The organism is Parasulfuritortus cantonensis (assembly GCF_004337445.1).
Lineage (GTDB): Bacteria > Pseudomonadota > Gammaproteobacteria > Burkholderiales > Thiobacillaceae > Parasulfuritortus > Parasulfuritortus cantonensis.
In genome coordinates this window covers 1-57,188 of the sequence record NZ_SJZB01000033.1, presented here as the reverse complement: position 1 = coordinate 57,188, position 57,188 = coordinate 1, and the positions used below count along the sequence as shown (strand labels likewise).

The window sequence follows — 57,188 nt, the reverse complement described above, 5'->3', positions numbered from 1 at the left end:
GGGCAGGCCACGTGTTCAGGCGGTGCTCTATGAGATAGCAGAGTATTACGACGAACCTTTCGATCCGAATGGCCCCATGCCGTTCATGGAGGTGGCGCGCCTGGCGCGCCGACATGAGACGGTCGTTGCCCTTGGTGGCGACGGTGCAGACGAATTGTTTCTGGGTTACCTACGCTATGACGATTTCGACCGGCCGCTGCGATGGTCGGGGCGATTTGGCCGACGGCTCTGGTACTGGGCGCGGGGGAACGGTCTGCTCGGAGCTCGAGCACTTTCTGACGGAGACATGGAGCGCTATTTTCGCTATGAAGGCGCATGTACGGATCAGGAACAGGCCGGCCTCCTTACCGCCGAGTTCAGGAAGCAGGTCGAGGGGAATGCATTGGATACGCTTCGGCCCTATTTCCAGTCCGGTCAGCCGGCATTGCTGACGGCTCAACTGGCCGACATAAGCCACTACTTGGTTGATCACATCCTGTGCAAGGTGGACCGGGCGGCTATGGCGCATGGGGTAGAGGCCAGGGTGCCATTCCTGGATATCGACTTGATTCAGACTGCTCTTTCGTTGCCTATTGAACTCAACTACGCGCGTGGCGAGCGGAAGTCTTTGCTCAAGCGCGCCGCACGGGCGTTTCTTGGGCCAGAAATCCTCACCCCGCGAAAGAAAGGGTTCAGTAGTCCCTTGGCATCTTGGTTGGACGCGGACCTGCGTGCCTGGGGCAATCGCCTGATCAACGATGGGGTGCTGGTCGGTCGCGGTGTGGTCCGGCCCGATTGGGAGAATGGCTTGTTGGTGCGTGCACGCGCGAATGCCTGGGCCAGCATCCGTACTTGGTGGTTGTTGGTGGAAGCCGAGTTATGGGGCCGACGTTGGATCGAGGGCGGACAAGCTTGGGGCGGGCATGATGTTTGACGATCTGGTCCAAAGCGTGGCCCGTCGACTCGTGCGTTTTTCCAAGCGGCGATCACGCAGGAATCTGCATGCCTGGCTAGAAGAATCAATTCGCGAGTTTTCGGCAAACGGACAAGGTCTGGTCATTAACATCGGAGCGGGCGGGGAGGTGGCTGGTTGGCTCGATGACTTGGGGGTGAGGGCGACATCCATCGATATCGACCCGAACCGGCATCCTGATCTGGTCGCTGACATGGAGGATTTGTCGGCCCTCGCCGATGCTTCAGTAAGCATGGCAATTTGCATTGAAGTACTTGAACACGTGCGGCACCCCCATCTCGCTGTACGGGAACTGAACCGTGTCCTACAGCCCGGTGGCGTGCTTGTCGGTTCAACGCCTTTTCTTCTGGGAATACATGATGCGCCGGCGGACTACTTTCGTTACACCAGTCACGGCCTGAGGATGTTGTTCGCAGATTTCGAACTCCTGCAATTACGTGAGCGCAATGGTTATTTCGATGCCGTAGCTGTCTTGTTGCTCCGCCGATTCGCCGTTGGTACACGGGGCGAACGTACGGCTGCGCTGCTATTGAGTCCGGTTCTGATAGCGCTGACCTACATTTTGGAACTGATCGGTCGCGTCCTGCACTCCACGGATGGCACTACTGGTTACTTTTTCGTCTATAGAAAGCTGGAGAAAACCATGCACTCGGAACCAGACAACGTCGATGCCGATAGGCCAAAGGCACAGGACAACGGCGGATGAACATTGCGATCTTTGCCCGTGCATCCTTGGTCGACCGCATGGCCTGGAGCTTCGAGAACAAGGCTGTAAATCCCGCGACTTGATGTATCGAAACAGTGCGCGCACTTTCTAAACATTCTCTCGACGACATCAGCATCATCGTTCGTGAATGCGGGGAACGCACCGCAGACGCCTGTAGCGCACTGCTGGCGGAGGCATTCGAAGGGCAGACGGTACATCGGGTTACTGGCAAACCTTTCGTATATACATTGCGCCAATCATTGGAACTTGGGGCCGCATTAGGTCGCCAGTGGACACTGTGTATTGATGCCGATGTCCTAGTTCAATCCGAGTTGATTGAATTCATGACAGAAGCAAGGGAATTGCCCGAGACAACATTTGCTGTGCAAGCACTGGTGCTAGACAAACTTCTGCCCTCCAAGCGGCCTGCTGGCAATCATTTGTATCGAACCAGCCTTATTCCGCAAGCATTGCGTTTGCTTTCTGGTGAGGAAACGTTACGGCCCGAGACGGAGATGATCCAGGCGATGCGGAGAGCGGGGTATGGATTCTTCCAGTCTGACCGAGTAATCGGCCTGCACGATTACGAACAGAATTGGGAGGACATATTCGCGAAGGCTTACTTGCATGCACATAAGCATCGCCAACTTGAGGACAGCTTTCTGCCTATCTGGCGCAATCTTGCCAAAGTCGATGACGACTATGCTGTAGCCATGGCGGCTTGGGAGATTGCATCTGGCGAGAAAGACGTCCCCCGTGTCTGCCGCGATTTCATGGCGGCGCGATTCGCTGACAGTGGCGTCGAGGTGCCTGAGAAAGTGCCCTTGGCCATGCCTTCCCTGCAGGGGATAGAAGAACTGTTCGGCAAGATGGCATCCACCAATATGGAGCTTGAAAGCCATTATCGTCGGCTACAGAGGTCTATAGACGCTTCTGTATTCCCCGCGAGAACCCGGGGCAACTGGTTGGTAAGAAAAGGAAGGACTCTCTTACGATTTCTTGCCCGCTGGTTGAGAAAGCTGGGATATGGGGCAGCGTAGTAAAGACGCGCACATGATGGGTGACGCCGGGCAAGTGGTTCAGCTTCCATCCCGTCGCCGCATATGCTTCGTGATCGACTCGCTTACGGGCGGTGGTGCGGAGCATGTGATTTGTGAGGTCGCGTCAGGGCTCGATCCAAGCCGTTACGAAGCGCAGATAGTGCTCACGCTTGGAAGAGCAGTTGATCAGAGCCCCGCTGCTCATGTCACTGTCGTTGTCCTGCCGAACAGCAAGTGGGTCGGTACTGTGCAGGGATGGCTTGCAAGCAAGCTCGACCGGGCCATGGCCTTGCTCCTGGCGCCATTCTTGAATACAGGTGAATCTAGCGTTAAGACTCGGTTGCATGCTCTCGCTCAGGATATTCGAACATTCCGCATAATGAGCTCCGTGTTGGGTATGCATATCCAGCACTGGCGTCCGGAATGCGTCGTCAGCTTCTTGCCAAACAGCAACATGCTTGCCTTGTTGGCAAAAACGCGATTTGGTCTCTCTATCCCCCTGATTTGCTCCGACCGCAACTACTTGACCAGTGAGCTCGTGCGTTTGCCGTGGCCTGGCTTGCGACGGGCATTTATCCGACGTTTCTACCCGAAAGCGGATGCTCATGTCGCGGTGGCACCCAATGCCGGAGAGGATCTGCACACCAGTTTTGGTGTTCCGGCCGACCGTATTCACACCATCTTCAACGGTGTTGATATCGCTGAACTTCAAAAAATGGCTAATGTCCCCATGGACGATTGGGGTACAACATCTGAGCCGCGTCTGCTGGCCGTAGGGCGTCTCAGCCGGCAGAAAGGCTACGATATTTTGTTACGTGCCTTGGCACGGATAAGCGGTCTACCATGGCGGCTGACGATCTTGGGTACTGGGGAGGAGGAGAGGGCCTTGCGGGAACTTGCCAGCCAGGAGGGGATTGCAGATCGCGTTGAATTCGCGGGATGGCAGGCGAATCCATACAGATGGATGAAACGCAGTACGTTGTTGGTTATGAGTTCGCGCTGGGAGGGTATGCCCAATGTCCTGCTGGAGGCAATGGCGTTGGGGTTGCCCGCTGTCGCTACTGATTGCCCAACAGGGCCCGCCTTGCTTCTCGATGGAGGGCGGGTTGGACGCTTGGTGGAAAACGGGTCCGAATCGGCACTTGCAGATGCCATTGCAGGCTTATTGAATTCGCCGGAGGAGCGGCGTCGACTTGGTGATCTGGCGCGGGAGCGCAGCAGCCATTTCACAACGAGTCTCATGGTTGAGGCGTATCGGGTGCTGATCGATGCGACGGTCGCGTCTTCTAGCACGCGGCCCGAGAAAGGATGAGTAGGGTGCGAGGGATTACCCTGTATTCATTCGACGTATTCGATACCTTAATAACCCGCCCGTATGCGCGGCCGGTGGATCTGTTTCGGCGCTTGGCGATGGATATCCTCGGTGACGGCGTTGATGAGGCGGCGTTGGATGCATTCGCACTGGAACGAATCAATTCCGAGGCACGTGCCAGAACGCACAGGGGCGAGAGGGATGACATCACATTGGCGATGATTTATGAGGAGTTCGCCAAGGTGCCGGCTTACGCGGGTTTGGCCGACCAGGCGATGACCCGTGAGGTGGAATTGGAGCTGGCGTCGGTCATTGCGGTGCGTTCAATGGTCGACCAGGTGCATGACCTTATGGCTGGAGGGCATCGAGTCGTTGCTATTTCTGACATGTATTTGCCGACCCATGTCGTAACGGCGATGCTCAATCGGGCCGGCCTGGCGTTGAGCGATGATGCGGTATATGTGTCTGGCGAAATTGGTCTCAGCAAGCGTTCCGGGCGCCTGTTCGACTATGTGGCCCAACGAGAAGGGCGGGCGCCTGGGCAGTGCTTTCATACCGGCGACAACAAGAAATCAGATGTGGAGCGACCCCGACAGCGTGGGTGGCGTGCTTCTTTGTGCCTGAAGGCGAGAGAAAATCGCTTTGAGGTGCCGGCGACGAATGACTACTGGCTGACGACGAGGGCGGCGGGTGTGGCTAAAGCGGGCCGGCTGCGTAACGTATCCGGCAATATCGCGGCGGCCCACATCGGGTCGGGAGTCGTTGGCCCCCTGTTGTGTGCGTTTGTGGCGCATGTTTTGTTCGATGCAAGAAAACAAGGCCTTGATACGCTTTATTTTGTTTCGCGTGATGGGCAAATCTTCCTGAAGATCGCGCATGCGCTCCAAGCCAGTGGCCTCGTGCCCGAGATTGAATGCCGCTATCTCTACGGTTCCCGCCAAGCGTGGCTGCTTCCATCGGTTACGGAAGCTACCCGTGAACAAATTGGGTGGGCCTTTCCAAAGGGCGCATCAAGTGCTCCGCGAGACATTCTTCGTCGGCTGGAACTGGAACCGTCAGAATTCTCCCAGGAGGCATCCCCGTGTACCTTGTGGGGCTGTGAACTTGATGCGATGCAATCGGAGGAGGAGGTTGATCAATTCATTGGGCATCTCCTGGACTCGCCTGCGGCACAACGCATTGTGGATAGAGCAAATGAGCGCAGGCGGAATCTGATTGGATATCTTGGGGAACAGGGCTTCCTCGATCCAAAGCGACGGCATGCGCTGGTCGATGTCGGCTGGTCTCTTCAAAGCCAGGCGGCACTCCGGCAATGTGTGAGGGCTGTTGGGCATAACGTCGATGTGCGCGGTTACTATTTTGGTGTGTCAGGCGGGCATGCCCCACTGGAACGCGTCGGCGAGGCCGCAGCGTTCATCAGCACACAGAAAAGTGCCGTTCCCCATCGCGCCGAAGCTAGATGGTTGTTCCGCCTGTCAACAATCTTGCTGGTTGAACACTTGTTTACGCTCGCCGATCACCCCGGCGTGGCGCATTATCAAAACTCCGAGAATGGTGTTGTCCCTTTATTCAAACCGAATGATTCGGATGCTCGGCTCATTGCCTTCACCCACGATTTACATTGCGAGGTGACAGCCTACGCAGCCTTGGCGGCCTCTTCACTTCGAGATGAACTTACATCAGATGCGTTCCTGCATTGGAGTCTGGAAAACGTTCGTCGTTTTGTGTGCGAGCCGAATTCGGAGGAGGTGAAGTTCGTAGAGTGGTTGCCGGCAAATAGGGAAATCACTCACGACCCGAGGCATACCGCCCAGCTTGCAAGTTCTTTGTCCTTGTCGGATATCCTGAAAATGGTTATGCACGACTTGTTCCCGAGGCGAGAGAGCTTTTTTGCGTCAGGTTACGCCTGGCACGATGGTGCAGTAGCTATTTCGCCTTTCTACGTAAGAAATGCATATTGGTTACTTAAGCATTTCAAGCGGGTTTGGCGCGGCGGTTCAGGAGGCTGATGCTCCCCTCGATAAAGGCTCTTCACTTCTTGATTGGGGACCAACTGTGAACGTCCGCACTTTGCTGTCGAGTACGGCACACCTGTTGTACCTATGCGGTTGTCTAGTGCCGAAATCCAAGGACGTTTGGGTGTTCGGAGCATGGATGGGAGTGCGTTTCACAGATAATCCCATGCGGCTTTTCCTTTATGCTCAGGCGGCTGGCGAAAAAAAATGTGTCTGGGTGGCTTGGTCGCCGGCGTTAGTCAGGCGGTTGCGCAGGCAGGGGTATGAGGCTTGTTATTGCGCTAGTTTGCAGGGACTCTGGTGGCAAATGCGCGCTGGCAAGGTTTTCTTTACGCACGATATAGACAAGGACATGCTGGGGCCGGCCATCTCCGGTCGGACACAGCGGTACCAACTCTGGCACGGCACACCACTGAAGAAGATACGCTATGGCGTCAAGGCGGGGGACCGCAAGGTCGGTGTCTCCACAGGCCGAAGGTTATTGCACGTCCTGTTTCCATGGAAATCCGACACGGGCTATGACTTCGTCCCGGCCGCGTCGGATGCGAGTATTGATCACCTCAAGGAAGCTTTTCGTACAGAACATGTCGTCGTGACTGGGTACCCGCGCAACGATGTGTTGGTGCCCGGCGATATCGCCGATTCCAGGCCGCCGGTGACACGTTGTATCTACATGCCGACGTTCCGGGGCGAATTCCAGACCACCGAGAGCTCGGTGTGGACAGGACGGTTTCTCTCGGAGACCGGGTTCGATGTGGAGCGACTCGACCGGGAGTTCCTGGCGATGGGCATTACGATGACGTTGCGCCTGCATCCGACCAACATGCCAGATCCTGGGATGATTGAACGCATTCTTCACTCGCGGACGATCAATTTCGACACCACCGAAGATATCTACGGGTTGCTTAACACGTACGATCTATTGATTACCGACTATTCCAGCATCTTTTTCGATTTCGCGATCACCGGGAAGCCGATCATCCATGCTCCCTTCGATCTTGAGGACTACAAGCGCCGGAACCGCGACCTCTATTTCGAGTACGAGGAGATCAGCCTGACGCCTGCGGTCAGGTCCTGGGATGATGTTATCCAGCTCATACGGGAATTCCGCGAGCAGGGCGCATCGCCGGATTACATCGCGCGCTACCGGGCGTTGGCGAACAGATTCAACCGTTACATCGACAACGAATCCAGCCGGCGCGTCTATGAATGGGCGTGCGGCCATGTGCGCTAGCCTTGTTTACTGAGAGGTCAAGCATGAAGCGCGTTATCACCTTCGGTACCTTCGACGTGTTCCACGTCGGCCATCTCCGCATCCTGGAGCGGGCGCGGGCATTGGGCGACTACCTGATCGTCGGTGTCTCGACCGACGCGATGAACATCGACAAGAAGGGGCGTGCGCCGATCTACCCGCAGGATGAGCGGCGCGAGATCGTCCTGGGACTGGCCTGCGTGGATGAGGCCTTCTACGAGGAATCCCTGGCGCTCAAGGGCGAATACATACAGCGCTACCAGGCAGACCTGCTGGTGATGGGCGATGACTGGGCCGGGCGTTTCGATGAATTCCGCCGCCTGTGCGAGGTGATCTACCTGCCGCGCACGCCCTCGATCTCAACCACGGCCGTCATCGAGCGGGTCAGGCGTTGATGATGGCGGCCACCTTGCGGCCCATACCCGAGAGGCGCTTCATTTATGAATGCACCAGGCCCTGACGACTATACCGACGAAGAGCTGCATGCGCTCTTCCATAACAATCATGAAGCGGCATTCGCCGCCTATATATCCGGGTCACGCCATTCCTCCGACAAGCAGGCGTTCCTATTCGATTGGATGGCGCCGGCGCCGGACGATTTTATATTGGAGTGCGGCTCTTCCAGCGGCAAGACATGTGTCGACCTGTCGCGGCGTGGGAATTGCCGTACCTTGGGGGTCGACTTCGATGCAGAGGCCGTGCGCATTTCATCGGCCATGCGCGATAGGTATTTCCCGGGGCTGAAGGAGCGGTGTCAGTTCGTTCTCGGCGATCTGACAACGATGCGGTTCGATCCGGGCCTGACGAAGATTCTCATGCCAGACTTTACCGAGCATATTCCAGACAGGGTGTTGCTTGCGATTCTCAGGAATATCCGGCGTCAATTCGACGACATCGAATTGTTCATATACACGCCCGCGAGGTCCCATGTCTTCGAGATTCTCAAGCACCATAACATCCTGCTGAAAAATCCCTCCGGGCATATCAATGTCAAGACCATGGCCCAGCTGCTGGACGTGCTCCGAGAGACGGGCTGGGTGGTCACCAGCGCAGGCTGGCGCTGCTCGTCGATGTGGTACGTCAAGCCGATTGAATTGGCTTTTGGCTATCTGCCGATAGTCGGGAAATATTTTCAACGGCGCCTCGCGATCAAGGCTAGGCCAGACAAGGCGGCCACGTCTTGATGAAGCCCCCGAGCGTATTGTCGCCCCCGCGTCCGGCCTGCAATGAGCACTGCCTTTGAAAATCGATAAATCTAATCCGCTGCACTGGTTATATCTGGCTGCGTTTACGGTCAACGCCGCCCTCGTCCTGGTCGCCAGGTGGTTCCGGCGCGGCGGGCGCGACGCGGTAATCCTCTATGGCCACAAGCTCAATGGCAACCTGAAGGCCATCCTGGCGCATGCGGCGACGGTGGCCGGGGGGCCGCGTCTGTTTTTCCTGACCATGGATCCCGTGTATTACCGCGCGTTGAAGAAGGCGGGGCATCCCGTCCTGCTGGGCTTGAACCCGCTGCACATGTTCCGCCTGGCTGGCGCCTATGCGCTGGTCAGCGACCATGGCCTGCATGCGTTGATCCTGCTGCTCAAATTCAGTGACCTGAAGTTTGTCGACGTGTGGCACGGCATTCCGTTCAAGGGGTTCGACCGCGACGATTTCCGGGTCCAACAACGTTATGACGAAGTGTGGGTGGCGTCGGAACTCCTGAGGAAGCTGTATATCGGGCGTTTCGGGTTCCGGCCCGAAGTGGTGAAGGTGACCGGCTACGCGCGTACCGATGGACTGGTCGACGGCGGCGTCGGGCGCGGGCGGGTGCTGGAGAAGCTCGGCATTGCGGATCCTGGCATGAAGATCGTCCTGTTCGCCCCGACCTGGCAACAGGACGATGCAAACCGGAGCATCTTCCCGTTCGGGGTCGAGGAGGACGCCTTCCTGGCGCGGCTGAATGCCTTCTGCCTGGAGCATGGGGCAGTTTGTGTCCTGCGCAAGCATCTCAACACCCGGTCCGGATCAGAGAAAGTCTGGGAACGTGTCCTGCACCGGCCCTACGAGGATTATCCGGATGCCGAGGAAATCCTTCTGGTCAGCGATTGCCTGATCTGCGACTGGTCGTCCATCGCTTTTGACTACCTCCTGCTCGACCGGCCGACATTGTTTCTGGACGTGCCGCCGCCGTTCCGGAAAGGCCTGTCACTGGATGCCTCCTATCGCTTCGGCCAGGTGGTCGGTGACATGGACACGATGTTTTCGACGCTCGGCCATTGTCTGGGCGATCCCGAGGCCTATCGCAGGCAGCATGGCGCCACGTACCGGCGAGTCAGGCAGCAGATCTATGGCGACATGGCGGATGGCCAAGCGGCGGAACGTTGCTATATACGCTTGCTGAACCTGGCTCAGGGCTGTCCTGCGCGAGAATGACGGTCCTGGCCGTCCTGGCCGGCGGCAGGGTCAGCAAGCAGCACGTCCAGCACCTGTTGCGATGCGCCGAGGCCATGGTCGGCCAAAGGGGCCGTCTCCGCTTGCTGGCTGGCCAGGAATGCGACGTCGTCGGCGGTATTCCAGCTGGTAAGGCGGGCCGTGACCCCGAAGCCGGCATCGCGCTCGGTGACGCTGCGCAGCACCAGGCAAGGTTTGCCTAGACTGGCAGCCTCCTCCTGAATGGAGCCGCCATCGGTGACTATGCAGCGGGCGTTGGCCAGCACGTGTGCGAAGTCCAGGTAAGGGAGCAGGGCGTGCACACTCAGGTGCGGCGTGGTCTCGAGTCGGGCGAGCAGGTTTTCACGGCGCAATGCGTTGAGGGTCGGCATGTGCATGAAGAAATGCATGCGGCCAAGGGCGCCGCACAGCGAACGGATATGCTCCACGGCCCGGGTCAAGGCGGCACGGCTGGACAGGGTTTCCAGGCGGTGCAGGGTGGCCACCGCGTAGGGTTGCTCGAAGCGTACGCGGGCCGTCCTTTGCAGGGCCAGAGACAAGGCATCGTGGCCGGTGTTGTAGCCGGTGTCGTGGATGCGGGTCTTCAGGCCGAGGCTGGACAGGTGCGCTGCCTCTTTCGGGCCGGGGCAGAAGCAGTGCGTCGCCATGCGCTGCACCGTCCGTCGAATGGCCTCCTCGGGGAAAGGGCTGAGCAGCCTGCCACTGGTGAGCCCCGCTTCGACCAATGTGATCGGCAACCCGGCGCGGCGCGACAGCCAGGCACCCAGCAAGGTGGATGCGGTGTCGCCATGCACCAGGGCATGGCCGGGCGTATCTATGAACCATCGTTTGAGCACCTGGTCGCGCCGGGCCACGGTCTGGCCGAGCAGGCCGAGGCTCCATGAGGCCGCTTTGCCGTAGGTATGGACCAGCGTGTCGGCGGCACCATAGCGCGTGGTCCGCGGCGCGAGGCCGAAATCGTCCAGGATCGTGCCGGTCAGGGCGCCGTGCTGCGACAGGTCGACCAGATGGTAGGGACGCCGGTCGCGTTCCAGCATCCACATCAGCGGCGCCATCTTGATGAACTGCGCCTTGGTGCCGATGACGAAGTGCAGCATCACGGACGTTCCGTGTCCTTGTACAAGAGCTGGGTGATCTGTTCGGAGATCAAACCCAACAGGAAGACGAGCAGCGAGGTGCTGTACAGGAGCGCGCTCATGTTCGTGAAGCGGCCGGCGGTGTAGAAGGTGTGGCCATACCAGACGCTTGCCAGGGCAAAGAACAGGGCGCTGACCGGCACAAACAGCTTGAGCGGAGAATACAGCGAGCCGATCTTGAAGATGATCAGAAGGAAACGCACGCCGTCCCGGACCGGGTTCAGATGGCTGCGTCCCTGGCGCCGCGCCGCCACGATGGGCTGGTAGGCGACCGAATAGCCGGCCCGGAAGAAGGCCATGGTGCAGGTGGTTGGGTAGGAGAAGCCGTTCGGCAACAGGTAGAGGAACTCCCCGAACTTGTCCGCCCGCACCGCCCGGAATCCCGAGGTCAGGTCGGCCACCCTGTGGTTCACCATCCAGCTGGCGAGGCGGTTGTAGAAGGTGTTGGCGAGGCCGCGGCCGACGCTGGCCTGGGAGGCGAAGCCGCGCGCGCCCACCGCCATGTCGTAGCCCTGGTCCAGCAGGCCGAGCAGGCGGGGGATGTCGGCCGGGTCGTGCTGGCCGTCGCCGTCGAGGAAGACCAGGATTTCGCCCGTGGCGGCACGTGCGCCGGTCTTGATCGCGGCGCCGTTGCCCTTGCGGTAGGGGTGCCGGACCACGCGGGCGCCGTGTTGTTCGGCCACGTCGGTGGTGGCGTCGGTGGAGGCGTCGTCGACGACGATGATCTCGTCGGCCCGGCAATGCTCGCGGATGCGATCCAGAACATCGGCCAGGCTGGCCGCCTCGTTGCGGGCCGGGATGACGATGCTGATCTTTTCGGGTGACGGCGTCATTTCGATTTTGCCAATGCCTCTAGTTCATCCAGTTTCATCGACCAGGCGCGATGCAGCCAGGGGTGGGCTGGGGCCAGGGCACGTACTTCGGCGATCTGGCCCCTGGCTTCCTCGACGCGACCGGCCGCGATCAGGTCGTAGATATATATCTGCGCGACCTCGACCTGCGGCCAGGCCAGGAAAGCCGCCCGCAGGTGGCCGATTGCTGCATCGGTATCGCCGCGCCCACGAGCGATGTCAGACATCACAATGTGCAGGATATGGCGGTGCCGACGGTTGCCGTCGATGTGCGGATTCGCCAAAAGCTGTGCCGCGAAGCCCAATAGGTCCGTTTGGCCGAAACTGCCGCAGCGCCCTGCGCGGTTGAGTCTAACGACATCGTGCAAGGTCGCCAACATGGTATTGCCGACTGTCAGTTTGCTGGCCAGCCCAGTCAGACGGGCGAATTCTCTGTCAGCTCTGGCATAGTCGCCGGTGACACAGTGAATCTTGAGCAAGTCGAGGCCCAGGTCACCACTGAGTGGGTGCACTTCGCGTGTCGTCTCCAGCACCCTGAGCGCGGCTTGGTAACGCCCGGAGGCGACCAGACGAGCCCCAAGGTCCTTGCTTGCACGTACCGAGCCCGGATGGGCCGTGAACCAAACGGCGGCGGCGCGGTTGGGTTCGCCCCATATCCGCGCCGTCTGGAAACTGAGCAGCAGGAACAATACGACGATTGCGGCCGCGACCGGCCGTACCAAACGCACCGGGAGGCGCCAGAGCAGCGCCGTAGCGAGCGCCAACGGCCCCAGGCTGGCGAGATAGTTGCGATGCTCGAAATAGAGTTCGAGCGGGAAGACAGTCGATTCCAACAGTTGGCCGACGGCGAACCACGCCAGTGCAAAAGGCACCAAGGGCCAGCCTTTGCGCAACCGCCAAGCCAGAATGGCCAGAATCAGCCATGCCCCCAAGGCCAGGACCACCAATGGGTCGGACCAAGTGCGTACCACGGCATCGTCGTGGTATGGCCCCATGGTGGAGATGTCGGGCACCAGTATCTGGCGCAGATATTCCCAGAGTATGACGGCTTCGGATGCCAAGCGGCCTGACAGGTCGAATGGACGCCGTAGCCCCATGGTCGCAATGCCGTCCCAATGCAGGACGGCATAGGCGACGAGCAACGCTGCCGGCAGCGAGAAAAATAGCCATCGCCAGGCCCGCCAGTAAGGTGTTGGACCGAGGGGGCGCAGGATCCGCAGGAGGAAAAGCTCGGCAACAGCCGCAAAAAGTGGCAGCAGCGCGGCACTTTCTTTGACCAACACGCCCAGCAAAGAGCCGCCGGCCAAGCTTGCACTAAGCCACACATAGCCGGACCGGACCCTAGCTGCTTTCAGATGCTCACGGCCTACCAAGTAACCGAGCAGTCCCAGTAGAACGAAGCTGGCGGACAAACTGGTCATACGCTGGACGGCAGACATACTGGTCGACACGAGCAGGGGATGCGCCAACCAGAGGCCCGTCAGGGTCAAAGGCAACCCAATCGCCCTTTCCGGCGATTGCGGCCAGAGCGCAGTGACGCGACGAGCCAGCAGATACACCAGCAGACCATTGACTAGGTGAATCACGGTATTGACTTGGCGAAAACCTTCCGGACAACAAGGCCAGTCTGACCGGTTGACCAGGAACGACGCGAGGGCAACTGGACGACCGAGCTCGCTGGACAGACCACCCAACACGAAGGACATGGCTGATGGGAAATCGCTGACGCCGGCCAGCCCAGACAAGTTGAGGGCGTCGTCGAATTGCCAGTCACCGCGGAAGCCTGTGCCGTAGGACAGGTAGACCAGCGTCACGAGCACCGCGACATAAAGCCAGTCCCGCCGTCTGGCCAAACGCATCGGATTCACGGTGGCGTTACTCCTTGCTGTGTTGCCAAGTCGCCGAGCAACGTCGCACGCAGGTGTGGAATCTCGGCCGCGTAGAAACGATGCACAGCCGCCTGTTTGAAGCCGTCTGGCTCGGGCATCGCCTGGACCCGATCAAGCAAGGCCAGGGCCTCGCGGAGATGGCCGTACGTCGCAAGCAAAGCAACCTCCTGAAGCCCGACGCCAATTGGCGCCCGCAGGGCCACTGAGGCGCTGAACGCAGCCAATGCCTCACCCGCCGCACCGTGCCTAAGCAGCAACTCGCCCTCAGCATACCGCAGCAGGCGCAGTAGGCGAGGGTCCGCGCGAGTGAGGGGATGGCCGCTGAGTTGCCGGACAAACGTGAGGAGGCGGCGACCGTCAAGTCCGGGGCACTGAGGCGAGTCTGCAGTTGCGACCAGTGACGCCAGCAACGGGAAGCTCCTGAACTTGATGGGGTACTTACTGAAATAACGCCCTGCATCCTCCCAATCCGTGACCGTGATGCCGCCTGCCCGACACTTCTCGGCCAGCAGTTGGAGTTGCAGATGGCTCTGCTCCGGATTCCGGGTCAGGCCCTGTTCAAGGGTCTCGATCGCCAAATCGGCGCGCCCGTGCTCCGAGAGTGTGGAAGCCATGTTGCTGACGGCGCGCAGCGAACCCGGACTGGACAGCAACGACCACTTGGCCAAGGCCAGGTCGCTGCCCCATATGCCAGCCAACCGGTGGGTCTGTACCGCCAGGCCGACCAGGACCGCGAGGCCAATCGACAGGGCGAGCCTGGAATCGGCGACCCGGCTGGCGGTCCAGACGGCAACCGGCAGCGGCAACAGCATGGCGGGCAGGTAGTTGCGGTGCTCAAAGTAGATCTCGAGCGGCACGATCGTCGATTCCATCAGGTGGCCGACGAAGTAGAACAGGATCGCGAGTGCAAGCAAGGGATGGTTATGACGCTGCCATACGGCCCAAACCAGCAGCCCGGACACACCGGCGACTGCCGCCAACGTGGTCCTCGGTGCGGATAGGCTGTGCACGACGGGATAGTCGTCCGCCAGCACGCCACGTGGGGCCGCGAAGGGATTGAACCAGTGCCAGAGATAATCGATGATCACCCGGGACTCCGTAAGCAGGCGCTCGACAAGGTCAAAGTTGCGGCTGGCATACGCCGCTGGTCCGGCATGCTGCACAAGCAGGGCAATCACGGCAAGGCTGGGCAGCCAGAGAAATGCATACAGCCACACACGGGATGGCCGGACAGCGGTACGCCCAGCCCGTGGCAGGGTGTATTCCAGGACGAGGGCGAGAAGCGGTAGCAAGGCACCGTTCTCCTTGCAGAGCACGGCCAGTCCAGTACCGAGCAGAATCGCTGCCGACATCCAATAATGTCCGGCCCGCGGCCGCGTCGCGAGCATGCTTCGTCCGTGCAGGTAGGTGACCAGCCCAGCAAGGACAAAAAGGGCTGAGAGCATCGCCATCCTCTGGATGACGTAGAGGACGGTGGAAACGTTGAAGGGATTAAGCAGCCAGAATCCGGCGGAGAACGCGGCGATCCAGGCGACCCGCGGCTCCGGGGTCCCGTGCCGCCTGAGCAGTTGGCGGCAGAAGAGGAAGAGCACGCCACCGTTGAGCAGATGCAGAAGCAGGTTGGCGGCCTTGAATGACCAAGGTGCGGCCGGCCAGGACGTGCTGTTCAGCGCGAACGTCAGCAAGGACAACGGGCGGGTGCCGGTGATGTCACCGGCGAGAAAGACACTCAGCTTGCTGAGGCTGTCGATGCCGCCGAAGCGTGCGAGCCTCGGCAACGTGGTGTAGTCGTCGACGATGAAGGGCCCGTTGAGGCCGGGCGCGTAGCAGGCCGCCGCAAGGCCTAGCAGCGCCGCCATCAGCGCAAACGCCAAGCTACTTCTGCTTGCCATGAACTAGCCGACGGCGACACAAAAAAACAGGGCCGAAGCCCTGTTTTCGGGACGTTGCGGTCAGTCGCCGCAAGCAGCCGGGCGATACTTCGCGAGGACGTTCGTACCCGCAACCGCCTTGCACTTCCACTCGATGGAACCACCGTGGTCAACCGGGGAGATGACGATGTTGGAGCCGGCAATCTTCGTGTTGGCCTCATTGCCGTATTCGACGGTGATCTTGCCGGCGCTGACTTGGACGTTGGTAACGTACTTGCCGGTGTAGGAAGTGGAGGCGAGGATGGTGCCGCTGCCGTTGTTGGCGTTGGTGAAGACACCGTCGTTATGGTAAATCTCACTGATCGGGGCCTTGAGGCCGTCGGCGATGGAGTAGCCTTCCGAGACCTGCGACTTGATCACGTAGTCCTGATAGGCCGGGATGGCGATGGCGGCGAGGATACCGATAATGGCCACAACGATCAGCAGTTCGATCAGGGTGAAGCCCTGTTGTACACGTTTCATTTGAAACTCCTTGCAAGTTGTTTGTCGAAGCGCCATCTCGTCAGATGGCGAACAGTGGCTAGCCAGAACCATGCCAGTTGGCCCGGACGACACGTCTTGATTACCTCACCGGGCACAGGATGCAAGTAATCTGCCAAAACTGATAACCGTTCACGGCTGACCCGTTTTTTTGCATAGGGACGGGTAACAGCCAATATTGCCCCTAGCCCACCCAAGGTGACAAAAAACGTCACCTATCGCCGAAAAATGACCAAGGCGCGTCAGTTCCGAATAACTATGTTGTCCGGCGCCACGCCATTCTGGAACTGCTCCATCATTGCACTGTACGCGGCCTCGAGACTCCTGGTGAACCGCGGGCTGTCGAACAGCCGGGCGGTCGCCCGATTTTCGGCCAACCGCTCCCGGATTTGGTTGAGCCTGTCGGGCGTCGTCGCCAACTCCACGGCCAACGCCTCGTAGGCGGACTGGGTGGTCGCGACCAACTCAGACAGATCGATGGCCCGCAACACGCTGGCCGCGACCCGACTGGCAAATGCCGTCCCGGCCAGGGTAAGAACAGGCAGTCCGGCCCATAGCGCATCGCTGGCAGTCGTCCCGGCGTTGTAGGGGAAGGTATCGAGGAACAGATCTGCTGCCCGATAGCGGGCGAGATAGTCGGCACGCGGAAGGGCCCCTGCGAACACCAGACGGCCAGGCGCAATGCCCCGGCATTCGGCTTCGCGCTGCAAGTTCGGGATCACCGAGGGATTTTCGGCATAGAGAAGCAGCACGCTGCCCGGCACTTGGCCGAGTATCCGCATCCAGCCATCGAATGTAGAAGGGGTGATCTTGAAACTGTTGTTGAAACAGCAGAACACGAAGCCATCTTCCGGAAGGCCGAGTTCCGCTCGCGTAAATACCCGGTCGGAGATTGCCCGCTTGGAGTCGTTTGCCTGGTAGCTAGGCAGGTAGACGATCTTCTCGCTGTAATAGGGTTGGCATTCGGCCGGGATGATGATTTCGTCGGCCAGGAGGTAGTCGAAATAGGGGACGCCCATGGTGCCCAGATAGCCGATGTAGCTCGCCTGGATAGGTGCCGCCCGGTAGGCGAAGATGCCGGTACGCGCATCGGTCGTATAACCGCCCAGGTCAATCGCAATATCTATCCCCAGCTCGCGTGACAGCTCGGCAATTTGTCGGTCGGTCTTGCCTCGCACATCGATGAAACGGTCGAAAGCCGCCTCGAGCCGCCGAGTCATTTCATCCTGCCGGTCCCTGCCAAAAGCAAAACCAATCACTTCGAAGCGTGCCCTATCGTGCAGTTCGAACACTTCCGCCATCAGGAACGACACGGGGTGCATGCAAAAATCGGCCGAGTAGTAGCCAACGCGAATTCTCGCGGAACTGCCGCTTTGGCTGGCGTCCGTTTCGAGAGACTGCTCAGGGGTCTGTTTTGCCCATGTTTCGGCCAGTTGGCGCAGGAGTTCCGGATCGCTGATCAGCGCCTGCGCCGCGAATGGCTGGATACTGTTCTCGCCCAGGCGCATTTTGTGTGTCAGTTGCTCCAGATCCGGGGCGAACCGGCTCCAGGCGCACATCTTCATCCGGGTATGCATGGCCTGACCGAACAGGAACGGGACGTTTGGCTCTAGAGCGAGTGCCCGCTCGTACGCCTCGATGGCTTCCGGATAATGGTTGCCAAGGAAAAAGGCGTGGCCTCGGTTGACGTAGGCATCGACTTGATCCGGGTTGATGGCGAGGGCACGGTCGAACGCGTCAATGGCCTCATCCAGGCGACCGAGATCCATGAGTGCCAGGCCGCGGTGGGTACGGGCATCGACATAATCTGGTCTGATGCTGATGGCAAGATCGAAGTCGGTCAGGGCATCCTCGAACCGACGCATTCCGCTACAGACGCAACCGCGGTTGAACTGGGCCTCGGCATAATCCGGCCGGAGGCGGATCGCCTTGTCGAGGCTCGCCAATGCATCGTCGAAGCGCCCACTGCGTTGCAGGGCGAGTCCTCGGTTGCAGTACGCCTCGGCATGGTCGGGGTCCAATGCCAGCGTCTTCTCATAACTGGCGGCGGCCGCTTCGGGGTCCGATTCGTGTAGATATAGGTTGCCGAGATAAAAATGAAGGTCCGGCGACTGCGGGTCGACGGCGAGGCCCCGCTCGACAGCGTCCCTCGCCTCGGCATAGTGCCCACCCTGAAACTGCACGCGGCACAGGTCACGCCAGCCGAGGGCGAACGCCGGCTTGATTGCGACGGCACTGGCCAAATGGCGCGCCGCAGTCTCGCCGTCGCCCAGTGCCTCGGCGGCAAGGCCGAGCAGATAGTGGGCGTCGTCGGAATCAGGTCTTAGCCGCGCAGCACGTTCCAGATAGGGCATTGCCGCCTCTGACTGGCCCATTTCCTTCAGAACGAAGCCGAGACAGATGCAGGCGTCGGCATGGTCCGGGTCGAGCGCCAGGGCCTCCTGATACTGAACCCGGGCCGCATCGAGTTCGCCGCGGTCCAACAGATCATTGCCGCGCCTGATGAGGTCCGTCGGCGTCGAGGTTCCCTGCGTGGCAATCTTGCCCCGCTTGAACCAGTTGAACAATGAGGCCATGCAGGTTCCCTATTGGAGGTTCAGCAGAATGTCCTTAGTCAACTGATCGATCAGGGCGCTGTCATGGCCTAAATCCTTCAGCCGCCACTTGAACGCGTTGGCGAGCTTGGCCTTCTTGTAGGGATTGATCTTCCTGGTTGCCCGAAATTGTTTAGCTTGCTGCATCACGCGTACCACCAGTTTGTGCCGCTTATCGTCCTGCTTGCGCCCTGATTTGCCTTCCAGCGCAGTTAGTTCGGTGTCGAAGAATTCGGCCAGCCGGGCCCCGAAAGCCACCTCTTCCCTCGCGTCAAACCAATTGAATATCATCGGGTTCCTCTCGTTGTCCGCGTCAGCTCGGGTAGTATGCCCTTCATGTTTCAGCCACAACATACTGCGAACAGCAACATCTGCGATAGCCCCTCCGGAAACGCCGATACATGAAAAGCCAAGGTCGGCCAATTGCCCATCCGACACGCCATGACGCCGCAACGGGCCATCGATCCCACCCATAGCGCCGTCGTCGAGGCCTGCGCCGGGAGCGGCAAGACCTGGCTGCTGGTCTCGCGCATGCTCCGCCTGCTGCTGGCCGGGGTGGCGCCGTCCGAACTGCTGGCCGTCACCTTCACGCGCAAGGCGGCCGAGGAGATGCGCCAGCGCCTGTACGAGTGGCTGGAGCACCTCGCGGTCGCGGATGCCGATGAGGTCTGTGCCTTCCTCGAACAGCGCGGCCTCGACGCCGAGGCGGCACGCCTGCTCCTGCCGCGCGCCCGGAGCCTGTTCGAGACCGTCCTGGACAGCGTGCCGGGTCCGATGATCACCACCTTCCACGGCTGGTTCCTCAACCTGCTCGGCCGGGCGCCCCTGGCCAGCCGTGCCCCCGCCAACCTGATCGAGGACGCGGTCCTGCTCCGGGCCGAAGCCTGGCAGACCTGGGCGGAGTCGCTGCGCGCACCGGCACGGGCGGCGCCGGCGGCGGCACTGGCCGGCCTGTTCGAGACGATGCCGCTGGCCAGCGTGCGCAAGCTGCTGTTCGCCTTCCTGGACAAGCGCGCCGAGTGGTGGCGCTGGGCCGCGGGCCGTGCCGATCCGGTCGCCGAGGCGCTGGCCGGACTCGCCGCGCTGAGCGGCCTGGACGAAGACACCGACGTGGCGGCGGCACTGTGGTCGGAACCGGGCTTCCGAGCCGGCCTGGCCGAGTTCCTGCCGCTCCTGGCCGGGAATGGCCAGGCCGTGAAACAGGATGCCGAACGGGCCGCCCTGTTGGCCGGGTTGCTGGAGGAACTCGACCATCCGCGCGACCCGGCCAAGACGCCGGCGGATTGGGCCGCACTCCGCGCCGTCTTCCTCACCGCCAAAGGCGAGATCGCCGCGCGCAAGGGCGGCGCCACCCTGGACAAGCGCCTGGGTGCCGGCCCGGCGGTACGCTTCGTCGAACTGCATCACCAGCTCGGCGAACGGGTAGCGGCCGCCTGCGACCGCCTGGCCGACCAGGCCGCCCTGCGCCTCAACCGTCTCGCCCTGGCCGCCGGCACGGACTTGGTCGCCCACTATCAGGCGCTCAAGCGCGAGCGCGACGGCCTCGACTTCACCGACGCGGAATGGCTGGCCCTGCGCCTGCTCTCCGACCCGGACGAATCGGCCGGCCTGCTGGCCAAGCTGGACGCGCGCTGGAAACACCTGCTGCTGGACGAATTCCAGGATGCCAACCCGTTGCAGTGGCACATCCTGACCGCCTGGCTGTCGGCCTACGGTGCCGATCCCGAGCGGCCGACCGTGTTCATGGTCGGCGACCCCAAGCAGTCGATCTACCGCTTCCGGCGTGCCGAACCGCGTCTGTTCGAATTGGCCGGCGCCTGGCTGGCGGAGAATTTCGCCGCCGGCATCGCCCGCCGGGACGAGACCCGGCGCTGCGCGCCGCGCGTGGTCGCCTGGGTGAATGCCCTGTTCGGCGGTCTCGGCGCCGAATATCCCGGCTTCGTCGCCCACACCGCCTGGCAGACCGGCCTGCCCGGCCTGTGCAGCCTGCTGACGGTGCCCGCCGATGCAGGCCAAGCCGACGCCGCCGGCGACCCGCCACACCCCCTGCGCGACCCGTTGACCGAGCCGCCGCCGGCCCGCCCCGACAAGCGCGCCGGCGAGGCGGCGGCGGTCGCCCGGCGCATCGTCGAGTTGGTCGGCCACCTGGCGGTCGCCGAGGACGGCGGCCGGCCGGCCCGCTTCGCCGACGTGCTGGTCCTGTTCGCCGGCCGAACCGGCCTGGAGGTGTTCGAGGACGCCTTCAAGGCCGCCGGCATCCCCTATCTGGGCAGCCGCCGGGGCGGCCTGCTCGACACCCTGGAGGCGGGCGACCTGATGGCCCTGCTCGGCTTCCTGGTGATGCCGCACGACGACCTCGGCCTGGCGCGGATACTGAAGAGCCCGCTGTTCGGCTGCCTGGATGCCGACCTGGTCGCGCTGTCCGACAGCCCGGGCGGCCCCTGGCTCGACCGCCTGGCGGCCTGGTGCGCCCACCCGGACGCCCCGGAACGGATACGCCGCGCCCACGACCTCCTGACGGCCTGGCGCGCCGCGGCCGGCCCGCTGCCCCCGCACGACCTGCTCGACCGCATCTTCCACGAGGGCGAGGTCGAGGCGCGCTACGCCGCGGCCACGCCGGAACACCTGCGCGCCTCGGTACTGGCCAACCTGCGCGGCGTCCTGGAACTGAGCCTGAAGCTGGGCGGCGGCCGCTTCCCGAGCCTGCCGCGTTTCCTCGACGCCCTGCACGAACTCGGCCAAGACGCCGGCGACGATGCCCCGGACGAGCCGCCCGCGGCGGCCGGCGACACCGTGCGCATGCTCACCATCCATGCCGCGAAGGGCCTGGAGGCCCCCATCGTGTTCCTGATCAAGGCCGACGAGGAACGGCGCGACCGCGACCACCTGGGCGTCCTGCTCGACTGGCCGCCGGCGGCCGAACGGCCGACGCACTTCTCGCTCTACGGTGCCGGCGAACTGCGCGGCCGGGCGCGCGACCCGCTGTTCGCCCAGGAAGCCGGCCTGACGGCACGCGAGCACCTCAACCTGCTCTACGTCGCCATGACCCGGGCCAAGCAGGCCCTGATCGTCAGCGGCCTGGCCGAGGCGAAGGACGGCACCTGGCTCGCCCGCCTGGCGGCGGCACTCGAACGGGCGGATCTGGCGGCCCTGCCGGAAATGCGGCTCGGCGATGCCGCCGCGGCCGCCGAGCCGGCCGCCGTGGCCGGCGCCGAACCGAGTCTGCCGGCCGCGGGCGTCGGCCAGCGGCGCGTCGTCTCGACGCCCGAGATCGACTTCGGCGTGCGGGTGCATCGCTACCTGGAACTGGCCACGGAAGGCGCCTCGGCGGCCGCCGTGCGCGCCGACCTGGGCCTCGACGAGGCCGCGTTCGCGCCGGTCCGGGCGATGGCGGAGACCATCCTGACCGGTCCGGAGACGCGCCGCTTCTTCGCCTCCGGCCGGGGCCGCAACGAGGTCGCCTACGTGGGCGCCGACGGCCAGATCCGGCGCATCGACCGCCTGGTCGAATACGACGACGAGGTCTGGGTGCTCGACTACAAGACCGGCGGCTTTTCCGACGCCTATCTGGACCAGCTGGCGGACTACCGGCGCGCCATGGCCGCCCTCTATCCGGGCAAGCGCATCCGCAGCGCATTGCTGTTCGGCGACGGCCGCTGGCAGGAAGTAGAATAGGCGCCGGCAGCCGGCTCGGATACGGTTTCGTCGCCCGCGCACCGGCGCGGGCCCCAATCGCATCGGACTGGATTTCCGCCTGCGCGGGAATGACCGGACCTGGCCCGCCGCCGAAACATTCGCGACCGCTTACGCCAAGGATTTCACATGCCCGTCAATCTCGCCGCCCCCGATCCCGCAGCGCTCCTACCCGTTCCCGGCGTCGAGCTGGGCATCGCCTCCGCCGGCATCAAGAAGCCCGGCCGCAAGGATATCCTGGTCATGCGCCTGGCGCATGATTCCGAGGTCGTCGGCGTGTTCACCCAGAACCGTTTCTGCGCCGCCCCGGTGACCGTGTGCAAGGAACACCTGCACGGCGGCCGGGACGATGACGCCGGCGGCATCCGCGCCCTGGTGGTCAACACCGGCAACGCCAACGCCGGCACCGGCGAGGACGGCCTGCGCCGGGCGCGCGAGACCTGCGCCGCGCTGGCCGACAAGCTGGGCTTCAAGGCGGAACAGGTCCTGCCCTTCTCGACCGGCGTGATCCTGGAACCGCTGCCGCACGACAAGATCGTCGCGGCCCTGCCGGACGCCATCGCCGACCTGAAGCCGGCCAACTGGGCCGAGGCCGCCCAGGCCATCATGACCACCGACATCGTCGCCAAGGCGGCCACCCGCAAGGTCGCCCTGAACGGCCGCGACTTCGCCCTCACCGGCATCGCCAAGGGCTCGGGCATGATCCACCCGAACATGGCCACCATGCTCAGCTTCGTCGCCACCGACGCGCCGGTGTCCTGCGAGGCGCTCGAGGCCATCCTGCGGTACGCGGTGAACAAGTCGTTCAACTGCATCACCGTGGACGGCGACACCTCGACCAACGACTCCTGCATCCTGGTCGCCACCGGGGTGACCGACGCGCCGGTGCTCATGGACGACGGCGACCCGCGCTTCAACACGCTGCGCGACGCGGTCACCGAACTGATGATCCAGCTCGCCCAGGCCATCGTCCGGGACGGCGAGGGCGCCACCAAGTTCATGGAGATCCGGGTCGAGGGCGGCCGCGACGAGGCCGAGTGCAAGCAGATCGCCTACGCCATCGCCAAGTCGCCCCTGGTCAAGACCGCCTTCTTCGCCTCCGACCCCAACCTGGGCCGCATCCTGGCGGCGGTCGGCTATGCCGGCGTGGCCGATCTGGACGTCGACCGGGTCAAGCTCTGGCTCGGCAACGTCCTGGTGGCCGAGAACGGCGGCCGCTCGCCCGGCTACCAGGAGGCCGAGGGGGCGCGGGTGATGGCGGCGCCGGAGATCAACGTGCGCCTCTACCTCGGCCGGGGCGACGCCATCGCCACCGTGTGGACCTGCGACTTCTCCTACGAATACGTCAAGATCAACGCGGAGTACCGCACTTGAACGACGACGACATCGCCTACGAGATCAGCCCGGAACTGGCCGTCCTGCTCACCCGGGCCAACGAGGTCCTGGCCCGCATCGAGCCCTGGCTGCCGCCGGCGCCGCCGCGCATCGACTGGCAGACCAACCTCGCCTGCCGCTGGCGGCGCGGTCCGGCCATGGGCTGGCTGCAGCCGATCGGCCAGCTCAACTGCCCACCCTGGAACGCGCTCAAGGGCATCGACGAGCAAAAGAAGGCGGTCGAACGCAACCTGCGCCAGTTCGTCGCCGGCCTGCCGGCCAACCACATCCTGCTCACCGGCAGCCGCGGCTGCGGCAAGTCCTCCCTGATCAAGGCACTGCTGCCGCGCCTGGCCAAGAAGGGCCTGCGCATGATCGAGGTGGACAAGGACGACCTCGTCCACCTGCCCGACATCGTCGCCGGCATCGCCGAACAGCCCTACCGCTTCGTGGTCTTCACCGACGACCTCTCCTTCGAACCCGGCGAGGCCGCCTACAAGCCGCTCAAGGCCGCCCTGGACGGCTCGCTCGCCGGCCTGGCGCCGAACGTCCTGATCTGCGCCACCTCGAACCGGCGCCACCTGATGCCCGAGTTCATGGCCGAGAACCTGGAAACCAAGTACCAGGGCAACGAGGTGCATCCGGGCGAAAGCACCGAGGAAAAGGTCTCCCTCTCGGACCGCTTCGGCCTCTGGCTGTCGTTCTACCCCTTCGACCAGGACCAGTACCTGGCCATCGCCGAATCCTGGGTGGCCGAACTGGGTGGCACCTGGACCGCCCCGGCCCGCCTCGAAGCGCTGCAGTGGGCGACCCAGCGCGGCGGCCGCTCCGGCCGGGTCGCGCGCCAGTTCGCCGCCGACTGGACCGGCCGGCAGGGGCTCAAGCGGTGAACCGCGTCGAGGTCGCCGCCGCCGTGATCGAACGGCCGGACGGCCGCTTCCTCATGGCCAGCCGGCCGCCGGGCAAGGTCTACGCCGGCTGGTGGGAATTCCCGGGCGGCAAGGTCGAGCCGGGCGAGACCGCCCGCCATGCCCTCGACCGCGAACTGCACGAGGAACTCGGCATCACGGTACGCACCGCCTACCCCTGGCTCAGCCGCGCCTTCGACTACGAGCACGCCCGGGTCATGCTGCGCTTCTTCCGGGTCACCGCCTGGGACGGCGAGCCGCATCCGCACGAAGGCCAGGGCGGCCTGTCCTGGACCCGCGCCGCGCATCCCGACGTCGCGCCCATCCTGCCCGCCAACGGGCCCATCCTGCGTGGCCTGGAACTGCCCCTGACCTACGCCATCTCGACCGCCGCCGAGCTCGGCGCGGGCGAATTCCTGGCCCGTCTGGAACGCGCCCTGGCGGCCGGCCTGCGCCTCGTGCAACTGCGCGAGAAGACGCTGCCGGAAGCCGAGCGGACCGCGCTGGCGACGCGCTGCGCCGAGCTGTGCCGCCGGCACGGCGCCATCCTGACCGTCAACGACGACCTCGAACTGGCCGCCCGCCTGGGTGTCGGCGCCCACCTGAGCGCGCGCCGGCTGGCCGAGCTGGGCGCCCGCCCGGACCTGCCCTGGCTGGGCGCGTCCTGCCACGACGCCGGCGAACTGGCACGGGCGGCCGCCCTCGGCGCCGACTTCGTGGTCCTCGGCCCGGTGCGGCCGACCGCCTCGCATCCCGGCGCGCCGGCCATGGGCTGGCCGGCCTTCAGCCGCCTGATCGAGGACTATCCCCTGCCGGTCTACGGCCTCGGCGGCCTGGGCCCGGCGGACCTGGACGAGGCGCGCCGGGCCGGCGCGCACGGCATCGCGATGAGGAGCGCCGCATGGCCGAACTGAACCTGCCGCGCTGGCTCGCGCCGGCCCTGGTGATCGTGCTGATCGCCGGGGTGGTGGTGGCCAGCCGTTTCCTGCAACCGGAAGAGGCGCCGGCGCTGCGCATCGCCTGCACCGACCTGCGCGCCGGCTGCCGTGCCGACCTGGCGGGCCAGCCCGTGGAACTGGGCGTGGCCGGCGAACTCAAAGTCCTGACGCCGTTCGAGGTCTGGCTCAAGGCGCCCGGCGCCGGCACCGCGCAGGCCAGCTTCACCATGGAGGGCATGGACATGGGCTTCAACCTGTACACGCTCAAGCCGGACGCCACGGGCACCCTGAGGGCGCGCGTCACCCTGCCGGTCTGCGTCACCGGGCGGCGCGACTGGATCATGACCCTGAAGGTGGATGGGCATGCCCTGAGTGTGCCATTTGTCACTCAGCTGTAATTTTTTCGCCACCACACGCGCATATAATCCGGCAATGCCGACCATGGCGGTCAGGCGAGGAGAAACGATGCTAGCCGAGCACACCTACAAGCAGTTTGACGCCGACCTCGAGGCGGTGCGCGCCCGCGTGCTGGAGATGGGCGGCCTGGTCGAAGACCAGGTAAACAAGGCCATCGAGGCGCTGATCGGCCAGAATACCGCGCTGGCCGAGGAGGTCATCGCCAACGACGTCCAGGTCAACGGCCTGGAAGTGGCCAGCGACGAGGCCTGCACCCAGATCATCGCGTTGCGCCAACCGACCGCCAGCGACCTGCGCATGATCCTGACCATCATCAAGACCATCGCCGACCTGGAACGGATCGGCGACGAGGCGGTCAAGATCGCCCGCTTCACGGTCAAGACCCTGAACAACGACCGCATCACCATCCCGCGCTACAGCGAGATCAAGTACATGGCCGACCTGGCCATCAAGATGCTGCGCACCTCGCTCGATTCGTTCGCCCGGGTGGACGCCTCGGCCGCCGCCAACGTCGCCCGCCAGGACATGGAAGTGGACGAGGAATTCCACCTCATCGCCCGTCATCTCATCACCTACATGATGGAAGACCCGCGCAACATCACCCTTTTCATCGACCTGATGTTCGTGGTCAAGGCCATCGAGCGGATCGGCGACCACGCCGAGAACATCTCCGAATACGTGGTCTACATGGTCAAGGGCAAGAACGTGCGCCACACCTCGCTGGAACAGCTGGAGCGGGAACTGGAGTAACGGCCGCCGGCACGACCGCGACACAAGCCGGCCGCGCGCCGGCTTTTTGCATGCCGTCGGCCATCAGTTGCCGGAGGCGCCCGGCTCGCGTACCTCGAGCGGCACCGCGATCCGCTGCTTCTTGCCGTCGGCCGCGCGCACGGTGAGGGTCACCGAGGGGTGGGCGCCGGCCTTGATCGGCCCGACCAGGTCGATCAGCATGACGTGCATGCCGCCCGGCTTCAGGCTCACCGTCTTGCCCTTGGGCAGCGCAACCGCCTTGAGACGGCGCATCACCATGACGCCGTTGTCCATCGCCATGCTGTGCAGCTGCACCACCTTGGCCGCCGGACTGGCGGCATCGACCACCGCCATGTCGGCGTCCGCCGTCAGGTCCATGAAGGCGCCGGCGACCTGCTGGCCGGGCGCCGTGGCGCGCACCCAGGCGTTCTCGACCTTGACCGTATCGGCCAGGGCGGGCAGGGCAAGGGCACACAGCGGGAGGACCAGGATGGCAGGCTTCATGTCGGCTCCGGCAAGGTATCGAATCGGGCGAGGCTAACGCGCACGGACCCGCGCGCGCATGCGGCAAATTGTCGCACATCCCGGACGACCGGCCGGCATGGGTAAAATTCCGCCATGACCGAGACCGCGACCATGCGCAACGAAGCCTGCTCCAGGGACACCCTGGCGCGCCTGGTCATGGCGCGCTGGGTGCTGCTCAGCATCGAGGGCATCTTGGTCATGGTGCTGATGGAGGGCTTCGCCGTCGCGCTGCCCATGCTCGCCATGGTCGTCCTGCTGACCCTGCACGGCGCCCTCAACCTGGTCGCGATCGGGCGCCTGGACCGGGGCGGCCAGCCGCTCGAGGTCATGGTCTACCTGATGGCCGACGCCGAGGTGATCGGCGCCCTGATCTACTTCACCGGCGGCTACGCCAACCCGTTCATCTCCCTGCTCCTGGTGCCGCTGATCCTGTGCGCGGTCACCCTGCCCGGACGCTACGCCTGGGTCATGACCCTGTGGGTCGCGGTGCTCTATTCCCTGCTGGCCCGCTACTACCAGCCGCTCGGCCTGGCGGTGAGCGAACAGACCGCGATCGACCTGCACCTGGGCGGCATGTGGCTCAACTTCCTGCTCACCGCCGCCCTGGTCGCGGCCTTCGTCACCCGCCTGGCCACGGCCCTGCGCCAGCGCGAGGCCGACCTCGCCCGGGTGCGCGAACAGGCCCTGCGCGACGAACAGCTGTTCGCCCTCGGCATGCAGGCGGCGGCCGCCGCCCACGACCTGGCGACGCCGCTGTCCTCCCTGCGCGTGTCGTTGCGCGAACTGGAGCGCGACTACGCCGGCGACGACGAACTGGCGCCCGGCATCGCGGTCATGGCCGCCCAGGCCGAACGCATGAAGGGCGTCCTCGACCGCCTGGCGGCGGCGGCCGGCGGGGCCCGCGCCACCGTCGCCCCGACCCGGGCGCTGGACGGCTGGCTGGCCGAGATATTCGACCACTGGGGCCTCATGCGGCCCGGCGCCCATGCCCGCCTGCGCCTGGACGGTCCACGCCCCGGGCCGGCCGTGCGCGAGGACCCGGTCATCATCTCGGTCCTCTCGACCCTGCTCAACAATGCCGCCGACGTCTCGCCGGACGACCTCGGCCTGGAGGCCGAATGGGATGCCGACACCCTGCGCCTGGCCGTGCTCGACCGCGGCCCGGCCTGGCCGAGGCGGGCGACAAGGAAAACGGCTGGGGCGTCGGCCTGCTGCTGGCCCAGGCGGCCCTGGAACGTCTGCACGGCACCCTGGCGCTGACGCCGCGCCCGGGCGGCGGGCTGGCGGCCCGGGTGAGCATCCCGCTGGCCGCACTGGGGCACGCATGAACGACGCCTGGCGCATCCTGCTGGTCGACGACGACCCCGTGTTCACCGCCACTCTGGCGCACGCCCTGCGCCGGCGCGGCCACGAGGTCGAGAGCGCGCACGAGCCGACCGGCGCCCTCGCCCTGGCGCGCCACTTCCTGCCCGACGCGGCCGTCCTCGACCTCAAGCTGGAGGAGGCCTCCGGCCTCGGCCTGATCGAGCCGCTGCGCGACCTGCGCGGCGACATGCGCATCCTCCTCCTGACCGGCTACGCCAGCATCGCCACCGCGGTCGAGGCGATCAAGCTGGGCGCCACCCACTACCTGCCGAAGCCGGCCGATGCCGACGAGATCCTCGCCGCGCTCGGCCGCGCCGGCGGCGATGCCGAGGTGGCGACCCCGGAAGAACCGATGTCGGTCGACCGCCTGGAGTGGGAGCACATCCAGAAGGTGCTCGCCGAGCACGACAACAACATCTCGGCCACGGCGCGGGCGCTCAAGATGCACCGGCGCACCTTGCAGCGCAAGCTGATGAAGAAGCCGGTCAAGGAGTGACCGGCCGCCGGCTTCAGCCGAGCGTCTCGATGGTGAAGTTGCGGTTGGTGTAGATGCAGATGTCGGCGGCAATGCCGAGCGCCTCCCGGACGACCGCCTCCGGGCTCAGGTCGGAGTGTTCGACCAGGGCGCGCGCCGCCGCCTGGGCATAGGCGCCGCCGCTGCCGATGGCGGCGATGCCGTATTCCGGCTCCAGGACGTCGCCGGCGCCGGTGATGATCAGGCTGGACTGGCCGTCGGCGACCGACAGCATGGCCTCCAGGCGGCGCAGGATGCGGTCGGTGCGCCAGTCCTTGGCCAGCTCGACCGCGCTGCGCACCAAATGGCCCTGGTGTTTCTCCAGCTTGGCCTCGAAGCGCTCGAACAGGGTGAACGCATCCGCCGTGCCGCCGGCGAAGCCGGCCAGGATGCGTTCGTTGTACAGCTTGCGCACCTTGCGGGCGCTGGCCTTGATGACGATGTTGCCGAGGGTGACCTGGCCGTCCCCGCCCAGGGCGACCCGATCGCCCCGGCGGACCGAGAGTATGGTGGTTCCGTGCCACTGTTCCATGGCTGTCCTCGACGCTATTTCCTGATCCTGGGCTGGATGGTGGCGAACTGGCCGACCCCGACCATGCGCAGGAGCAGGCAGACCATCTCGCTGCCGTCCTTGAAGACGACGTGCCGGCCGGCCTGGACCAGCGACATGACGGCGTCCATGAGCATGCCGACGACCATGAAGTCGATGCGCGCCACCTGGCTGAGATCGACCTCGACGCCGGGCAGCGGCATGGCGAATTCGCGCAGCTTCTCGAACACGCCGGCCTCGGCCGGGCCGATCTGGCCATGCAACGGGAATACCAGGCCGCTCGGGCCGCTCGGGGCCGGCCGCGCCGGGGCCGGACTGGTGGCGACCTTCTTGGGCGGCGTGTAGGACGGCGGCGAGATCTCGAACTGGATCGCGTAGTCGAGCGCCACGGTATCGAACTCCTCGGCCTTGCCCTGGAGCTGCAGGAGCAGGAGCAGGAGCAGCCAGAGCGGCTCGGCCAGGCGGCCGGTGGAGCGGCTGGCGTTCAGGCGCACCACGAAGGCATCGCCGCCGAGCAACTGGATGGCCTTGCCGGTCTCCGCCAGGCGCGAGATGCAATCGAGCATGGCGCGGCCGAAAACCTCGTTGTCCGGCACCAGGGTCTTGCTGAAGTCCACCGTCGCGCCCTCGGCCGTGGCGGCTTCGCGCAGGAAATGCTCCAGGGCGGCCTTGTCCTGCGGCGACAGGCCGGCCGCGAAGGCGAAGCTGGGCCACTCGCCGCCGGCACCGGTCTCCGGCGTCCGCTCGGCCAGGCGCCAGGTCGGCGGCGACTGCTCAAAGCGCACCGCGTAATCCATGGCCAGGTCCTCGAACGGCTGTCGTTGCCCGGTGGTTTCGTAGATGTCGAACAGCATGCGCCAGGGCAGGGGGTCGCGGCTGTCGGGATTGTTCAGGATGAAGCGGTTGAGCGCCGCCGTGGCCTCGCCGGGGTGGCCGCTGGCGTAGAGCACCACGGCCTCCTCGACCTCCGGCGCCAGTTCGAGTTCGCTCTCCTCGACCTCCAGGCCGGTCCGGGTCGGGCCGGACAGGGTCGAGCCGGACAGGGTGGCGGGATCGGCGAGCGCCGGCGCGGGACGGCCGGAGGCCGGGGCCGCGGGACCGCCTGGCTTGGCCGGCGCCGCGACGGGTCTGTTCGCAACCGGGGTCGGCGCATCCGGAACGACCGGCTTGGCAGTGCCCTTGTCTTTCCGGAAAAAATCGAACATGGCGACGCGGCTCGGGGGAATCGGTACGGAGGTGCCAGTATAGAGCCAATTCGCCCGCTTGACCCGGCAGGCGGGCGCTCAGGGCACCGGGTCGTGGCCGCCCGGATGGTAGGGGTGGCAACGGCCGATGCGCCGGACCGCCAGCCAGGCGCCCTTCAAGGCGCCGTGCTTGGCGACCGCCTCCTTGGCGTACTCCGAACAGGTCGGGGTGAAGCGGCACTGGCTGCCGAAGTAGGGCGACAGGGCGATCTGGTAGAAGCGGATGGCCCCGATCAGAAGGCGCTGGCCGATGTTCATGCGGCCACCTCGGCGGCGCGCACCGCGGTATCGCGGATATAGGCGGCGAAGGCCTCGTCCTCGCCGCGCAGCAGTTCCGGCAGGGCGGCGCGGAAATCCGGGCGCGCGCACCAGTCCTCGATGTAGTCGGCCCAGTTCTGCCACAGGCGCTGGCGCTGGCGGCTCATGGCGGGTTCATAGACCATCACGAAAGCCTGCTCGAAGATGGAGATCAAGATGCCGAACAGGGCGAAGCGGCGCTCCTGCTGCTCGTCGCTGAGCGGCAACTCGCCCGGCTGCCGGCGCAGCAGCTGGAGGTCGGCATTGTCGAGCACCAGCTTGAGGAAGTCCGTGTAGGCCGCCGACAGGCGCTGGTGCAGTTCCTCCTCGTCGGCCAGACGTTCCTTGCGCTGCTCCCACAGGAACACCACGATGGCGAACGGCAGGCCCACCACCGTGACGACGTAGCTGAGCAGTTCCCAGGTTTCCAGGGCCACGGCGGCGCTCGGCGGGGGCCGGAGACCCCGCTCCGGCAGTCAGTCCGCGAACAGCTTTTCCAGCCGTTCGTGCTTCTCCTGGGCCTCGATCGACAGTTCGGCGGTCGGCCGCGCGAGCAGGCGGGGAATGCCGATCGGGTCGCCGGTCTCCAGGCAGAAACCGTAGTCGCCCGATTCGATGCGCCGGAGGGCGGAGTCGATCTTCTTGAGCAGCTTGCGTTCGCGGTCGCGCACGCGCTGTTCGAGCATGTTCTCCTCTTCCACGGTGGCGCGGTCGTTGGGATCGGCGAATACCTCGTTTTCCTTCAAGTGCTCGCCCGTCTCGCGCGCATTGACTAGGATTTCCTCCTTCATGGTCACCAGGCGGTGACGGAAGAACTCCAGCTGCGCGGCGTTCATGTAGTCCTTCTCGGGCATCTTGAGCAGTTCGGCTTCCGCGAGCAGGCCGGCGGGCGCCTTGCTGGTCGCGGTCTTCTTGGTGGCGGGCTTCTTGGCCGGAGTGGCGGTTTTCGATGTCGCGGGCATTGCTGTGCTTGCTACCTTGGTTGCTGCCGCCGCCGGCTTGACCGGCTTGGCGGCGGGTTTGGGGGTGGCCGGCGCAGGCTTTTTGGCCTGCGCGACAGCGGCTTTCGCCGGCACCGCCTGCGCGGTCGCCGACTTGGCCGACGCGGCCGTCTTGGTCGCGCTTGCCGTGGCTTTCTTTACCGATGCCTTGCCGGTGGACGGCGCCGGGGCCGCTACGGCAGCCTTGGCGACGGTCTTCGCGGCGCTGGTTTTCGCCGTTGCCTTGGTCGCGGCAGCGGCCTTCCCGGTCGCCTTGGCGACCGGGGCAGCCTTCTTCGCGACTGCGGCGGCGGCAGTCTTCGGCGCGGACGTGGCGGACTTCACGGCCGCCTTCTTGGCCGTGGCAGGCTTTGCTTCGGGTACCTTGACCGACTTTTTGTTCGCAGTTGCCACGCCGTTGTCTCCTCGCTGATTGATTGTCGGGCGAAAACTGAGGCGGGATTATGCCATGCTCCTGAGGCGAACCGTGCAACAACTATTCCCCATATAAATCATGGGCTATCGATGGGCAAGGCCGGCCCGGCCGGGGGCACCGGCCGCGCCGCCCGGGAGAGCTCGGCGACGAGCGCCGCCTCGGACGCCGGATCGAGGCCGCTGACGATGAACACGAAGCGGCTGCGGCGGTCCTGGTCGGGCCAGGCCGGCAGTTCGACCGCCGGCGACAGGAGATGCCTGACCCCGTGCAGGACGCTGGGACGGGCGGTATCCGCGAACTGCACGATCGCCTTCATGCGCAGCATGCGCTCGCCGTGGACCGCCGCCAGACGCGCCAGGGCGGCCTCGACCAGCGGGCGGTCGAGCGGCCCGGCGAGGTCGAGGACGAAGGAGCGGATGGCGCCGGCATGCGCCGCCCCGGTCGCCGCGCCGAGCAGCCGGCTCGGCCGGAGGTCGTCGGCCGGGCGCCAGGACGGCAGCGTGCGGGCGGTGTCGGCGCCGCCGAGCAGCGCGGCCACGGGCGCCGCCCCGTCGACCACGGTCAGGATAGGCGCGATGGGATTCAACTCAGCCAGGCGGCCGCGCAACGCCGCTACCGCGTCGGCGTTGGCCTGGTCCGTCTTGGTGACCACCAGGCGGTCGGCCAGGGCGACCTGGCGCCGGGCTTCCGGGTGCAGCGCCAGTTCGGTCAGGCCGAGCAGCCCGTCCACCGTGGCCAGGACGCCGTCCAGGCGGTAGCGCGCGGCCAGCCAGCGGTCGCTGGCCAGACTGGCCAGGATGGGTACCGGATCGGCAATGCCGGTGGTTTCGATGACCAGGCGTTCGAACGCCGGCAGGTCGCCCTGGCCGCGCGCCATCCACAGGTTCTTCAAGGTCGGCGCCAGGCTGCCCTTGACCTGGCAGCACACGCAGCCGCCGGCGAGCAAGGCGAGCGGGGCACGGCCGCCGTCCAGCAGATGCTGGTCGAGGCCGATCTCGCCGAACTCGTTCATCACCACGGCGGTCCGCGGCAGTTGGGCCAGCAGGTGGTTGAGCACGGTCGTCTTGCCGCTGCCCAGGAAGCCCGTCAACAGCGTGACCGGGATGACCTGTCGGGTGGATGTCGTCTGCATTCTTCGAGTGCTGCGCTGGCGGGTGGGTCGGGGCGATCGGCGCCTCGGCGTGACAGCGTGGCAAAAGCACCTTCTAATGTCAGCCGTTGCCACCGCGTCCTCTATTTATATGGCCGATCCCACCCTGCACAAGGGCGCCGCCAAGACCGCCCGCATCCCGATCAAGGTCGAGGCCAAGCCGCGTCTCAAGCTGCCCGCCTGGATCAAGGCGCGCGCGCCCGCGTCGCCCGAGGTCGCCGGCATCAAGGCCATCCTGCGGGCGCACAAGCTGCACACGGTGTGCGAGGAAGCCGCCTGCCCGAACCTGGGCGAATGCTTCCACCACGGCACCGCCACCTTCATGATCCTGGGCGACCTGTGCACCCGGCGCTGCCCGTTCTGCGACGTCGGCCACGGTACGCCGCTGCCGGCCGATCCCGAGGAGCCGGCCCGGCTGGCGGACACCGTCGCCGCCATGGGCCTCAACTACGTCGTCATCACCTCGGTGGACCGCGACGACCTGCGCGATGGCGGCGCCGGCCAGTTCGCCGCCTGCATCCGGGCCCTGCGGGAACGCTCGCCGGGCACCCGCATCGAGATCCTCACGCCGGACTTCCGCGGCCGCCTGGAGGTCGCCCTCGACATCCTCGCGGGCACGCCGCCCGACGTCATGAACCACAATCTGGAAACCGTGCCGCGCCTGTACAAGGCGGTGCGCCCGGGCGCCGACTACGAGCACTCGCTCGACCTACTGGCGCGCTTCAAGGCGCGCGTGCCCGGGGTGCCGACCAAGTCCGGCATCATGCTCGGCCTCGGCGAGACCGACGCCGAGGCCATGGCGGTGCTGCGCGACCTGCGTGGCCACGGCGTCGAGATGCTGACCGTCGGCCAATACCTGCAGCCGTCGGCCCACCACCTGGCCGTCGAACGCTTCGTCCCGCCCGAGGAGTTCGAGAGGTACGAACGCGAGGCCTTGGCGATGGGATTTCTGAACGCCGCCTGCGGACCTCTGGTCCGCTCCAGCTATCACGCCGACCGGCAGGCCGCCGGGATTGACTAGGCATTGCCTCACCTAGACTGGATGCCTAAAATTACATGACCAAGTTGGTCATGTAAGGAGATCGCCATGCAACAAGTCCAAATTGCCGAAGCCAAGGCGCATCTGTCCGCCCTTGTAGAGCGCGTCGAGGCCGGCGAAGAGATCATCATTGCCCGGCGCGGCAAGCCGGTCGCCCGGCTGATCCCGGAGCCGAAGCATGGCCGGAGCGCCGCCGAGGTATTTGGCGAGGCCTGGCGACTCGGTGGGCTTGATATCGAAACGCCGGCCGAACTGGCCATGGACGACGTCAACCTCGATTGACCGTGGCTTACCTGCTCGACACCAACATTCTGATCGCCATGAGCAAGGAGCGGCCGGGGCTGGCCGAACGACTCGCGCGCCACCCCGCCAGTGCCATCCTGCTATCGTCCGTGGTGGTTGCGGAAATCGAATACGGCATTGCCAAGAGCACCCGCGCGGAGCACAACCGGCGCGTGTTCGACTGCCTGCTCGGCGGCTTCCCGGTCATCCCGTTCGATGAAGCCGCCGCCCGCGCCTATGGCCCGATCCGGGCACAGCTGGAACGTGAAGGCCGGCTGATCGGCCCCAATGACCTGATGATCGCCGCCCATGCCAGGGCATTGGGGGCAGTGCTGGTGACGGACAATGTCGGCGAATTCGCCCGCGTCGACGGTTTGGCGTTGGAGAACTGGCTGGCGTAAGCGGTAACCCTGGTGCCGGCCCGCATAATGCGAAATAGAGGGAGCCATGTCTGGTGAAGTTGGCCGTACATTCAGGGAGACGCTGGTCAAGTCGGACTTGGCGGAAGCCCTGCTGGACCTCGGTGAGATCGGCATCGACAGCCTTTCCGAAAGCGGCGTCCTGCGCGAAGTCCCGATCTTGAAGACGGCCCTGGCCCTCGGCATCGCCGTGGGCAGCGTACGCGACTATTTCTTCGCCAAGAAGCTGCTCGGCTTCCTCCGCGCATACGCGGCCTGGACCGCCGAGGAACGGGCGCACCTGATCGCACGCCTCGATCAGGACGACGAGTTCGGCACCCGCCTGGGCGAACGCCTGATGGACCTGCTGGCCCGACTGGACGACGAAAGAAAACCCGAACTGATCGCCAAGGCGATGCGGCTGTACGCCCAGGGGACGATTTCCGCGGAACAGTTGCAACGGGTTCACCACGCGATCGACCGACTGCTGCTCTGCGATCTGGGCAAGCTCGAACCATTCTGCCGCGCGGACGACGAGACACGCATCACCGACGGCGACCCGGCCTACGCGAACTTCATCGCCGCCGGCCTTGCGTACGTTTCCTCCGGCTGGGACGGCGGCGGCGTACACCCGACGGAAACCGCGCCGCTGTTGTTGGCCGCGATGGCATGCCGATGAGTCGGCTTGGGCTCGATTCGGCGGCACGGGGCACACGACCTATAATGGCCCGGTTTCGGTAGCTTCCACAGCCATGCACATCCACATACTCGGCATCTGCGGCACCTTCATGGGCGGCATCGCGGTGATCGCCAAGCAGGCCGGCCACACGGTGACCGGCTGCGACGCCCAGGTGTACCCGCCCATGAGCACCCAGTTGCAGGAACAGGGGATCGGGCTGAGCGAGGGCTTCGGGGCGGAACAGGCCGACATCGGCGCCGACGTGTTCGTGATCGGCAACGTGGTCAGCCGCGGCAAGCAGCCCCTCATGGAGGAGATACTCAACCGCGGCCTGCCCTACGTCTCCGGCCCGCAGTGGCTGTACGAGAACGTCCTCAAGGACAAATGGGTCCTGGCCGTGGCCGGCACCCACGGCAAGACCACCACCTCGGCCATGCTGGCCTGGATACTCGAAGACGCCAAGCTTGACCCCGGCTACCTGGTCGGCGGCGTCCCGGTCAACTTCGGCGTCTCGGCGCGCCTGACCGACTCCCCCTTCTTCGTCATCGAGGCGGACGAATACGACACCGCCTTCTTCGACAAGCGTTCCAAGTTCGTCCACTACCGGCCGCGCACGGCCATCCTGAACAACCTGGAATACGACCACGCCGACATCTTTCCGGACCTCGCCGCCATCGAGACCCAGTTCCACCACCTCGTCCGCACCGTACCGGGCAACGGCCTGGTGGTGGCGAACGGCGGCCAGGCGAGCCTCGACCGGGTGCTGGCACGCGGCTGCTGGAGCGGCGTCGAATACTTCGCCGGGCCGGAACGGGGCTGGCAGGCGACGGCGGCCGGCGCGCAAGCCTTCGACGTCGCCCTGGATGGCCAGGGCTTCGGCCGGGTCGACTGGGAACTGGTCGGCGAGCACAACCGCCAGAACGCCCTGGCGGCCATCGCCGCCGCCCGCCACGTCGGCGTCTCGCCCCAGGTGGCGATCGACGGCCTGGGCCGGTTCCGCAACGTCAAGCGCCGCCTGGAGGTGCGCGGCACGGTGAACGGCGTCACCGTCTACGACGACTTCGCCCACCACCCCACGGCCATCGAGACCACCCTGGCCGGGTTGCGCTCGCGGGTCGGCGACGCCCGCATCCTGGCGGTCCTGGAACCGCGCTCGAACACCATGAAACTGGGCACCCTGAAGGACCAGCTCGCCGGCAGCCTGACCGGCGCGGACCGGGTGTTCTGCTATGCCAAGGATCTCGGCTGGGATGCCGCCGCGGCCCTGGCCCCGCTGGCCGCCAAGGCGACCACCGATGACGACCTCGACGCCCTAGTCGAGGCGGTGGCGGCGGCGGCCCGGCCGGGCGACCACATCCTGGTGATGAGCAATGGCGGTTTCGGCGGCATCCACGGCAAGCTGCTGGAAAGGCTGGCGCGACCGTGACCGAGGCCGGCCCGTTCGCCCTCGACCGCACGGCGACCGGCTGGACCCTGCGCCTGCTGGGCGACTGGCGCCTGGCCAACCTGGCCGCGCTGGACGCCGCCCTGGCCGGCCACGCCTGGCCGGAGGCCGGCCCGCTCTGCCTCGACGGCAGCGCCCTCATTGGCCTGGACAGCGCCGGCCTGATGCTGATCCACAACCGCCTGCGCGCCGCCGGCGTCGCCTGGCCGGCCGTCGAACTGAGCGGCTTCGACGCCGACCACCTGGCCCTGATCCGCCTGGTCACCGACCGCCTGGCCGCCCCGGCGCCGACGCCGCCGGCCCGGTTCGGCTTCCTGGCCCGGCTCGGCGAGCGGGTCAGCGGCGCGGCCGCCGAGCTGCCCGGAATGCTGGCCCTGCTCGGCCAGATCAGCGAAGGGCTGCTCGGCCTGCTGCGCCGGCCGGCCGGCTTCCGGATGCGCGAGTTCTTCGTCCAGCTGCAGTCGGTCGGCCTCGGCGCCCTGCCCATCGTCGCCATGATGACCTTCCTGATCGGCGTCGTGTTCGCCTACCTGCTCGGCATCCAGATCGAGAAGTACGGCGCCAACATATTCATCGTCGACGGCGTCTCCCTGGCCATCGCCCGCGAGCTCTCGCCGATGCTGGTGGCGGTCCTGGTGGCCGGGCGCTCGGGCGCCGCCTTCACGGCCCAGATCGGCGCCATGAAGGTGACCGAGGAGATCGACGCCATCGCCACCCTGGGCCTGTCGCCGATCAAGGTGCTGGTGCTGCCGCGCCTGCTCGCCATCGTCGTGGCGATGCCGCTGCTGAGCTTCTTCGGCGACCTCATGGGCGTGCTCGGCGCCGCCACCGTGGCGGCCAGCCAGCTCGACATCACCCTGCACACCTTCTTCACCCGCATGCGCGACGTGCTGCCCCTCGACACCGTCACCTACGGCCTCTCCAAGGCACCCGCCTTCGCCGTCGCCATCGCCTTCATCGCCTGCCGCAACGGCTTCGCGGTGAGCCGCGACGCCCGCAGCGTGGGCGAACGGACCACCGCCACCGTGGTGACCAGCCTGATGGCGGTGATCCTGATCAACGCGCTGTACGCCATCCTGAACCCGGCCCTATGAGCACGGTACTCGAGGTCGCCGCCATCCGCACCGTGCTCGCCGGCCAGCGCCTGCACGACGGCGTCGGCTTCAAGGTGAACAAGGGCGAGGTGGTCGCCCTGATCGGCGGCTCCGGCACCGGCAAGACCGTCCTGCTGCGCGAATGCATCGGCCTGCTCCGGCCCGAGTCCGGCCAGGTGCGCCTGCTCGGGGAGTCGGTCTGGGACCTGCCGCCGGACGGCCTCGACGCCCTGCGCCGGCGCTTCGGCGTGCTGTTCCAGGAGGGCGCCCTGTTCTCCTCCCTGAGCGTGGCCGAGAACGTCGACGCGCCCCTGCGCGAACACACCAGGCTGAGCCAGGCCCTGCGCGACGAGGTGGTCGACCTCAAGATACGCCTGGCCGGCCTGCCGCCCGAAGCGGCCGGCAAGCGTCCGGCCGAGCTGTCCGGCGGCATGAAGAAACGCGCCGCGCTGGCGCGCGCCCTCGCCCTGGAGCCGGAGATGCTGTTCCTCGACGAGCCGACCTCCGGCCTCGACCCGATCAGCGCGCGCGCCTTCGACAACCTGCTGCGCACGCTGTGCGACAGCCTCGGCCTGACCGCGTTGCTGACCACGCACGATCTCGATACCCTGTGGGGCATGGTCGACCGCGTCGTGGTCCTGCACGGCGGCCGGGTGATCGCCGACGGCCCGGTGGCCGAGGTGGCCCGCATCGATCACGAATGGATACGGTCGTACTTCACCGCGCACGTCGCGGCGCGCGGTACGGCCGACGGAAATGGGAGCGGCAATGGAATCCGAGGCTAGATATGTGCGCATCGGGCTGGCCACGCTGGCGCTGTTCGCGCTGCTGGCGTTCGGCCTGTACTGGCTGGCCGGCGGCAACGACGACAAGTCCGGCAAGCGCTACCTGAGCTACTTCCAGAACCAGTCCCTGGAAGGCCTGCAGATCAACAGCGACGTGCGCATGCAGGGCATCAAGGTCGGCAAGGTGATCGACTACGCCATCCTGCCCGGCGAGGCGCACAAGGTCCGCGTCCTCATGCTGGTGGACGAGCGCACGCCGGTGCTCGAGGGGGTCAAGGCGGTGGTCGCCCGCCACATGGTCACCGGCCTGGCCAACATCGACCTGGAGAACCCGCCCCAGGGCGGCGCCCCCCTGATGCGCATCCCCGAGGGCGAACGCTACCCGGTCATCCCGGAGGGCGTGCCCAAGCTGACCGAGGTGACCAACACCCTGGAGGAACTCGGCGCCTCCAGCCAGGAGGCCCTGACCCGCTTCAACACCCTGCTCTCGGACCGCAACCAGCGCGCCCTGGACAACACCCTGGCCAACCTGAACCGGATCACCGGCGAACTGGCCCAGACCATGCCCGAGCTGCACGAGGCGGTGGCCAGTGCCCGCCGCGCCGCCGACCAGGTCGACGGCCTGGGCGGCGACGCCCGCGAGGTGCTGAAGGGCGCCGACGACCGCCTCGCCCGGGTGGCCGACGACACCGCCGCCACCCTGGCCGCGGCGCGCACCACCCTGACCCGGGTGGACGGCGAGGTGAGCGGCCTGACCGGTCAGGTCAAGCTGACCGCCGACCTGGCCGGCCAGGACATCCAGACCACCGCCCAGTCCCTGCGCCAGGCCGGCGACGCCCTGCAGGACACCGGCCGCGCCCTGGCCAACCCCGCCCGCGTCCTGTACGGCCCCAGCGCCAAGAGCCTGGGCCCCGGAGAAACCCTGCGATGAAGAGACTCTTCTGCCTGCTGGCCCTGCTCGCCCTGGCCGGATGCAGCGCCCTGCCCGGCCCGGCCCAGCCGGTCACCTATTACGTCCTCAACGACCCGGGGCCGGTGCAGCCGGCCCAGGCGCCCCTGCCCGGCGTCCTGCTCCTGCGCGAGATGGACGTGCCGGCCTTCTACCAGGAGGCCCGCCTGGCCTACAGCCGCACCCCGGGCACCCGCGGCCATTACGAGTTCGCCTACTGGGTCGAGCCGCCCGCCAAGCGCCTCACCTGGCTGCTGCGCCAGCGCCTGGAGGCCTCCGGCGCCTTCGCCGGGGTGGCGCCGCTGGCCGGCGGCATCGTCGGCGACTACCAGCTCAACACCCGGCTGATCGACTTCTACCACGACGCCGCCACCCCGCCCGGCAACGTCCTGCTCCTGATCGAGGCGGAACTGGTGCGGCGCGACAAGGGCAGCCTGCTGGGCCGGCGCATCTTCGTCGCCCAGGTGCCGGTGGCCCGGTACGACGCCGCCGGCGCCGCGGCCGCCATGGACCTGGCCACCACCCAGGTGCTCGAAGACATCGTCGCCTGGCTGGCCAAGGTCGCCGCCTGAGACCGGACCGCCGGACCGGTCCGGCCAATCGGGGCCGGGTCCGCTAAAATAGCGCCGTTCGTACGCCCGGATTCCCCTTCATGCTGATCTACATCCACGGTTTCAACAGCTCCGCCCAGTCCGGCAAGGCACGCGAAATGGCCGCCTGGCTGGCCGGACGCGGGCTTGCCGAGGCCTGGGCCTGTCCCGACCTGCCGCACCGGCCGGCCGAGGCGATCGCCCTGCTCGAGGGCCTGATCGCCGCCAGCCGCGGCCCGGCCAAGCTGGTCGGCAGCTCGCTGGGCGGTTTCTACGCCACCTACCTGGCCGAGAAACACGGCCTCCGTGCCGTCCACATCAACCCGTGCGTGGCCTGCCACGACAAGCTGGCCGGGATGGTCGGCGAGGTCCAGAAGAACTGGCACACCGGCGCCGAATACACCTTCTCGGCCGCCCACGCCGGGGAACTGGCCGCCCTGCGCGTGCCCCGCCCGAGCCGGCCCGACAACCACCTCCTGCTGGTCGAGACCGGCGACGACGTGCTGGATTACCGCGAGGCGGTGGCCTATTTCGCCGGCGCCCGCCAGATCGTCTTGGAAGGCGGCAACCACGGCTTCACCCGCTTCAACGAGTACCTGCCGACCATCCTGGAGTTCTGAGAGCGCCTCATGCAGCTTTTCTACGAAGAAGACGGCGACATCAAGGCCGGCACCATCCTGGCCGACAACGACGCCTCCCTGCAGATCGAGTCGCAGCACGGCAAGCGCACCAAGCTCAAGGCCGGCCACGTCCTCCTGCGCTACGCCACGCCGGGCGCCGCCGAGGCGATGGAGTCGGCCCGGCGCCTGGCGTCCGAGATCGACGCCGACTTCCTCTGGGAAGTGGCGGGTGCCGACGAGTTCGCCTTCGCCGACCTGGCCGCCGAGTACTACGGCAAGACCCCCAGCGGGCCGGAGGCCGGCGCCGTCCTGCTCACCCTGCACGGGGCGCCGATCTATTTCTACAAGAAGGGCAAGGGCCGCTACAAGGCCGCCCCGGCCGATTCCCTGGCGGCCGCCAAGGCGGCCCTGGAGCGCAAGGCGCGCGAGGCCGAGTTGCGCGCCGAATGGGCCGACCAGCTGAAATCGGGCGGCCTGCCCGAGCCGTTCCGGGCCAAGGTGTTCGAACTGGCCCACAAGCCGGACAAGAACAGCCTGGAATACAAGGCCCTGATGGACGCTTGCGGCGAGACCGGCCTGAGCCCGGTGCGCCTGCTCGACAAGTGCGGCGCCATCCCGTCCAGCCACGAATTCCACCTGCAGGCCTTCCTGCTCGAACATTTCCCGAAAGGCACCGGCTTCCCGACCCTGGCGCCGCCCGAGCCGCCGCCCGAGCTGCCGGCCGGCGACGCCCCGGCGTTCAGCATCGACGATGCCGCCACCACCGAGATCGACGACGCCTTCTCAGTCGTCTTCCGGCCCGACGGCTCGGTCCGCGTCGGTATCCACATCGCCGCCCCGGCCCTGGGCATCCTGCCGGGCTCGGAGCTCGACCACCTGGCCGCCGGGCGCCTGTCCACGGTCTACATGCCGGGCGGCAAGATCACCATGCTGCCGGAGGGCCTGGTCGACCGCTACACCCTGGCCGAGAACCGCGACTGCCCGGCCCTGTCGCTCTACGTCGAGGTGGCGCCGGACTACAGCATCGTCAGCCTGGCCAGCCAGGCCGACGCCATCCGGATCGCCGCCAACCTGCGCCACGAGACCCTGGAACCCCTGTTCAACGAGGACACGATCAGGAACCCGGCGGCACCCGGCTATCCGTTCCGCACGGAACTGGAATGGCTGTGGGGCTTCGCCTGCCACTTGGAGGCGGCACGCGGCAAGGCCGACCAGGTCCAGCGCCTGGACTACAACTTCAAGGTCGACGGAGAGCGGGTGCAGATCGTGCCGCGCGTACGCGGCAATCCGATCGACAAGCTGGTGTCCGAACTGATGATCCTGGCCAACAGCCGCTGGGGCAAGCTGCTCGCCGAGCACGACTACGCCGGCATGTACCGGGCCCAGTCGCAGGGCAAGGTGCGCATGACCCTGAAGCCGGCGCCGCACGAGGGCCTGGGCCTGGAATGCTATGCCTGGAGCACCTCGCCGCTGCGCCGCTACGTCGACCTCATCAACCAGCGCCAGATCCTCGCCGCCGCGCGCGGCGACAAGCCGGTCTACCCGGGCAACGACCCCATGCTGTTCGCCGCCATGCGCGATTTCGAGCTGGCCTATGACGCCTACAACGATTTTCAGCGCAAAATGGAGCGCTATTGGTGCCTGCGCTGGCTGATCCAGGAAGGCATCGCGGAAATGGAGGCCACCGTATTGAAGGAGAACCTGGTCCGCCTGGCCGGCCTGCCCCTGGTCACCCGCATGGTGGGCGCCCCGGCGCTCGGCCCCGGCGACGTGGTCCGGGTCGCCGTCGGCGACTTCGACCTGCTCGACAACGAACTGAGCTGCCGCTACCTGGCCGGCGCGGGGGCCGCCTGAGGCCATGCCCGGCTTCGCCCTGCCCGCCTTCATCCTGAAACCCTGGGAATGGCTCAGGTGGTTCTTCGACGGCTTCCTGAATGCCGCCTTCGCCACCCTGGGCAGTTCCGTCCTGATGTCGGCGATCATCCACACCACGATCATATTCGGGGTGGGCATCAAGGCCGCCAATCCGGAACTGTTCGAGACCAAGCAGCCGCTCGAGGTGGTCCTGGTCAACGCGCGCAGCAAGACCCGGCCGCTGCAGGCGGACGTCCTGGCCCAGGCCAACCTGGACGGCGGCGGCGACGTCGAGGAGGAACACCAGGCCAAGACGCCCCTGGTGGCCAGCCCGCGCAACGCCCAGGCGGCGACCAACACCCTGGACAGCCAGGTCAAGGCGCTGGAGACCCAGGCCCGGCAGCTGATGACCCAGGCGAAGTCGGACTACGGCGTCACTCAGAAGAGCAGCGAGCCGCCCGCACCCGACCGCCAGACCGCCCCGGCACCCTATTCCCTGGCCGAGGCCAGCCTGGAGATGGCGCGCCTGCAGGCCCGCATCAGCACCGAGTGGGACGCCTACCAGAAGCGGCCGCGGCGCGACAATTCGCACGCCCGCGCCCAGGAATACCCCTTCGCCCGCTATGCCGAGGACTGGCGCCTCAAGGTCGAGCGCATCGGCAACCTGAACTACCCCGAGGCCGCCAAGCGGGCGGGCATCCACGGCCACTTGGTACTGACCGTGAGCATCAATTCCGACGGCAGCCTGGATAACGTCCAGGTCGACCGCTCGTCCGGCTCCCGGATCCTGGACGCGGCCGCGGTCAGGATCGTCGAGATGGCGGCCCCCTTCCCGCCCTTCTCCGAGGACATGCGCAAGAAGGTCGACATCTACGAGATCACCCGCGGCTGGGAATTCACCACCAGCGACCGTCTTTCCAGCGAATAGTCGATCGGCCGGAAAGGCGGCGATGGTAAAATCAGTACCTTCTAATATTCGACACGACACGAGGCGAGCATGCAGACCGGTACCACGCTGACCCAATTCATCATCGAGGAACAACGCCACATCGCCGGTGCCACGGGCGACTTCACGGCCCTGCTGAACGACCTTGTCACGGCCATCAAGACCATCTCCAACGCGGTCAACAAGGGCGCCCTGATCGGCGTCATGGGGGCACTGGAATCGCAGAACGTGCAGGGCGAGACCCAGAAGAAGCTGGACGTCATCACCAACGACATCATGATCCGCAACAACGAGTGGGCCGGCCACCTGGCCGGCATGGCCTCGGAGGAGATGGACGAGGTCTATGCCATCCCGACCCGCTATCCGCTCGGCAAGTACCTGCTGGTCTTCGACCCCCTGGACGGCTCCAGCAACGTCGACATCAACATCTCGGTCGGCACCATCTTCTCCATCCTGCGCGCCCCGGTGCCCAACCGCGCCGCCGCGATGGAGGACTTCCTGCAGCCGGGCGTCAAGCAGGTCTGTGCCGGCTACGCCCTGTACGGTTCCTCGACCATGCTGGTGCTGACCACGGGCCACGGCGTCAACGGCTTCACTCTGGACCGGGACATCGGCGAGTTCATCCTCACCCACCCGGACATGACGATCCCCGTGGATACCAAGGAATTCGCCATCAACGCCTCCAACCGCCGCTTCTGGGAAGCGCCCGTACAGCGCTACGTGGAAGAGTGCCTGGCCGGCAAGGAAGGCCCGCGCGGCAAGGACTTCAACATGCGCTGGGTCGCCTCCATGGTGGCCGAGGTGCACCGCATCCTCACCCGCGGCGGCGTCTTCATGTACCCGCGCGACACCAAGGACCCGAGCAAGCCGGGCAAGCTGCGCCTGCTCTACGAGGCCAACCCGATGGGCTTCGTCGTCGAGCAGGCCGGCGGTGCCGTCTCGACCGGCTACGAGCGCATCATGGACATCCAGCCGGAAGGCCTGCACCAGCGCGTGCCGGTGATCCTGGGCTCGAAGAACGAGGTCGAGACCATCGTCTCCTACCACAAGGAAGTTTGATTTCGGCCGTCCCGCCGAGGGGCGGGACCGGCGATGTAGAGAAATGGCACACAGCGATGTCTGCCATTGTCATTTCTGTGTTCGGTACTGGCGCACGGCCGGAAGACTCGGCATGGCTTGGCGGATACGCTGCCTTTTCGTTCTGGAATGATGGCAGTCGCCGCGCAACCGCAGATCTCGCCTCTGCGAAGGGGTAAGACATCCAGGATGTCGTCCATAAGATGCTTACTGTGAATACTTCAACAGAATCGGCCAGCAACCCGACATTGGGCCCACGCGCCCGCCGAATTGGCGCTTTCATGTCCCGAGAGCTCACCCTTCTGCCCCGTTGCCGGCGGTCAGTGGGGGCGAAAGCTCCGGTCAAAGAAACCGCGAGAAGCAAGGCTGGACCGTCGTGACTTGAGCGCCTCCTGAACATGTTTGGGCAGAACAGCACGCAAGGGTAGGAGGCCCCAGAGAACGCGCCCCTAAATCACTGTTTCATACCATCATCCCTCTATCGGCCTGAAGAGCCGCCCGGGCCGTTCGCCTACGGATGATGAGTGCGTGAAATCAGTCCCCCAAAACTTCCACCGAGGGGAAGGGGCCGACACGGATCAGAGACTGGGAAGCGGCCGAGAATGGCGCGAAGCGAGGCAGGAGGCCGGCGTTGGTAGGCACTTCCTTTGCCAATGCACGGGTGCCCTCCCTTCCGATGAAATAGCCCAACTCGAACACGAGCGGCATGGTGCTTCGGTGGCACTGGGGTTCCAGGTCTGCATAGGGCGTCCAGGGGCGCAGAGGCAGGCGAAGTTCCAGCTTTTCCGAGAAAACGCCTCCCCTGGGTACGAGGGTAACGCAGGGCAGGTTGGGTGCCTCCACCAACATGAAGGGGGGCAGGGAGGGGATTTTCTTGCTGACCACCACGCAGCCCTGCTCCACGACCACGTTGCAGGTGTTCGGCGAGACCCGATAGCGGCCCTCCTCATCCACATCGTCGTACATCCGGTTGAACAGGAATAGATCGGCACCGGTCAGATTTCGGACGGCATAGCTTAGGAAAAGTCGATCCGCTTCGGCCTTGGTTTCAGCCGTCAATGAGGCAAAGTTGTCCGAATTTTCCATGGCAATGCCTTTCCAGTCTGCGAGAAGTGTTCCGGGTCTGGCCGTAGCCATTAGAGCAAGCGCGCTCGCCAGGAATCTGCGGCGCAAACGATCAGTACCAGGGGCGGGTGGCTTGTTTGGGTGACCACTGCTCACGTATGCGATTCTCCGAGTAGGGTTCCTTATCATAGGGTGGCACGCCGACCCTTCGAACTTCCCCGTGTTTCTCTTGGGTCATCTTCTTTGGGTCGGCCGGGTCCGGGCGGCTGTCGTTGTCTTCCTGCTTTACGTCTATGGTGCCGTTGGCTGCGTGGGCCGCATGAACGAGTTCGTGTGCCCGGCGGACGGCCGCCGGGTTTGCCAGGGTTCGCTACCTATCTTGCGCCTGGTTCAGGTTCAAATCCGACGCTGACTCCTGCCGCCGCTGACCCGCGCCAGGCCGGCCAGGTCGCGTTCCAGGAATACCTCCGTGTAACCGGCGCCGCGCAGCAGGGCGGGCACCGCGTCGCCCTGGTCGTAGCCGTGTTCCAGCAGCAGCCAGCCGCCCGCCGCCAGTTGGGCTGGAGCCTCCGCGACGATGGCCCGGATCGTCGCCAGACCGTCGGGGCCCGAGGCCAGGGCGACGCGCGGCTCGAAGCGGACGTCGCCCCGGTCCAGATGGGGGTCCGCCGCCGGGATATAGGGGGGGTTGCTGACGATGAGGTCGAACGCCCGGCCGGGCAGGGCGGCGAACAGGTCGCTGGCCAGCCATTCCAACTCGGCGCCCAGGCGCTCGGCGTTGTCCCGGGCCACGGCCAGCGCCTCGGCACTGAGGTCGATGGCGGTGACCTGCCAGTCCGGCCGTTCCAGCTTCAGGGTGATGGCGATGCAGCCGCTCCCGGTGCCGATGTCCAGCACCCGCGCCCCGGCGCCGCCACGCGCCAGGGCGGCCTCGACCAGGTGCTCGGTCTCCGGACGTGGGATCAGGGTGGCGGGGCCGACCCGGAACGGCCGGCCGTAGAACTCGCGTTCGCCGACGATGTAGGCCACCGGCTCGCCGGCCAGGCGACGCGCAAGAGCGGCGTCGAGGCGGTCGATTTGGCCGGTCTCCAAGGCGTCGGTGTCATGGGCCAGGAGCCAGACCGGCTCGACCGCCAGCACGGCGGCCGCCAGCACGCGCGCCTCCAGGCGCGCTTCGCGCGGGCTCAGCGCCAGGCTTCCGGCCAGCCGGCCGGCGGCGGCCGCCAGATAGGCGGCTACCGTGACCGTCACGGCTGCTTGGGCGCGGCGCGCTCCGAGGGCAGGCTGTAGGGGGCCGGCGCCGTCGGCGTGTTCAGGTTCTCCTGGAAATGAGCCAGGTCCTTTTCCATCTTCAGGGCCAGGCCCTGCAGGTAGACGCCGCCTTCCTTGACGATGCGCTTCTGCAGGATGGCCAGCTTGAAGGCCAGTTCCGGCGGCAGCGTGACCTCCTCCTGCGAGCCCTTGAGGGCGGCCAGGGAGGAATCCCACAGATAGTCGTAGACCATCTGCACTTCGTCTTCGGTGAGGAACTGGCTGAGTGCCCGGACCATCTCGACCAGGCTGACTTCGGGGGCCGCCGCCGCGGCCTGCCCGGGGTGCGCCGGGGCCGGGGCGGCCGCCGCCGTATCCGGACCGGCCGGGGCCGGGTCCGCGGCGAAACTCGCCAACGGTGCCGCCAGGGCGATCAGGAGTAGGCTGCGTGCGTATGTCTGGATCATGTCGGGCGCCTCGCGCGATGCGACGGCCGCTTGCCGTCCGGTCGGGCCAGCATACCCGCCAACCGGGGCCGGATGCACGCGTTTTCTGAGCCGGGCGTATGATGCTGGCGATAGCCACGATAAACGTCCCATGTTCCTCGCCCTAGGCCGCCTGATCTGGCGTGTTCCCGTCTGGTTCCTGGCCTCCGCATTCCTGGTCGTCGGTGCCGCCGCCTGGTACGGCGACGACGTCATCGGCCAGCTCACCCTCGACCCGGGCTGGGACGTCCCCGGCAGCGGCTCCGCCCGCGCCCGCCAGGACCTGCGCGACCGCCTCGGGCGCGACGACACCGCCGTCATCCTGCTGTTCAGCCCCAAACCCGGCGGCCCCGGCAACGTCGACGCCCCGGCCTACCGGGACGCCGCCGAAACGGTGCTGTCGGGGCTCGGCGGCAACCCCGAGGTGCGCGGCATCGAGAGCTATTTCGCCAGCGCCGACCCGCACATGAAATCGGCCGACGGCCGCTCGAGCTATGCCGTGGTCTGGCTGGCGCGCGGCCACGACGAGGGCATCGGCGCCTACCAGCGCCTGCGCACCAGCCTGGCCAGCCCGGTGCTGCACATCGCGACGGGCGGCGAGCTGGCCGCCTACGTGGACGCCCGCGAACACCTGGAGCACGACATACGCCAGTCGGAATGGCTCAGCTTCCTGCTCCTGGCCGTCCTCCTGGTCTGGGTCTTCGGCTCCCCGGTCGCCGCCCTGCTGCCCCTGCTGATCGGCGGCATGAGCGTCGCGGCCAGCGCGGCCCTGCTCAAGATGGTGGCCCAGCACGCCGAGATCAGCGTCTACGCCGCCAACGTGGTCTCCATGCTCGGCCTCGGCCTGGCCATCGACTATGCCCTGTTCATCGTCTCCCGCTACCGCGAGGAGCTGGCGCACGGCGGCGGCCCCGAGCGCGTCCTCATCGCCACCTTCTGCACCGCCGGCCGGACGGTGGCCTTCAGCGGCGTCACCGTGGCGGCCAGCCTGTTCTGCCTGCTCATGCTGCCGCAACGCTTCTTCCAGAACATGGGCCTGGCCGGCGGCATCTCGGTCGCCGCCGCCATGCTCGCCTCCATCCTCGTCCTGCCGGCCCTGCTGGCCCTGGTCGGCAGCCGCCTGGGCGGCCACCCGCGCAGCCGCTGGCGCATCCGCCTGCGCGCCCGCAGCGACGGCGCCTGGCGGCGTTTCGGCCACTTCGTCACGCACCGGCCACGCCGGGTCCTGGCCGCCTCGCTGGCGGTCCTGGGTATCATGGGGCTGCCCATCCTGCACATGGAGATCGGCCCGGCGGACAGCAAGTCGTTGCCCCCGAGCGCCGAGAGCCGGCGCGTCCAGGAGACCCTGGAGAGCGACTTCCCGGGCGCCCAGCTGAGCCCGCTGGTGCTCAGCCTCCACCTCGCCGGCGACGCCGCCACCGGGCCCGGCCTGACCGGCCAGTACACGCTGGCGCGCGCCGTGGAGGCCCTGCCCGGGGTGACCCGCGTGGCGGGCCTGGCCAGCCTGGACGGCGGTCTCTCCCTGGCCGACTACCAGCTCCTGTACGGCCACCCGGACCAGTTCCCGCTCGCCGCGGCGAGCCTGGCGCAGTTCGCGCACGGCGACCGTGCCCTGATGCTGGTGTATTACCGCTACGACCCGTCCTCGGTCGAGGCGCGCGAACTGGTCCGCCACCTCCGCGCCCTGGCGCTGCCGGACGGCCTCCGGCACATGGATGTCGGCGGCGTCCCGGCCGAATACCTCGACTACGTCGATTCCCTGCGCCACTGGACACCGCGCGTCATCGCCGCCATCGTCGCGGTGATCGCCGTCCTGCTCTTCCTGATGCTCGGCAGCGTGGTATTGCCGATCAAGGCGGTGCTGACCAACCTGATCTCCCTGTCGGCCACCTTCGGCGGCCTGGTCTGGATCTTCCAGGACGGTCACCTGGCGCAGTGGCTCGGCTTCACGGCGCAGGGCCGCCTGGAGGGCACCGTCCTGGTCCTGATCTTCGCCAGCGCCTTCGGCCTGTCGATCGACTACGAGGTGTTCCTGCTCTCGCGCGTGCGCGAGATGCGCGGCCGCACCGGCGGCGACGCCCGCGCCATCGCCGCGGGCATGCACAAGAGCGGCCCCATCATCACCCGCGCCGCGCTGCTGATCGGCATCGTGCTGGGCACCTTCGCGATGGGCGACCTGGTGTTCATGAAGGCCATGGGCATCGGCCTGCTCATCTCGGTGATCGTCGACGCCACCGTGGTGCGCATGCTCCTGGTGCCCGCCTCCCTGCGCCTGCTCGGGCCCTGGATGTGGTGGGCGCCCGCCTCCCTGCGCGTGGTATATGATCGGGTCCACCAACACTTCGCGCCGCCGCCCCGAACATGACCTGCCGCTCGAGCCTGTTACTCGCCGTCGCCCTGCTGTTCGCCCCGGCCGTCCAGGCCGACCTCACCCTGGTCGGACGCAGCACCCAGACCTCGCTCAACCTGACCAACCAGGGCCGCGAGGCGCTCTACGTGAAGAAGAACATGATGCGCCGCGACGTCACCGAGCGCGGCCGTTCCTACAGCTACCTGTATGACCTGGCGAAGAAGGAGGTCACGGTCATCGACCACTTCCAGCGCCTGGTCGAGCGACACACCCTGGCGACCCGGGCGGCGGGCAAGAATGCCGGCCCGCGCGTCGACCTGAAGCCAACCGGTCGCAGCCACGCGCTGGCGGACTGGAACTGCGTCGAATACGACCTCAACGCCCGGCTGCCGGCCGACACCGGCAAGGAGAAGATGACCCTGGTCCTGGGCGGCCAGGTCTGGCTCGAACGCCGGGTCAGCGAACGCCGCGAGGTGGCCCCCTTCATCAAGGCGGTGGATGCCGACGACTTCTTCGTCGGCTCGGCCACGCCCGGCCAGCCCGGCAACGCGCAGTCGCAGGGCATCAACGAGGTGATGCGCCAGGTGTTGTTCAAGGGCATGCTGTGCGCCGCCGAGATCCAGCTCAACTACGAAGGCGACGGCCCCATGGCCGACCTCGGCCGGCGCATGGCCACGCACGCCGGCATCGTCTACGACTCGGTGTCCGACGCCGCCATCGGCGACGAGATGTTCGCCATCCCGGCCGGCTACCGCAACACCGGCGGTTGAGCGGCCGCGTCTAGGCGGCCTGCATGCAGTCGCCCAGGCGCGCCAGCAGGTCGTCCCGGCAGCGCCGGAGGTCGGCCAGGCGGACCTGGCCGGCGGCGTGATCGTCGGCCGCCTGCAGGGCGGTGATGGCCGCCGCCACGCTCTGGAACTCCTTTTGCAGCGCCCGGATGGTCGCCACGTCGGCGGCGGCCAGGCGCCCGGCGCGCAGGGCCTCGGCCAACCACACGCCCAGGTGGCCGCGCTCCGGATCGGGTGGCGGCGGCCCGGCGCTGGCCGACTTCAGGGCCGCCTCGATGGCCTGGCTCCAGGCCCGGTACTCGACCCCGGCGTGGAGCAGCGGCAGGCTGCTGTGGGCCAGCGTCGCGGTCGCCGACCAGATCGGGTCGGGCCGCCAGTCGGCTGACCAGGCCGGCAGGTCGGCCGCCGGCATCGGCCGGGCGATGCCGTAGCCCTGGGCGATCTCGCAGCCGAGCTGGAGCAGCATGATGCCGTGCTCGACGGTCTCCACGCCCTCGGCCACGACCAGGCGGCGGAACGCCGAGGCGAGCCCCAGGATGCCCTCCAGGATGGCCAGGTCCTCGGGATCGTCGAGCATGTCGCGCACGAAACTCTGGTCGATCTTGATCTGGGCCACGGCCAGGCGCTTCAGGTAGGTCAGCGAGGAATAGCCGGTCCCGAAGTCGTCGAGCGCGAAGCTGACGCCGATCTCGCGGCAGGTGTCGAGCACGCGCGCGGCCTGGGCGAGGTCGACCAGGGCGCTGGATTCCAGGACTTCCAGGACCAGGCGATCGGCCGGCACCTCGGGATGCCGGGCCAGCAGGGTGCGCAGGCGTTCGACGAAGTCCGGCCGCTGCAGGTGGTAGGCGGAGACGTTCACGCTCACCGGCAGGTCGAGGCCGATGGCGCGCCAGCGGCCGATCTGGCCGAGCACCTGGTCGATGACCCATTCGCCCAGCTCGGCGTCGAGCGGATGCGCCTCGATCAGGGGCAGGAACAGGGCCGGCAGGAGCAGGCCGCGCTCGGGATGCTGCCAGCGGATCAGCGCCTCGGCGCCGACCACGACGCCGTTGCGCAGGTGCACCTTGGGCTGGAAGCGGAGCGTGAACTCGCCGTCGGCCAGGCCCTGGCGGATGCGCGCCAGGCTCTCGTGGCGGCCGCGCACGCTGCGGTCCTGCTCGGCGTCGAACAGGTGGTAATGGTTCTTGCCGGCCAGCTTGGACTGGTACATGGCCTGGTCGGCCTGGCGCAACAGCTGGTCGGCGTCGACCTCCTCGGCCTGCGGGTAGAAGGTCACGCCGATGCTCGCCGACACCTGCAGGCGCAGGGCGCCGTCGGTCACCGGCTCGGAGGCGGCGCCGAGCAGGCGGCCCAGCATGGGCAGGCTCGCGGCGACGTCCGGCAGGTCGATCAGCACGGCGACGAACTCGTCGCCGCCCAGGCGCGCCAGGGTGTCGCCCTCGCGCAGGGTCCGGCGCATGCTGGTCGCCACGGCCACCAGCAGGCGGTCGCCGGCGGCATGGCCGTAGCTGTCGTTGATCTGCTTGAAACCGTCCAGGTCGATGTAGGCGACGGCCAGCTTCTGGCCGCGCCGGTGCGCCTGGGCCATGGCCAGGTGCAGGCGGTCGGCCAGGAGGACCCGGTTGGGCAGGTCGGTAAGGCCGTCGTAGTGGGCGATGTGCTCCAGGCGCCGCTCGTGTTCCTTGAGCGGCGTGATGTCGGCGTGGATGCCGATCATCCGGGTGGCGCGGCCGTCGGCACTCCAGCGCGCGATCTTGCCGATCGAGCGCAGCCACTTCCAGGTCCCCGTCCGGGCCATGCGCCGGTATTCCACGGAGTACGGCCCGCCGTGCTCGATGCAGGCCAGGAAGGCCGAGGCGACGGTCTCGCGGTCGTCCGGGTGGATGTGCTCGAACCAGTTCTCGAGGTCGGTCTGGAAGCCCTCCGGTTCGTAGCCGATCATGCGCGGGTACTCGACGCTCACCGCGACCCGGCCGGACGGCAGCTCGACGTCGAACCAGGCCTGCTTGGAGGCGGCCAGGGCCAGGCGCAGGCGCTCCTCGCTCTCGCGCAGGGCGTACTGCTGCTTGAGTTCCTCGGTGACGTCCAGGCTGAGGCCGACCAGGGCGGCCGGCTGGCCGGCCGGACCGCGCTTGACCGCCCGGATGACGCGCAGGTCATGCACCTGGCCGTCCGGGAAGGCCAGCTTCTGCTGGGTGATGCTGACGTCCGGCCCGGCGGCGGGGATGTTGGCCAGGTCCAGGCACTGGCGGCGGAACGACTCCGGGATGCGGTCGACGTACTGCGGTACCTCCAGGGCGTGCGCCTCGGGGATGCCCATGGCCTGGCAGAAGGCCTTGTTGACGAACGACAGGCGGCCGTCGCCGTCCTGCAGCCAGATGCCGATCGGGGCATAGTCCAGGATCAGCTGCAGGGTTTCCTGCTCCTGGCGCAAGGCCTGCTCGGTGGCCAGCTTGGCGGTGACGTCGCGGGCGACGCCGAACAGGCCGACGACCGCGCCGGCCGCGTCGCGGATCGGATACTTGCGGTTGTCGACCCAGCCGGTGCGGCCGTCCCGGGTCCGGTAGGCCTGGATCTCGCAGGCCACCGGCGCACCGGCGAGGACCTGCCGCTCGAGCACGTAGTAACGGTCGGCAAGGGCCTCGGGGAAGATGTCGTAGTCGGTCCGGCCGATCAGGTCGGTCCAGTGCGCCGTCCCCTCGACGAGCGCCGCCAGAGTCTGGCTGGCGCCGGTCAGGACGTGGTGGCGGTCCTTGAAATAGATGAAATCGTCGGTGTTCTCCATCATGGCCCGGAAATTCGCGGTCATGGCCGGCTCGCCGGCCGCGCGCCGGAGTCCCCGGGCGTCCGCCAGGATGAGTTCGCGGCCGTCGCCGTCGACCCGGCAGGTGCCGGACAGGCAGCGGATGCGGCCGTCGGCGTGGCGCACGCGCAGGTTGCATTCAGCGGGCGGCTCGCCGGCGCCGAACAGGGCCGCGGCGACGTCGCGGTCGTCGGCGTGGATGCGCTGCAGGAGGTCGGCGTGGCCGTCGCGCAGGGCGGCGGCGGCATAGCCGAACAGGGCCTCCGTCGCCCCCGCCACCGACAGGATGCGGGGTGGCGAGGCCGGCTGGAAGCGGATGCGAACCTCGGATGCGGCGGGTAAGTCAGTTGGGGCCATGATGTCTCCGAGCCATCATGGTATACAAAAATGCCCCCTGCGTAGGACTACTTCACCGGCCCGGGCTCAGTCGCCGGCCAGGGCGGCCAGCAGTTCGGCCTGGTGCTCGGCGGTGAGCGCCGCGACCAGCTCGTCCAATTCACCGTCCATGACGGCGTCGATCTTGTACAGGGTCAGGTTGATGCGGTGGTCGGTGACCCGGCCCTGCGGGAAGTTGTAGGTACGGATGCGGTCGGAGCGGTCGCCGGTGCCGATCAAGCTCTTGCGCTGGCTGGCCTCCTTGGCGTGCGCCTCGCGCTCCTGCATGTCCTTCAGGCGGGCGGCCAGGACCTGCAGGGCCTGGGCCTTGTTCTGGTGCTGCGAGCGGCCATCCTGGCACTCCACCACCAGGCCGCTGGGCAGGTGGGTGACGCGCACCGCCGAGTCGGTCTTGTTGATGTGCTGGCCGCCGGCCCCGGAGGCCCGGAAGGTGTCGATGCGCAGGTCGGCCGGGTTGATGGCGATCTCCTCCAGGTCGTCCGCCTCGGGCATCACCGCGACGGTGCAGGCGGAGGTGTGGATGCGGCCCTGCGACTCGGTCTCCGGCACGCGCTGGACGCGGTGGCCGCCGGATTCGAACTTCAGCTTCGAGTAGGCGCCCTGGCCGACGATGCGGCAGATGACCTCCTTGTAGCCGCCCACCTCGCCCTCGCTCGCCGACATCACCTCGAGCTTCCAGCGCTGGCGCTCGGCGTAGCGGGCGTACATGCGGAACAGGTCGCCGGCGAACAGGGCCGATTCGTTGCCGCCGGTGCCGGCGCGGATCTCCAGGAACAGGTTGCGCTCGTCGTTGGGGTCGCGCGGCAGCAGGAGGATCTGCAATTCGTCCTCGAGGCCGGCCAGGCGCGCCTTGGCGTCCTCGACCTCCAGCTCGGCCAGTTCCTTCATCTCCGGGTCGGCCAGCATCTCGCGCGCCCCGGCCAGGTCGGCCACGGTCTTGCGGTAGTCGCGGTAGCGCGCCACCACCGGCTCGATGTCGCTGTGCTCCTTGTTGAGCTTGCGGTACTGGTCCATGTCGGCCGTCGCCTCCGGGCTGGCGAGCAGGCGGCCGACCTCCTCCAGGCGCTGGTCCAGTTGGTCTAGTTTGGCGAGCAGGGAGGGTTTCATGGGCTCTGTTTCGGTTTCGCCATGCCGGCGCCGGCGGACATCCGGTCGAACCGGGCGCCCGCTAGTCGTTGTGCAGGTTGTACAGGCGCGCGACCCACTGCTGCAGTTCGTCGCGCTCGCCACCCTCGGCCTGGTTGAGGGCGTGGCTGGGCTCATGCAGGAGCTTGTTCATCAGGCCCAGGCTGAGCGCCTCGATGACCGCGGCGGGATCGTCGCCGCGGGCCAGGCGCTTGGCGGCCTTCTCGAGTTCGTGCCGGCGCAGGCGCTCGCCATGGTCGCGCAGGGCGCGCAGGGTGGGCACGGTCTTGCGGCCTTGCAGCCAGTGCATGAACTCGTTCACGCCGGCGGCGACGATGGCCTCGGCCTGCTCGACCTTGGAATTGCGGGCGTCGTGGCCGGCCCGGACCACCTCGCCGAGATCGTCCACGGTGTACAGGAAGACGTCCTGCAACTCGGCGACCTCGGTCTCGATGTCGCGCGGCACCGCCAGGTCGACCATGAACATGGGGTTGTGCTTGCGCGCCTTCAGCGCCCGCTCGACCATGCCCAGGCCGACGATGGGCAGCGGGCTGGCGGTGGAGGTGACGACGATGTCGAACTCGTGCAGCAGCTCGGGCAGGCTGGTGAGGGCCGCCGCCTCGCCACCGAACTTCTGGGCCAGCGTGCGGGCGCGGTCGACGGTCCGGTTGACCACCATGAGGCGGCGCGGGCTCTTGGCCGCGAAGTGGGTGGCGACCAGGTCGATCATCTCGCCGGCGCCGATGAACAGCACCGACTGTTCGGCGATGGAGGGGAAGATGCGTTCCGCCAGGGTCACCGCGGCGGCCGACATGGACACCGTGCTGGCGCCGATCTCGGTCGCCGTGCGCACCTCCTTGGCGACCGAGAAGGTGCGCTGGAACAGCTTGTTCAGGAGCAAGCCCAGGGTGCCCGCCTCCTGGGCCTTTTCCGCCGCCTGCTTCATCTGGCCGAGGATCTGCGTCTCGCCCAGGACCATGGAATCCAGCCCGGAGGCGACCCGGAAGGCGTGCTTGACGGCCTGGTCGTTGGGCAGCAGGTACAGGTAGGGCTTCACCTCGCGGGCGCTGAGGCCGTGGAAGCCGGCGATCCACTCGGCCACCGCCTCGGGCTCTGCGGTGTTGCAGTACACCTCGGTGCGGTTGCAGGTGGACAGGATGGCCACCTCGCGCGCCACCCCGTTGCCGGTCGCATCCGCCAGCGCCTTCATCAGGATGTCGGCCGGGAACGCGACCCGCTCCCGGATGGAAACCGGGGCGGTATGGTGGTTTACGCCGCAGGCGAAAAGCTGCATCGAACTGGACATGCCAAAAAACGGGGCAGGCATTGTACCGCGAAGGCCGCCCGGACCCCTATCCCCAGTCAATACTAATCAATTGAATACGAAACCTTCGCCGGTGCTGGGCTGCGCCTTGCCGGCCGCGGGCGGCGGC

The 57,188-nt window shown here is 66.5% G+C and carries 53 protein-coding genes (1 of these 53 running past the window's edge); 32 read left to right on the top strand and 21 right to left on the bottom strand.

Annotated features, from left to right (window positions below; all coding sequences use genetic code 11):
• The 9 genes from asnB to EZJ19_RS09135 all read left to right on the top strand — a co-directional run.
• Positions 1–913, top strand: partial view of an asparagine synthase (glutamine-hydrolyzing) gene (gene asnB, locus EZJ19_RS09175; protein WP_131446840.1) — the final stretch only. It extends 947 nt beyond the left edge of the window; 913 of the gene's 1,860 nt are visible here — the last part of the coding sequence; its start codon lies off the left edge, out of view; the stop codon is at positions 911–913.
• Complete coding sequence (locus tag EZJ19_RS09170) at positions 903–1,658, top strand: class I SAM-dependent methyltransferase (RefSeq protein ID WP_165873527.1); 756 nt, start codon at positions 903–905, stop codon at positions 1,656–1,658. The genes asnB and EZJ19_RS09170 overlap by 11 nt, the downstream gene beginning before the upstream one ends.
• Before the next feature lie 95 nt (positions 1,659–1,753).
• Positions 1,754–2,698: a hypothetical protein gene (locus EZJ19_RS09165; RefSeq protein ID WP_131446836.1), complete on the top strand. Its 945-nt coding sequence runs from the start codon at positions 1,754–1,756 to the stop codon at positions 2,696–2,698.
• On the top strand, positions 2,685–4,010 hold the full coding sequence (locus EZJ19_RS09160; protein ID WP_131446834.1) for a glycosyltransferase: 1,326 nt from the start codon (positions 2,685–2,687) through the stop codon (positions 4,008–4,010). The genes EZJ19_RS09165 and EZJ19_RS09160 overlap by 14 nt, the downstream gene beginning before the upstream one ends.
• A gap of 5 nt (positions 4,011–4,015) precedes the next feature.
• The gene (locus tag EZJ19_RS09155) at positions 4,016–6,019 is read left to right on the top strand and encodes an HAD family hydrolase (RefSeq protein ID WP_131446833.1); all 2,004 of its coding nucleotides are present in this window, start codon (positions 4,016–4,018) and stop codon (positions 6,017–6,019) included.
• Positions 5,961–7,259 carry a CDP-glycerol glycerophosphotransferase family protein gene (locus EZJ19_RS09150; RefSeq protein ID WP_131446831.1) on the top strand — a complete coding sequence of 433 codons (1,299 nt, stop codon included), beginning with the start codon at positions 5,961–5,963 and terminating at the stop codon, positions 7,257–7,259. Before EZJ19_RS09155 ends, EZJ19_RS09150 begins: the two co-directional genes overlap by 59 nt.
• A gap of 23 nt (positions 7,260–7,282) precedes the next feature.
• Positions 7,283–7,672, top strand: a complete 390-nt coding sequence (locus EZJ19_RS09145; protein ID WP_131446829.1) for an FAD synthase family protein — start codon at positions 7,283–7,285, stop codon at positions 7,670–7,672.
• A gap of 45 nt (positions 7,673–7,717) precedes the next feature.
• A complete protein-coding gene (locus tag EZJ19_RS09140; RefSeq protein WP_131446827.1) occupies positions 7,718–8,461 on the top strand; it encodes a class I SAM-dependent methyltransferase in 744 nt (247 codons plus the stop codon).
• 55 nt (positions 8,462–8,516) lie between these two features.
• Positions 8,517–9,695, top strand: coding sequence for a CDP-glycerol glycerophosphotransferase family protein (locus EZJ19_RS09135; protein ID WP_131446825.1), 1,179 nt, complete (start codon positions 8,517–8,519; stop codon positions 9,693–9,695).
• Here the strand turns inward: EZJ19_RS09135 and EZJ19_RS09130 are convergent.
• The 7 genes from EZJ19_RS09130 to EZJ19_RS09100 all read right to left on the bottom strand — a co-directional run bounded on the left by EZJ19_RS09130 (position 9,671) and on the right by EZJ19_RS09100 (position 19,068).
• Positions 9,671–10,810, bottom strand: coding sequence for a UDP-N-acetylglucosamine 2-epimerase (locus EZJ19_RS09130; protein ID WP_131446823.1), 1,140 nt, complete (start codon positions 10,808–10,810; stop codon positions 9,671–9,673). The genes EZJ19_RS09135 and EZJ19_RS09130 overlap by 25 nt on opposite strands.
• On the bottom strand, positions 10,810–11,682 hold the full coding sequence (locus tag EZJ19_RS09125; protein WP_131446821.1) for a glycosyltransferase family 2 protein: 873 nt from the start codon (positions 11,680–11,682) through the stop codon (positions 10,810–10,812). Before EZJ19_RS09125 ends, EZJ19_RS09130 begins: the two co-directional genes overlap by 1 nt.
• Positions 11,679–13,568, bottom strand: a complete 1,890-nt coding sequence (locus EZJ19_RS09120) for a tetratricopeptide repeat protein (RefSeq protein WP_131446819.1) — start codon at positions 13,566–13,568, stop codon at positions 11,679–11,681. The genes EZJ19_RS09125 and EZJ19_RS09120 overlap by 4 nt, the downstream gene beginning before the upstream one ends.
• The gene (locus tag EZJ19_RS09115; protein WP_131446817.1) at positions 13,565–15,463 is read right to left on the bottom strand and encodes a hypothetical protein; all 1,899 of its coding nucleotides are present in this window, start codon (positions 15,461–15,463) and stop codon (positions 13,565–13,567) included. Before EZJ19_RS09115 ends, EZJ19_RS09120 begins: the two co-directional genes overlap by 4 nt.
• Positions 15,464–15,541: 78 nt before the next feature.
• Positions 15,542–15,982: a pilin gene (locus EZJ19_RS16380; RefSeq protein ID WP_131446815.1), complete on the bottom strand. Its 441-nt coding sequence runs from the start codon at positions 15,980–15,982 to the stop codon at positions 15,542–15,544.
• 260 nt (positions 15,983–16,242) lie between these two features.
• Positions 16,243–18,576, bottom strand: a complete 2,334-nt coding sequence (locus EZJ19_RS09105) for a tetratricopeptide repeat protein (RefSeq protein WP_131446813.1) — start codon at positions 18,574–18,576, stop codon at positions 16,243–16,245.
• Positions 18,577–18,585: 9 nt separating this feature from the next.
• Entirely contained in the window at positions 18,586–19,068 is a 483-nt protein-coding gene (locus EZJ19_RS09100; protein ID WP_131446811.1) for a hypothetical protein, read from the bottom strand.
• Here EZJ19_RS09100 and EZJ19_RS09095 point away from each other — a divergent pair.
• From EZJ19_RS09095 to phoU, 6 genes are all read left to right on the top strand, one after another.
• Complete coding sequence (locus EZJ19_RS09095; RefSeq protein WP_131446809.1) at positions 19,036–22,269, top strand: UvrD-helicase domain-containing protein; 3,234 nt, start codon at positions 19,036–19,038, stop codon at positions 22,267–22,269. The genes EZJ19_RS09100 and EZJ19_RS09095 overlap by 33 nt on opposite strands.
• Before the next feature lie 147 nt (positions 22,270–22,416).
• Entirely contained in the window at positions 22,417–23,661 is a 1,245-nt protein-coding gene (gene argJ / locus EZJ19_RS09090; protein WP_131446807.1) for a bifunctional glutamate N-acetyltransferase/amino-acid acetyltransferase ArgJ, read from the top strand.
• Positions 23,658–24,551 (top strand): ATP-binding protein, encoded by an 894-nt coding sequence (locus EZJ19_RS09085; protein ID WP_240754719.1) that lies wholly within the window; start codon positions 23,658–23,660, stop codon positions 24,549–24,551. Before argJ ends, EZJ19_RS09085 begins: the two co-directional genes overlap by 4 nt.
• On the top strand, positions 24,548–25,483 hold the full coding sequence (locus EZJ19_RS09080; RefSeq protein WP_131446805.1) for a Nudix family hydrolase: 936 nt from the start codon (positions 24,548–24,550) through the stop codon (positions 25,481–25,483). The genes EZJ19_RS09085 and EZJ19_RS09080 overlap by 4 nt, the downstream gene beginning before the upstream one ends.
• Positions 25,471–25,905 carry a hypothetical protein gene (locus EZJ19_RS09075; RefSeq protein WP_131446803.1) on the top strand — a complete coding sequence of 145 codons (435 nt, stop codon included), beginning with the start codon at positions 25,471–25,473 and terminating at the stop codon, positions 25,903–25,905. The genes EZJ19_RS09080 and EZJ19_RS09075 overlap by 13 nt, the downstream gene beginning before the upstream one ends.
• A gap of 67 nt (positions 25,906–25,972) precedes the next feature.
• A complete protein-coding gene (gene phoU / locus EZJ19_RS09070) occupies positions 25,973–26,674 on the top strand; it encodes a phosphate signaling complex protein PhoU (RefSeq protein WP_131446801.1) in 702 nt (233 codons plus the stop codon).
• A gap of 63 nt (positions 26,675–26,737) precedes the next feature.
• Here phoU and EZJ19_RS09065 read toward each other — a convergent pair whose 3' ends face one another.
• Positions 26,738–27,178, bottom strand: coding sequence for a copper chaperone PCu(A)C (locus tag EZJ19_RS09065; RefSeq protein ID WP_131446799.1), 441 nt, complete (start codon positions 27,176–27,178; stop codon positions 26,738–26,740).
• A 114-nt stretch (positions 27,179–27,292) separates the two neighbouring features.
• Between EZJ19_RS09065 and EZJ19_RS09060 the strand changes: the two genes are divergently transcribed.
• Positions 27,293–28,459 carry an ActS/PrrB/RegB family redox-sensitive histidine kinase gene (locus tag EZJ19_RS09060; protein WP_131446797.1) on the top strand — a complete coding sequence of 389 codons (1,167 nt, stop codon included), beginning with the start codon at positions 27,293–27,295 and terminating at the stop codon, positions 28,457–28,459.
• Between the two features lie 64 nt (positions 28,460–28,523).
• Positions 28,524–29,060: a response regulator transcription factor gene (locus EZJ19_RS09055; protein WP_131446795.1), complete on the top strand. Its 537-nt coding sequence runs from the start codon at positions 28,524–28,526 to the stop codon at positions 29,058–29,060.
• Positions 29,061–29,073: 13 nt separating this feature from the next.
• Here the strand turns inward: EZJ19_RS09055 and hslV are convergent, their stop codons facing one another.
• The 6 genes from hslV to EZJ19_RS09025 form a co-directional block, all read right to left on the bottom strand.
• Positions 29,074–29,610: an ATP-dependent protease subunit HslV gene (hslV, locus tag EZJ19_RS09050; protein WP_131446793.1), complete on the bottom strand. Its 537-nt coding sequence runs from the start codon at positions 29,608–29,610 to the stop codon at positions 29,074–29,076.
• Positions 29,611–29,624: 14 nt separating this feature from the next.
• The gene (locus EZJ19_RS09045) at positions 29,625–30,833 is read right to left on the bottom strand and encodes an STAS domain-containing protein (RefSeq protein WP_131446791.1); all 1,209 of its coding nucleotides are present in this window, start codon (positions 30,831–30,833) and stop codon (positions 29,625–29,627) included.
• Positions 30,834–30,911: 78 nt separating this feature from the next.
• Positions 30,912–31,130 carry a membrane protein insertion efficiency factor YidD gene (gene yidD / locus EZJ19_RS09040; protein WP_131446789.1) on the bottom strand — a complete coding sequence of 73 codons (219 nt, stop codon included), beginning with the start codon at positions 31,128–31,130 and terminating at the stop codon, positions 30,912–30,914.
• Complete coding sequence (locus EZJ19_RS09035; RefSeq protein ID WP_131446787.1) at positions 31,127–31,606, bottom strand: hypothetical protein; 480 nt, start codon at positions 31,604–31,606, stop codon at positions 31,127–31,129. The genes yidD and EZJ19_RS09035 overlap by 4 nt, the downstream gene beginning before the upstream one ends.
• Before the next feature lie 39 nt (positions 31,607–31,645).
• Complete coding sequence (gene dksA / locus EZJ19_RS09030) at positions 31,646–32,023, bottom strand: RNA polymerase-binding protein DksA (RefSeq protein ID WP_206199382.1); 378 nt, start codon at positions 32,021–32,023, stop codon at positions 31,646–31,648.
• Between the two features lie 638 nt (positions 32,024–32,661).
• Positions 32,662–33,717, bottom strand: coding sequence for a CobW family GTP-binding protein (locus EZJ19_RS09025; protein WP_131446785.1), 1,056 nt, complete (start codon positions 33,715–33,717; stop codon positions 32,662–32,664).
• Between the two features lie 109 nt (positions 33,718–33,826).
• Here EZJ19_RS09025 and lipA point away from each other — a divergent pair, with 109 nt between their 5' ends.
• From lipA to EZJ19_RS08960, 13 genes are all read left to right on the top strand, one after another.
• The gene (gene lipA, locus EZJ19_RS09020) at positions 33,827–34,756 is read left to right on the top strand and encodes a lipoyl synthase (protein WP_206199379.1); all 930 of its coding nucleotides are present in this window, start codon (positions 33,827–33,829) and stop codon (positions 34,754–34,756) included.
• Between the two features lie 66 nt (positions 34,757–34,822).
• Positions 34,823–35,056 (top strand): type II toxin-antitoxin system Phd/YefM family antitoxin, encoded by a 234-nt coding sequence (locus EZJ19_RS09015; RefSeq protein ID WP_131446781.1) that lies wholly within the window; start codon positions 34,823–34,825, stop codon positions 35,054–35,056.
• A 2-nt stretch (positions 35,057–35,058) separates the two neighbouring features.
• On the top strand, positions 35,059–35,457 hold the full coding sequence (gene vapC / locus EZJ19_RS09010) for a type II toxin-antitoxin system tRNA(fMet)-specific endonuclease VapC (RefSeq protein ID WP_131446779.1): 399 nt from the start codon (positions 35,059–35,061) through the stop codon (positions 35,455–35,457).
• Between the two features lie 97 nt (positions 35,458–35,554).
• The gene (locus tag EZJ19_RS09005; protein ID WP_131446777.1) at positions 35,555–36,133 is read left to right on the top strand and encodes a hypothetical protein; all 579 of its coding nucleotides are present in this window, start codon (positions 35,555–35,557) and stop codon (positions 36,131–36,133) included.
• A 73-nt stretch (positions 36,134–36,206) separates the two neighbouring features.
• The gene (gene mpl, locus EZJ19_RS09000) at positions 36,207–37,559 is read left to right on the top strand and encodes a UDP-N-acetylmuramate:L-alanyl-gamma-D-glutamyl-meso-diaminopimelate ligase (RefSeq protein WP_131446775.1); all 1,353 of its coding nucleotides are present in this window, start codon (positions 36,207–36,209) and stop codon (positions 37,557–37,559) included.
• Positions 37,556–38,671: an MlaE family ABC transporter permease gene (locus EZJ19_RS08995; protein ID WP_240754718.1), complete on the top strand. Its 1,116-nt coding sequence runs from the start codon at positions 37,556–37,558 to the stop codon at positions 38,669–38,671. The genes mpl and EZJ19_RS08995 overlap by 4 nt, the downstream gene beginning before the upstream one ends.
• Entirely contained in the window at positions 38,668–39,456 is a 789-nt protein-coding gene (locus tag EZJ19_RS08990) for an ABC transporter ATP-binding protein (protein ID WP_131446773.1), read from the top strand. Before EZJ19_RS08995 ends, EZJ19_RS08990 begins: the two co-directional genes overlap by 4 nt.
• 4 nt (positions 39,457–39,460) lie before the next feature.
• Positions 39,461–40,387, top strand: a complete 927-nt coding sequence (locus EZJ19_RS08985; RefSeq protein ID WP_165873525.1) for an MlaD family protein — start codon at positions 39,461–39,463, stop codon at positions 40,385–40,387.
• Positions 40,384–40,977, top strand: coding sequence for an ABC-type transport auxiliary lipoprotein family protein (locus tag EZJ19_RS08980; RefSeq protein WP_131446769.1), 594 nt, complete (start codon positions 40,384–40,386; stop codon positions 40,975–40,977). The genes EZJ19_RS08985 and EZJ19_RS08980 overlap by 4 nt, the downstream gene beginning before the upstream one ends.
• Positions 40,978–41,057: 80 nt before the next feature.
• The gene (locus EZJ19_RS08975; protein ID WP_131446767.1) at positions 41,058–41,615 is read left to right on the top strand and encodes a YqiA/YcfP family alpha/beta fold hydrolase; all 558 of its coding nucleotides are present in this window, start codon (positions 41,058–41,060) and stop codon (positions 41,613–41,615) included.
• Between the two features lie 9 nt (positions 41,616–41,624).
• A complete protein-coding gene (locus EZJ19_RS08970) occupies positions 41,625–43,469 on the top strand; it encodes a ribonuclease catalytic domain-containing protein (protein ID WP_131446765.1) in 1,845 nt (614 codons plus the stop codon).
• Between the two features lie 4 nt (positions 43,470–43,473).
• On the top strand, positions 43,474–44,397 hold the full coding sequence (locus EZJ19_RS08965; protein WP_240754717.1) for a TonB family protein: 924 nt from the start codon (positions 43,474–43,476) through the stop codon (positions 44,395–44,397).
• Between the two features lie 69 nt (positions 44,398–44,466).
• Positions 44,467–45,474 (top strand): class 1 fructose-bisphosphatase, encoded by a 1,008-nt coding sequence (locus EZJ19_RS08960; RefSeq protein ID WP_131446763.1) that lies wholly within the window; start codon positions 44,467–44,469, stop codon positions 45,472–45,474.
• 552 nt (positions 45,475–46,026) lie between these two features.
• Here the strand turns inward: EZJ19_RS08960 and EZJ19_RS08955 are convergent.
• The 4 genes from EZJ19_RS08955 to EZJ19_RS08940 form a co-directional block, all read right to left on the bottom strand.
• Complete coding sequence (locus EZJ19_RS08955) at positions 46,027–46,578, bottom strand: hypothetical protein (RefSeq protein ID WP_131446761.1); 552 nt, start codon at positions 46,576–46,578, stop codon at positions 46,027–46,029.
• A gap of 91 nt (positions 46,579–46,669) precedes the next feature.
• A complete protein-coding gene (locus EZJ19_RS16795) occupies positions 46,670–46,921 on the bottom strand; it encodes a M91 family zinc metallopeptidase (protein WP_131446902.1) in 252 nt (83 codons plus the stop codon).
• Positions 46,922–46,953: 32 nt separating this feature from the next.
• Positions 46,954–47,808, bottom strand: a complete 855-nt coding sequence (gene prmC / locus EZJ19_RS08945) for a peptide chain release factor N(5)-glutamine methyltransferase (RefSeq protein ID WP_206199378.1) — start codon at positions 47,806–47,808, stop codon at positions 46,954–46,956.
• Entirely contained in the window at positions 47,805–48,275 is a 471-nt protein-coding gene (locus EZJ19_RS08940) for a hypothetical protein (protein ID WP_131446759.1), read from the bottom strand. The genes prmC and EZJ19_RS08940 overlap by 4 nt, the downstream gene beginning before the upstream one ends.
• A gap of 130 nt (positions 48,276–48,405) precedes the next feature.
• Between EZJ19_RS08940 and EZJ19_RS08935 the strand changes: the two genes are divergently transcribed.
• A complete protein-coding gene (locus EZJ19_RS08935) occupies positions 48,406–50,658 on the top strand; it encodes an MMPL family transporter (protein ID WP_131446757.1) in 2,253 nt (750 codons plus the stop codon).
• Positions 50,655–51,413, top strand: coding sequence for a hypothetical protein (locus tag EZJ19_RS08930; protein WP_131446755.1), 759 nt, complete (start codon positions 50,655–50,657; stop codon positions 51,411–51,413). The genes EZJ19_RS08935 and EZJ19_RS08930 overlap by 4 nt, the downstream gene beginning before the upstream one ends.
• A gap of 10 nt (positions 51,414–51,423) precedes the next feature.
• Here the strand turns inward: EZJ19_RS08930 and EZJ19_RS08925 are convergent, their stop codons facing one another.
• The 3 genes from EZJ19_RS08925 to hemA form a co-directional block, all read right to left on the bottom strand.
• Entirely contained in the window at positions 51,424–54,591 is a 3,168-nt protein-coding gene (locus EZJ19_RS08925) for an EAL domain-containing protein (RefSeq protein WP_131446753.1), read from the bottom strand.
• A gap of 66 nt (positions 54,592–54,657) precedes the next feature.
• Positions 54,658–55,737 (bottom strand): peptide chain release factor 1, encoded by a 1,080-nt coding sequence (gene prfA / locus EZJ19_RS08920; protein ID WP_131446751.1) that lies wholly within the window; start codon positions 55,735–55,737, stop codon positions 54,658–54,660.
• 61 nt (positions 55,738–55,798) lie between these two features.
• A complete protein-coding gene (hemA, locus tag EZJ19_RS08915; RefSeq protein WP_131446898.1) occupies positions 55,799–57,049 on the bottom strand; it encodes a glutamyl-tRNA reductase in 1,251 nt (416 codons plus the stop codon).
• Between the last annotated feature and the right edge of the window lie 139 nt (positions 57,050–57,188).

Excerpts from the sequence above, each read along its gene's own strand:
- EZJ19_RS09145 (WP_131446829.1), top strand. The coding sequence starts at position 7,283 with ATGAAGCGCGTTATCACCTTCGGTACCTTCGACGTGTTCCACGTCGGC.
- EZJ19_RS09025 (WP_131446785.1), bottom strand. The coding sequence starts at position 33,717 with ATGCAGACGACATCCACCCGACAGGTCATCCCGGTCACGCTGTTGACG.
- mpl (WP_131446775.1), top strand. The coding sequence starts at position 36,207 with ATGCACATCCACATACTCGGCATCTGCGGCACCTTCATGGGCGGCATC.
- lipA (WP_206199379.1), top strand. The coding sequence starts at position 33,827 with ATGGCCGATCCCACCCTGCACAAGGGCGCCGCCAAGACCGCCCGCATC.
- EZJ19_RS09060 (WP_131446797.1), top strand. The coding sequence starts at position 27,293 with ATGACCGAGACCGCGACCATGCGCAACGAAGCCTGCTCCAGGGACACC.
- EZJ19_RS09065 (WP_131446799.1), bottom strand. The coding sequence starts at position 27,178 with ATGAAGCCTGCCATCCTGGTCCTCCCGCTGTGTGCCCTTGCCCTGCCC.
- EZJ19_RS09100 (WP_131446811.1), bottom strand. The coding sequence starts at position 19,068 with ATGGGTGGGATCGATGGCCCGTTGCGGCGTCATGGCGTGTCGGATGGG.
- hslV (WP_131446793.1), bottom strand. The coding sequence starts at position 29,610 with ATGGAACAGTGGCACGGAACCACCATACTCTCGGTCCGCCGGGGCGAT.
- EZJ19_RS09150 (WP_131446831.1), top strand. The coding sequence starts at position 5,961 with ATGCATATTGGTTACTTAAGCATTTCAAGCGGGTTTGGCGCGGCGGTT.
- EZJ19_RS09160 (WP_131446834.1), top strand. The coding sequence starts at position 2,685 with ATGGGGCAGCGTAGTAAAGACGCGCACATGATGGGTGACGCCGGGCAA.
- EZJ19_RS08975 (WP_131446767.1), top strand. The coding sequence starts at position 41,058 with ATGCTGATCTACATCCACGGTTTCAACAGCTCCGCCCAGTCCGGCAAG.
- EZJ19_RS08955 (WP_131446761.1), bottom strand. The coding sequence starts at position 46,578 with ATGGAAAATTCGGACAACTTTGCCTCATTGACGGCTGAAACCAAGGCC.
- EZJ19_RS09045 (WP_131446791.1), bottom strand. The coding sequence starts at position 30,833 with ATGTTCGATTTTTTCCGGAAAGACAAGGGCACTGCCAAGCCGGTCGTT.
- EZJ19_RS08980 (WP_131446769.1), top strand. The coding sequence starts at position 40,384 with ATGAAGAGACTCTTCTGCCTGCTGGCCCTGCTCGCCCTGGCCGGATGC.
- argJ (WP_131446807.1), top strand. The coding sequence starts at position 22,417 with ATGCCCGTCAATCTCGCCGCCCCCGATCCCGCAGCGCTCCTACCCGTT.
- EZJ19_RS09015 (WP_131446781.1), top strand. The coding sequence starts at position 34,823 with ATGCAACAAGTCCAAATTGCCGAAGCCAAGGCGCATCTGTCCGCCCTT.
- EZJ19_RS08960 (WP_131446763.1), top strand. The coding sequence starts at position 44,467 with ATGCAGACCGGTACCACGCTGACCCAATTCATCATCGAGGAACAACGC.
- EZJ19_RS09105 (WP_131446813.1), bottom strand. The coding sequence starts at position 18,576 with ATGGCCTCATTGTTCAACTGGTTCAAGCGGGGCAAGATTGCCACGCAG.
- hemA (WP_131446898.1), bottom strand. The coding sequence starts at position 57,049 with ATGCAGCTTTTCGCCTGCGGCGTAAACCACCATACCGCCCCGGTTTCC.
- EZJ19_RS09095 (WP_131446809.1), top strand. The coding sequence starts at position 19,036 with ATGACGCCGCAACGGGCCATCGATCCCACCCATAGCGCCGTCGTCGAG.
- EZJ19_RS09055 (WP_131446795.1), top strand. The coding sequence starts at position 28,524 with ATGAACGACGCCTGGCGCATCCTGCTGGTCGACGACGACCCCGTGTTC.
- EZJ19_RS08935 (WP_131446757.1), top strand. The coding sequence starts at position 48,406 with ATGTTCCTCGCCCTAGGCCGCCTGATCTGGCGTGTTCCCGTCTGGTTC.
- EZJ19_RS08970 (WP_131446765.1), top strand. The coding sequence starts at position 41,625 with ATGCAGCTTTTCTACGAAGAAGACGGCGACATCAAGGCCGGCACCATC.
- yidD (WP_131446789.1), bottom strand. The coding sequence starts at position 31,130 with ATGAACATCGGCCAGCGCCTTCTGATCGGGGCCATCCGCTTCTACCAG.
- EZJ19_RS09125 (WP_131446821.1), bottom strand. The coding sequence starts at position 11,682 with ATGACGCCGTCACCCGAAAAGATCAGCATCGTCATCCCGGCCCGCAAC.
- EZJ19_RS09075 (WP_131446803.1), top strand. The coding sequence starts at position 25,471 with ATGGCCGAACTGAACCTGCCGCGCTGGCTCGCGCCGGCCCTGGTGATC.
- phoU (WP_131446801.1), top strand. The coding sequence starts at position 25,973 with ATGCTAGCCGAGCACACCTACAAGCAGTTTGACGCCGACCTCGAGGCG.
- EZJ19_RS09170 (WP_165873527.1), top strand. The coding sequence starts at position 903 with ATGATGTTTGACGATCTGGTCCAAAGCGTGGCCCGTCGACTCGTGCGT.
- EZJ19_RS09130 (WP_131446823.1), bottom strand. The coding sequence starts at position 10,810 with ATGCTGCACTTCGTCATCGGCACCAAGGCGCAGTTCATCAAGATGGCG.
- EZJ19_RS16380 (WP_131446815.1), bottom strand. The coding sequence starts at position 15,982 with ATGAAACGTGTACAACAGGGCTTCACCCTGATCGAACTGCTGATCGTT.
- EZJ19_RS09140 (WP_131446827.1), top strand. The coding sequence starts at position 7,718 with ATGAATGCACCAGGCCCTGACGACTATACCGACGAAGAGCTGCATGCG.
- prfA (WP_131446751.1), bottom strand. The coding sequence starts at position 55,737 with ATGAAACCCTCCCTGCTCGCCAAACTAGACCAACTGGACCAGCGCCTG.
- dksA (WP_206199382.1), bottom strand. The coding sequence starts at position 32,023 with ATGCCCGAGAAGGACTACATGAACGCCGCGCAGCTGGAGTTCTTCCGT.
- EZJ19_RS08940 (WP_131446759.1), bottom strand. The coding sequence starts at position 48,275 with ATGATCCAGACATACGCACGCAGCCTACTCCTGATCGCCCTGGCGGCA.
- EZJ19_RS08965 (WP_240754717.1), top strand. The coding sequence starts at position 43,474 with ATGCCCGGCTTCGCCCTGCCCGCCTTCATCCTGAAACCCTGGGAATGG.
- EZJ19_RS08990 (WP_131446773.1), top strand. The coding sequence starts at position 38,668 with ATGAGCACGGTACTCGAGGTCGCCGCCATCCGCACCGTGCTCGCCGGC.
- EZJ19_RS08925 (WP_131446753.1), bottom strand. The coding sequence starts at position 54,591 with ATGGCCCCAACTGACTTACCCGCCGCATCCGAGGTTCGCATCCGCTTC.
- EZJ19_RS08930 (WP_131446755.1), top strand. The coding sequence starts at position 50,655 with ATGACCTGCCGCTCGAGCCTGTTACTCGCCGTCGCCCTGCTGTTCGCC.